At 54.5% G+C, this 57,091-nt stretch carries 51 protein-coding genes and 3 tRNA genes (1 of these 54 cut by a window edge); 47 read left to right on the top strand and 7 right to left on the bottom strand.

What is annotated here, in order from left to right:
• The 6 genes from purF to V7Q41_RS00245 form a co-directional block, all read left to right on the top strand.
• Positions 1 to 1,302, top strand: partial view of an amidophosphoribosyltransferase gene (gene purF, locus V7Q41_RS00270; protein WP_333841270.1) — the 3' portion only. It extends 213 nt beyond the left edge of the window; the window shows 1,302 of its 1,515 coding nt (coding positions 214-1,515); its start codon lies beyond the left edge, outside the window; the stop codon is at positions 1,300 to 1,302.
• A 7-nt stretch (positions 1,303 to 1,309) separates the two neighbouring features.
• On the top strand, positions 1,310 to 2,521 hold the full coding sequence (locus V7Q41_RS00265; RefSeq protein WP_333841268.1) for an O-succinylhomoserine sulfhydrylase: 1,212 nt from the start codon (positions 1,310 to 1,312) through the stop codon (positions 2,519 to 2,521).
• Between the two features lie 13 nt (positions 2,522 to 2,534).
• Complete coding sequence (gltX, locus tag V7Q41_RS00260; RefSeq protein ID WP_333841266.1) at positions 2,535 to 3,923, top strand: glutamate--tRNA ligase; 1,389 nt, start codon at positions 2,535 to 2,537, stop codon at positions 3,921 to 3,923.
• A gap of 34 nt (positions 3,924 to 3,957) precedes the next feature.
• A tRNA-Ala gene (locus tag V7Q41_RS00255) sits at positions 3,958 to 4,033 on the top strand.
• A 40-nt stretch (positions 4,034 to 4,073) separates the two neighbouring features.
• A tRNA-Glu gene (locus V7Q41_RS00250) sits at positions 4,074 to 4,149 on the top strand.
• Positions 4,150 to 4,207: 58 nt separating this feature from the next.
• Positions 4,208 to 4,284: transfer RNA gene (locus tag V7Q41_RS00245), tRNA-Asp, on the top strand.
• Positions 4,285 to 4,356: 72 nt separating this feature from the next.
• Here V7Q41_RS00245 and bchC (V7Q41_RS00240) read toward each other — a convergent pair.
• Positions 4,357 to 5,307 (bottom strand): chlorophyll synthesis pathway protein BchC, encoded by a 951-nt coding sequence (gene bchC, locus V7Q41_RS00240; RefSeq protein ID WP_333841265.1) that lies wholly within the window; start codon positions 5,305 to 5,307, stop codon positions 4,357 to 4,359.
• A gap of 178 nt (positions 5,308 to 5,485) precedes the next feature.
• Here bchC (V7Q41_RS00240) and V7Q41_RS00235 point away from each other — a divergent pair, with 178 nt between their 5' ends.
• Positions 5,486 to 6,382 (top strand): alpha/beta fold hydrolase, encoded by an 897-nt coding sequence (locus V7Q41_RS00235; RefSeq protein WP_333841262.1) that lies wholly within the window; start codon positions 5,486 to 5,488, stop codon positions 6,380 to 6,382.
• 15 nt (positions 6,383 to 6,397) lie between these two features.
• Here the strand turns inward: V7Q41_RS00235 and V7Q41_RS00230 are convergent, their stop codons facing one another.
• A complete protein-coding gene (locus V7Q41_RS00230) occupies positions 6,398 to 7,726 on the bottom strand; it encodes a DUF3422 family protein (protein ID WP_333841260.1) in 1,329 nt (442 codons plus the stop codon).
• Positions 7,727 to 7,858: 132 nt separating this feature from the next.
• Here V7Q41_RS00230 and V7Q41_RS00225 point away from each other — a divergent pair, with 132 nt between their 5' ends.
• From V7Q41_RS00225 to V7Q41_RS00155, 15 genes are all read left to right on the top strand, one after another.
• The gene (locus V7Q41_RS00225; RefSeq protein ID WP_333841256.1) at positions 7,859 to 8,806 is read left to right on the top strand and encodes a polyprenyl synthetase family protein; all 948 of its coding nucleotides are present in this window, start codon (positions 7,859 to 7,861) and stop codon (positions 8,804 to 8,806) included.
• A gap of 8 nt (positions 8,807 to 8,814) precedes the next feature.
• Positions 8,815 to 9,990 carry a methyltransferase gene (locus V7Q41_RS00220; RefSeq protein WP_333841253.1) on the top strand — a complete coding sequence of 392 codons (1,176 nt, stop codon included), beginning with the start codon at positions 8,815 to 8,817 and terminating at the stop codon, positions 9,988 to 9,990.
• Between the two features lie 61 nt (positions 9,991 to 10,051).
• Positions 10,052 to 11,005: a chlorophyll synthesis pathway protein BchC gene (gene bchC, locus V7Q41_RS00215; protein ID WP_333841250.1), complete on the top strand. Its 954-nt coding sequence runs from the start codon at positions 10,052 to 10,054 to the stop codon at positions 11,003 to 11,005.
• Entirely contained in the window at positions 11,002 to 12,012 is a 1,011-nt protein-coding gene (locus tag V7Q41_RS00210) for a chlorophyllide a reductase iron protein subunit X (protein WP_333841247.1), read from the top strand. The genes bchC (V7Q41_RS00215) and V7Q41_RS00210 overlap by 4 nt, the downstream gene beginning before the upstream one ends.
• Before the next feature lie 4 nt (positions 12,013 to 12,016).
• Complete coding sequence (gene bchY, locus V7Q41_RS00205) at positions 12,017 to 13,582, top strand: chlorophyllide a reductase subunit Y (protein ID WP_333841245.1); 1,566 nt, start codon at positions 12,017 to 12,019, stop codon at positions 13,580 to 13,582.
• Positions 13,582 to 15,048 carry a chlorophyllide a reductase subunit Z gene (gene bchZ, locus V7Q41_RS00200; RefSeq protein WP_333841242.1) on the top strand — a complete coding sequence of 489 codons (1,467 nt, stop codon included), beginning with the start codon at positions 13,582 to 13,584 and terminating at the stop codon, positions 15,046 to 15,048. Before bchY ends, bchZ begins: the two co-directional genes overlap by 1 nt.
• A 146-nt stretch (positions 15,049 to 15,194) precedes the next feature.
• Entirely contained in the window at positions 15,195 to 15,338 is a 144-nt protein-coding gene (gene pufB / locus V7Q41_RS00195; RefSeq protein ID WP_100171968.1) for a light-harvesting antenna LH1, beta subunit, read from the top strand.
• Positions 15,339 to 15,362: 24 nt separating this feature from the next.
• Positions 15,363 to 15,587, top strand: coding sequence for a hypothetical protein (locus V7Q41_RS00190; RefSeq protein WP_333841237.1), 225 nt, complete (start codon positions 15,363 to 15,365; stop codon positions 15,585 to 15,587).
• Between the two features lie 14 nt (positions 15,588 to 15,601).
• A complete protein-coding gene (locus V7Q41_RS00185; protein ID WP_333841234.1) occupies positions 15,602 to 15,802 on the top strand; it encodes a hypothetical protein in 201 nt (66 codons plus the stop codon).
• Positions 15,803 to 15,926: 124 nt separating this feature from the next.
• Complete coding sequence (pufL, locus tag V7Q41_RS00180; RefSeq protein WP_333841231.1) at positions 15,927 to 16,754, top strand: photosynthetic reaction center subunit L; 828 nt, start codon at positions 15,927 to 15,929, stop codon at positions 16,752 to 16,754.
• Between the two features lie 18 nt (positions 16,755 to 16,772).
• Positions 16,773 to 17,747, top strand: a complete 975-nt coding sequence (gene pufM / locus V7Q41_RS00175) for a photosynthetic reaction center subunit M (RefSeq protein WP_333841228.1) — start codon at positions 16,773 to 16,775, stop codon at positions 17,745 to 17,747.
• Positions 17,744 to 18,763 (top strand): photosynthetic reaction center cytochrome PufC, encoded by a 1,020-nt coding sequence (gene pufC, locus V7Q41_RS00170; protein WP_333841225.1) that lies wholly within the window; start codon positions 17,744 to 17,746, stop codon positions 18,761 to 18,763. Before pufM ends, pufC begins: the two co-directional genes overlap by 4 nt.
• Positions 18,764 to 18,826: 63 nt before the next feature.
• The gene (locus V7Q41_RS00165; RefSeq protein WP_333841223.1) at positions 18,827 to 19,537 is read left to right on the top strand and encodes a spheroidene monooxygenase; all 711 of its coding nucleotides are present in this window, start codon (positions 18,827 to 18,829) and stop codon (positions 19,535 to 19,537) included.
• Positions 19,530 to 21,083, top strand: coding sequence for a 1-hydroxycarotenoid 3,4-desaturase CrtD (crtD, locus tag V7Q41_RS00160; RefSeq protein WP_333841221.1), 1,554 nt, complete (start codon positions 19,530 to 19,532; stop codon positions 21,081 to 21,083). Before V7Q41_RS00165 ends, crtD begins: the two co-directional genes overlap by 8 nt.
• Positions 21,080 to 21,958 carry a carotenoid 1,2-hydratase gene (locus V7Q41_RS00155; protein ID WP_333841219.1) on the top strand — a complete coding sequence of 293 codons (879 nt, stop codon included), beginning with the start codon at positions 21,080 to 21,082 and terminating at the stop codon, positions 21,956 to 21,958. Before crtD ends, V7Q41_RS00155 begins: the two co-directional genes overlap by 4 nt.
• Before the next feature lie 14 nt (positions 21,959 to 21,972).
• Here V7Q41_RS00155 and V7Q41_RS00150 read toward each other — a convergent pair whose 3' ends face one another.
• The 3 genes from V7Q41_RS00150 to V7Q41_RS00140 all read right to left on the bottom strand — a co-directional run bounded on the left by V7Q41_RS00150 (position 21,973) and on the right by V7Q41_RS00140 (position 24,887).
• The gene (locus V7Q41_RS00150; RefSeq protein WP_333841217.1) at positions 21,973 to 22,791 is read right to left on the bottom strand and encodes a cobalamin B12-binding domain-containing protein; all 819 of its coding nucleotides are present in this window, start codon (positions 22,789 to 22,791) and stop codon (positions 21,973 to 21,975) included.
• 201 nt (positions 22,792 to 22,992) lie between these two features.
• Complete coding sequence (gene ppsR, locus V7Q41_RS00145) at positions 22,993 to 24,390, bottom strand: transcriptional regulator PpsR (protein WP_333841215.1); 1,398 nt, start codon at positions 24,388 to 24,390, stop codon at positions 22,993 to 22,995.
• 56 nt (positions 24,391 to 24,446) lie between these two features.
• Positions 24,447 to 24,887, bottom strand: coding sequence for a cobalamin B12-binding domain-containing protein (locus tag V7Q41_RS00140; RefSeq protein WP_333841211.1), 441 nt, complete (start codon positions 24,885 to 24,887; stop codon positions 24,447 to 24,449).
• 590 nt (positions 24,888 to 25,477) lie between these two features.
• On the opposite strand from V7Q41_RS00140, the gene bchF reads away from it, so the two are divergent.
• From bchF to V7Q41_RS00055, 17 genes are read left to right on the top strand one after another with little or no spacing between them, the layout of a single operon-like run.
• The gene (bchF, locus tag V7Q41_RS00135) at positions 25,478 to 25,981 is read left to right on the top strand and encodes a 2-vinyl bacteriochlorophyllide hydratase (RefSeq protein ID WP_333841209.1); all 504 of its coding nucleotides are present in this window, start codon (positions 25,478 to 25,480) and stop codon (positions 25,979 to 25,981) included.
• The gene (locus V7Q41_RS00130; RefSeq protein WP_333841207.1) at positions 25,978 to 27,267 is read left to right on the top strand and encodes a ferredoxin:protochlorophyllide reductase (ATP-dependent) subunit N; all 1,290 of its coding nucleotides are present in this window, start codon (positions 25,978 to 25,980) and stop codon (positions 27,265 to 27,267) included. Before bchF ends, V7Q41_RS00130 begins: the two co-directional genes overlap by 4 nt.
• A gap of 13 nt (positions 27,268 to 27,280) precedes the next feature.
• Positions 27,281 to 28,867, top strand: coding sequence for a ferredoxin:protochlorophyllide reductase (ATP-dependent) subunit B (gene bchB / locus V7Q41_RS00125; RefSeq protein ID WP_333841204.1), 1,587 nt, complete (start codon positions 27,281 to 27,283; stop codon positions 28,865 to 28,867).
• Complete coding sequence (locus V7Q41_RS00120; RefSeq protein ID WP_333841203.1) at positions 28,836 to 32,633, top strand: magnesium chelatase subunit H; 3,798 nt, start codon at positions 28,836 to 28,838, stop codon at positions 32,631 to 32,633. Before bchB ends, V7Q41_RS00120 begins: the two co-directional genes overlap by 32 nt.
• Positions 32,630 to 33,538 carry a ferredoxin:protochlorophyllide reductase (ATP-dependent) iron-sulfur ATP-binding protein gene (bchL, locus tag V7Q41_RS00115; protein WP_333841201.1) on the top strand — a complete coding sequence of 303 codons (909 nt, stop codon included), beginning with the start codon at positions 32,630 to 32,632 and terminating at the stop codon, positions 33,536 to 33,538. The genes V7Q41_RS00120 and bchL overlap by 4 nt, the downstream gene beginning before the upstream one ends.
• Before the next feature lie 11 nt (positions 33,539 to 33,549).
• Entirely contained in the window at positions 33,550 to 34,248 is a 699-nt protein-coding gene (gene bchM / locus V7Q41_RS00110) for a magnesium protoporphyrin IX methyltransferase (RefSeq protein WP_333841199.1), read from the top strand.
• Positions 34,245 to 35,681 (top strand): BCD family MFS transporter, encoded by a 1,437-nt coding sequence (locus V7Q41_RS00105; RefSeq protein WP_333841197.1) that lies wholly within the window; start codon positions 34,245 to 34,247, stop codon positions 35,679 to 35,681. The genes bchM and V7Q41_RS00105 overlap by 4 nt, the downstream gene beginning before the upstream one ends.
• 21 nt (positions 35,682 to 35,702) lie before the next feature.
• Complete coding sequence (puhA, locus tag V7Q41_RS00100; RefSeq protein ID WP_333841195.1) at positions 35,703 to 36,464, top strand: photosynthetic reaction center subunit H; 762 nt, start codon at positions 35,703 to 35,705, stop codon at positions 36,462 to 36,464.
• Between the two features lie 52 nt (positions 36,465 to 36,516).
• Positions 36,517 to 37,200 carry a photosynthetic complex putative assembly protein PuhB gene (gene puhB, locus V7Q41_RS00095; RefSeq protein WP_333841192.1) on the top strand — a complete coding sequence of 228 codons (684 nt, stop codon included), beginning with the start codon at positions 36,517 to 36,519 and terminating at the stop codon, positions 37,198 to 37,200.
• Positions 37,197 to 37,682: a photosynthetic complex assembly protein PuhC gene (puhC, locus tag V7Q41_RS00090; protein WP_333841190.1), complete on the top strand. Its 486-nt coding sequence runs from the start codon at positions 37,197 to 37,199 to the stop codon at positions 37,680 to 37,682. The genes puhB and puhC overlap by 4 nt, the downstream gene beginning before the upstream one ends.
• A gap of 27 nt (positions 37,683 to 37,709) precedes the next feature.
• Positions 37,710 to 38,786 (top strand): magnesium-protoporphyrin IX monomethyl ester (oxidative) cyclase, encoded by a 1,077-nt coding sequence (acsF, locus tag V7Q41_RS00085; RefSeq protein WP_333841187.1) that lies wholly within the window; start codon positions 37,710 to 37,712, stop codon positions 38,784 to 38,786.
• A 31-nt stretch (positions 38,787 to 38,817) separates the two neighbouring features.
• Positions 38,818 to 39,624 (top strand): putative photosynthetic complex assembly protein PuhE, encoded by an 807-nt coding sequence (puhE, locus tag V7Q41_RS00080; protein ID WP_333841184.1) that lies wholly within the window; start codon positions 38,818 to 38,820, stop codon positions 39,622 to 39,624.
• Positions 39,599 to 41,179 (top strand): phytoene desaturase, encoded by a 1,581-nt coding sequence (locus V7Q41_RS00075; protein WP_333841182.1) that lies wholly within the window; start codon positions 39,599 to 39,601, stop codon positions 41,177 to 41,179. Before puhE ends, V7Q41_RS00075 begins: the two co-directional genes overlap by 26 nt.
• Positions 41,160 to 42,239 carry a phytoene/squalene synthase family protein gene (locus tag V7Q41_RS00070; protein ID WP_333841180.1) on the top strand — a complete coding sequence of 360 codons (1,080 nt, stop codon included), beginning with the start codon at positions 41,160 to 41,162 and terminating at the stop codon, positions 42,237 to 42,239. The genes V7Q41_RS00075 and V7Q41_RS00070 overlap by 20 nt, the downstream gene beginning before the upstream one ends.
• A gap of 9 nt (positions 42,240 to 42,248) precedes the next feature.
• Entirely contained in the window at positions 42,249 to 42,437 is a 189-nt protein-coding gene (locus V7Q41_RS00065) for a hypothetical protein (protein WP_333841178.1), read from the top strand.
• Positions 42,427 to 42,879: a DUF2269 family protein gene (locus V7Q41_RS00060; RefSeq protein WP_333841175.1), complete on the top strand. Its 453-nt coding sequence runs from the start codon at positions 42,427 to 42,429 to the stop codon at positions 42,877 to 42,879. Before V7Q41_RS00065 ends, V7Q41_RS00060 begins: the two co-directional genes overlap by 11 nt.
• A 13-nt stretch (positions 42,880 to 42,892) precedes the next feature.
• Entirely contained in the window at positions 42,893 to 43,825 is a 933-nt protein-coding gene (locus V7Q41_RS00055) for an SDR family NAD(P)-dependent oxidoreductase (RefSeq protein WP_333841173.1), read from the top strand.
• Positions 43,826 to 43,848: 23 nt separating this feature from the next.
• Here V7Q41_RS00055 and V7Q41_RS00050 read toward each other — a convergent pair whose 3' ends face one another.
• Entirely contained in the window at positions 43,849 to 45,741 is a 1,893-nt protein-coding gene (locus V7Q41_RS00050) for a magnesium chelatase subunit D (RefSeq protein ID WP_333841171.1), read from the bottom strand.
• Positions 45,742 to 45,750: 9 nt separating this feature from the next.
• Positions 45,751 to 46,791, bottom strand: a complete 1,041-nt coding sequence (gene bchI / locus V7Q41_RS00045; RefSeq protein ID WP_333841168.1) for a magnesium chelatase ATPase subunit I — start codon at positions 46,789 to 46,791, stop codon at positions 45,751 to 45,753.
• Positions 46,792 to 47,005: 214 nt separating this feature from the next.
• Here bchI and dxs point away from each other — a divergent pair, with 214 nt between their 5' ends.
• The 8 genes from dxs to V7Q41_RS00005 are packed head-to-tail and all read left to right on the top strand — an operon-like array spanning position 47,006 to position 56,983.
• Entirely contained in the window at positions 47,006 to 48,883 is a 1,878-nt protein-coding gene (gene dxs, locus V7Q41_RS00040) for a 1-deoxy-D-xylulose-5-phosphate synthase (RefSeq protein WP_333841166.1), read from the top strand.
• Complete coding sequence (hemA, locus tag V7Q41_RS00035) at positions 48,884 to 50,140, top strand: glutamyl-tRNA reductase (protein ID WP_333841163.1); 1,257 nt, start codon at positions 48,884 to 48,886, stop codon at positions 50,138 to 50,140.
• A gap of 60 nt (positions 50,141 to 50,200) precedes the next feature.
• Complete coding sequence (chlG, locus tag V7Q41_RS00030) at positions 50,201 to 51,088, top strand: chlorophyll synthase ChlG (RefSeq protein WP_333841160.1); 888 nt, start codon at positions 50,201 to 50,203, stop codon at positions 51,086 to 51,088.
• Positions 51,085 to 52,488, top strand: coding sequence for a BCD family MFS transporter (locus V7Q41_RS00025; protein ID WP_333841158.1), 1,404 nt, complete (start codon positions 51,085 to 51,087; stop codon positions 52,486 to 52,488). Before chlG ends, V7Q41_RS00025 begins: the two co-directional genes overlap by 4 nt.
• A complete protein-coding gene (locus V7Q41_RS00020) occupies positions 52,478 to 53,689 on the top strand; it encodes a geranylgeranyl diphosphate reductase (protein ID WP_333841154.1) in 1,212 nt (403 codons plus the stop codon). Before V7Q41_RS00025 ends, V7Q41_RS00020 begins: the two co-directional genes overlap by 11 nt.
• Complete coding sequence (locus tag V7Q41_RS00015; RefSeq protein WP_333841151.1) at positions 53,686 to 54,171, top strand: TspO/MBR family protein; 486 nt, start codon at positions 53,686 to 53,688, stop codon at positions 54,169 to 54,171. Before V7Q41_RS00020 ends, V7Q41_RS00015 begins: the two co-directional genes overlap by 4 nt.
• A gap of 28 nt (positions 54,172 to 54,199) precedes the next feature.
• Positions 54,200 to 55,948 (top strand): ABC transporter transmembrane domain-containing protein, encoded by a 1,749-nt coding sequence (locus V7Q41_RS00010; RefSeq protein WP_333841148.1) that lies wholly within the window; start codon positions 54,200 to 54,202, stop codon positions 55,946 to 55,948.
• Positions 55,949 to 55,978: 30 nt separating this feature from the next.
• Entirely contained in the window at positions 55,979 to 56,983 is a 1,005-nt protein-coding gene (locus V7Q41_RS00005; RefSeq protein WP_333841146.1) for an NAD(P)H-binding protein, read from the top strand.
• Positions 56,984 to 57,091: the final 108 nt, after the last annotated feature.

Below are 57,091 nucleotides of genomic sequence, written 5' to 3'. Positions count from 1 at the left end.
GTCCGCTACCCCACGGCAGGCAATGCCTTCAGTGAAGAAGAAGCCCAGCCTTTTTATGTGAATGCACCCTATGGCCTCGTGCTGGTGCATAACGGCAATTTGACCAATGCGCACGCATTGAAAGCGGAGTTGTTTTTGGATGACCACCGCCACATCAACACCGAGAGTGACTCCGAGGTGTTGCTCAATGTGTTGGCGCACGAAATTGACAAAGCCACACGTGGTCAGCCGCTCCAGCCATCCAATGTCTTTGATGCTGTGCGCCGCGTGCATGCCCGCATCAAAGGCTCTTATGCGGTGGTGTCCATGATTGCCGGTCACGGCTTGTTGGCGTTTCGGGATCCGTTTGGAATTCGCCCTTTGTGCATTGGGCGGGGTGCGGATGGCACCTACATGGTGGCCAGCGAGTCGGTGGCGTTGGACGGCACGGGTCATGTGTTTGAGCGTGACATCGCACCCGGCGAGGCGGTGTTCATCGACTTGTCAGGACAGGCCCACTTTATGCAATGTGCTGATACGTCGCAACTCAAGCCGTGTATTTTTGAGTTCGTTTATCTGGCCCGCCCTGACTCGACCATGGATGGCATCTCGGTCTACCAAGCGCGCCTGAACTTGGGCGAGACCTTGGCCAAGCGCGTCGTGTCCGCTGTGCCTCCCACAGACATTGACGTGATCATTCCTATTCCAGAATCCAGCCGCCCCAGCGCCACACAGCTGGCGCATTTGTTGGGCGTGCCTTACCGTGAAGGGTTTGTGAAAAACCGTTACGTGGGCCGCACCTTCATCATGCCTGGCCAAGGTGTGCGTAAAAAATCGGTGCGCCAAAAGCTCAACGTGATTGCCAGCGAATTCAAAGGCCGCAATGTGTTGTTGGTAGACGACTCCATCGTGCGCGGCACCACCAGCCGCGAGATTGTGCAAATGGCGCGCGACGCTGGGGCACGCAAGGTTTACTTGGCCAGTGCAGCGCCACCTGTGCGCTTCCCCAACGTCTATGGCATTGATATGCCAACACCTGAAGAATTGGTGGCGCACAACCGCAGCATTGAGGAGATTCGTGCACTGATTGGCTGCGACGCCCTGATTTACCAAGACGTGGACGCCATGAAGCAAGCCGTGCTCGCTGCCAAAGCCGCCCCCGCTCCCAAGCTCGATGGGTTTGATGCGTCCTGCTTTGATGGCGTGTATGTGACGGGCGATGTGTCTGTGAGTGACATCGTGCGTTTGAACGAAAAACGTGTAGGCACTGAGGAGGATGTTGAAGACAATTCGCGTCTGGCCTTGCCCAACCCTTCGGAGTAACTTTGGTATGAGCCAACACCCTTTGCCCCCTGATTTGCATCTAGAAACCTTGGCCGTGCGTTTGGCCACCGACCGCAGCCAGTATGGTGAAAATTCTGAAGCGCTGTACTTGACCAGCGGCTATGTGCAGCCCTCTGCCGAAGCCTCTGCCCGTCGCTTTGCAAGCGAAGAGGACGGCTACACCTATGGCCGCTCTGGCAACCCCACGGTGACAAGCTTTGAGATGCGTTTGGCCGCACTGGAAGGAACTGAAGCTGCTTTGGCCACGTCATCAGGTATGTCGTCGGTGATGTTGATGTTTTTTAGCTTGCTCAAAGCGGGTGATCATGTGGTGTATTCGCAGTCCATGTTTGGCTCCACCCTCAAGCTCATTGGTTCGGAGTTTGCGCGTTTCGGCGTGGAATCCACTGCGGTGTCGCAAACCGATTTGGCCACTTGGCGTTCTGCCATTCGCCCCAACACCAAAATCTTATTTGCCGAAACCCCCACCAACCCTTTGACAGAGGTGTGTGACATCGCTGCCTTGGCTGACATCGCGCACAACGCGGGCGCTTTGCTGGCAGTTGATAACTGTTTTGCCACGCCCATCTTGCAGCGTCCCATGGCCATGGGGTCGGACATCGTCATGCACTCGGGCACCAAATATTTGGATGGCCAAGGCCGCGTCATGGCAGGCGCTTTGTGTGCCAGCGAACAGCTGATCAAAGAGAAGTTTTTGCCCGTCATGAAAAACAGCGGCATGGTGCTGTCCCCGTTCAACGCATGGGTGGTGCTCAAAGGTTTGGAAACGCTGGACATTCGCATGCGTGCGCAAAGCGCACACGCGCACGCGATGGCTTTGTGGCTGGAGCAACACCCTGCGGTATCGCGCGTGTACTACCCCGGCTTGGCCAGCCACCCGCAGCACGCCTTGGCGATGCAGCAGATGTCAGGCATGGGCGGCGCGGTGTTGTCGTTTGATGTGAAAGCCGCTGACCCACAGCAAGCCCGCACACGTGCTTTTCATGTGCTCGACAGCTTGCGAACGCTCTCGTTGTGTACCAACTTGGGCGACACCAAAACCTTGCTCACGCATCCCGCCAGCACCTCGCACGGCAAGTTGTCGCAAGACCAACGCCAAGCGGCAGGCATTGGCCAAGGCATGATTCGTTTCGCAGCGGGCTTGGAGCATTTAGACGACATGAAGGCCGACTTGTTGCGCGGCCTCGAGACCCTTTGATTTTTATTTCTGCATGACCAAAACTCGCACCCGTTTCGCACCTTCACCCACTGGCTTTATTCACCTTGGCAACATTCGCTCTGCTTTGTACCCGTGGGCGTTTGCACGTGCCACGGGGGGTGACTTTATTTTGCGCATTGAAGACACAGACCTAGAGCGCTCAAACCAAGCCTCGGTCGATGTGATCCTCGAAGGCATGAAGTGGTTAGGCCTCGATCACGACGAAGGCCCTTTCTATCAAATGCAGCGCATGGACCGCTACAAAGCCGTGTTGGAAGATTTGAAAGCAACAGGTCACATCTACCCCTGCTACATGAGCATGCAAGCGCTAGACGACTTGCGTGAGCAGCAAATGGCCAACAAAGAAAAGCCACGCTACAACGGCACATGGCGCCCAGAGCCGGGGAAAACATTGCCTGCCATTCCAGAGGGCGTTCAGCCCGTTTTGCGCTTCAAAAACCCCCAAGGTGGCTCGGTCGTGTGGGAAGACAAGGTCAAAGGCCGCATAGAAATCAGCAACGACGAACTCGACGACTTGGTCATTGCTCGCCCCGACGGCACGCCCACCTACAACTTTTGCGTGGTGGTGGACGACATCGACATGGCCATCACCCACGTCATCCGTGGCGATGACCATGTCAACAACACACCACGTCAAATCAACATCTTTCAAGCGCTGGGCAAAGACACGCCGGTGTATGCCCACCTGCCTACCGTGCTCAACGAGCAAGGCGAGAAAATGAGCAAGCGCAACGGTGCAAAACCCGTCACTCAATACCGCGACGAGGGCTATCTGCCCGATGCGATGGTCAACTACCTGGCGCGTTTGGGTTGGAGCCACGGGGATGACGAAATCTTCAGCCGCGCTCAATTCCTAGAGTGGTTCAATCTCGACCACTTGGGCCGCAGTGCGGCGCAGTTTGACGAAGCCAAACTCAAGTGGGTCAACGCCCAGCATTTGAAAGCAATGGCCGATGACGCGCTTGCAGCTTTGGTGCGTGCTCAACTTGATCTGCGCGGCATCACCGCTGATGACCGTTTGCCTGCGGTGTGCGGCTTATTCAAAGACCGTTGCGACACGTTGTTGGTATTGGCCGATTGGGCTGCGGCTATCTATCGCGATGTCACGCCTGTGCCGCAAGACGTGGCTCAGCACATCACCCCCGCAGTCATGCCAGCGCTTGATGCATTGGCGATCAAACTTGCCGCCGTGGATGAGTGGAATATCGCCAACGTCAGTGCTGCATTTAAAGCGGTGTTGACAGAGCAAGGTTTAAAAATGCCGCAGCTCGCCATGCCAGTGCGTGTGTTGGTGATGGGCACACCGCAAACGCCTTCGGTAGATGCAGTTCTTTGGCTCTGCGGCAAAGAAAAAGTTTTGGCGCGTTTGACCAAACGATGAAAATCTGGCTATACTCTTGCTCTCGACACCCAACGGGGGTATAGCTCAGCTGGGAGAGCGCTTGCATGGCATGCAAGAGGTCAGCGGTTCGATCCCGCTTACCTCCACCAAATGTCGGGACGTTTCAACAAAAGAAACAGTCTAGGTTTTGACCCTATCGTCTAGAGGCCTAGGACATCACCCTTTCACGGTGAGTACCGGGGTTCGAATCCCCGTAGGGTCGCCAAGTTTTGTAGCACTTGGCTTTGGTTGCACCAGCAGCCAAGCAAAAGTTACAGCTATCAGGAGTGGTAGTTCAGTTGGTTAGAATACCGGCCTGTCACGCCGGGGGTCGCGGGTTCGAGTCCCGTCCACTCCGCCAGTAAGTCAGTAAAAATGCGCCTTCGGGCGCATTTTTCGTTTCTACTGAATTTTTTAGATCCATCAGCACGCCTTACTCACGCCAATCGATCACCATCTTTAAGCATTCAGGATCACCAAAAGCGACGTCATAGGCGTGTTGTGCATGCGATGCTTTTTCTGTGTGGGTAATCAGGCCATCGAGAGGCAAACTGCCTTCATGAAACATGGCGACAACGGCATCGAGGTCATGCTTTTTCCATTGTGCGGCAACACGAATGCAGGCCTCTCGCATGAAGGCGGGTGCATAGGCAAATGACAGGTCTTGCTTGTAAAAGCCCGCGAGGACGACCTCACCACCTGGCGCCATATGGGAGATCACGCGATTTAAAACTGCAGCGTCGCCACTGACGTCGCAAATGCAACGGTAATCTTTGCGTGTGTCTTCATTGGGGTGGATAACCTCATAGCCGATGGCACCTGTTTGTCGAATGGGCTGTGTTTCCCAAACCATCGGTGCGGGCTTATCCGCTGCAACGACCATGCGGGCCAATAACCGACCCATGATGCCATGGCCAATGATCAAGTCTGGGTAGGCCAAGGGGGCACCATCTCGGCCCACGGTGAACACGTGGTGGGCAGTGGCGGCCAATGCCAACAGCACGCCTTTGTTTCCTAAAGAGGGATCGAGCCGGACAGCGCGCTCGTGGTTGACCACTAGGCGAGCGCCCGAGCCACCAAAGAGGTTTTGAACGCCTTGAAAGGCATACGAACCGGGTAAAAAAACCTGATCTCCCTTTTGCAGGCCACCTACATCTTCACCCATGTTCACGATGGTGCCCACGGTTTCATATCCAGGCACCAAGGGGTAGGACAAGCCAGGAAAGGCGGGCATGGTGCCCTCCCACAACAAGCGCTCAGTGCCAGTGCTGATGCCACTGAAAGCAACTTCAACCTCTACATCGAGTGGCCCCATGGGCGCGAGTTCAAGTTCTCGAACACGCAAGGATTTGGGGGCTTCAAAAACAATGGCTTTGGCTTTCATGCGAACAATTCAGAGTGAGGTGGATGGGCCCTGTCCAAGTCTGCGCCATCTGCATGAACACAGGCTTGGAAGGGTTAAATGCATAATGTGTCGAAGAAATACAGGTTTGTAAATCGCGCATCGTATGTCTAAATTTTTTGATCTTGGCGGGGTTATTTTGGCAAGCGTTTTGGTCTCAATGGGTTTACTTTACGGCTTGTGGGCCCCCGACTTGACATTGTCTGAGTTGAAGCACCGCTACGGGGCTGATTCACTGCAAACGGTACAAGTGGATGGGTTGACGATTCACTACCAAGACACCGGCCCACGCGACGCACCTGTGCTTGTGCTGTTGCATGGTTTTGGTTCAAGCCTTCAAACTTGGGATGTTTGGGCTGCAAAGTTAGAGCTCAATTACAGAGTGATCAGACTTGATTTGCCTGGTTTTGGTCTCACAGGCCCCAGCCCTTTGCATGATTATTCAGAGGCCAACGATTTGGCAACATTGACCCATTTTGTTGACAAGTTGGGTGTGTCGAGTTTTTCTGTGATTGGGCACTCCATGGGCGGCAAGATGGCTTGGGGCCTTGCCGCTGCTAAGCCTGATCGCGTGAAGGCCTTGGTGTTGATGGCGCCTGATGGTTTTGCGCAAGCCAAAGACATTGGCACTAAGCCCTATGCGATGCCCTCGATCATGGGTGTCATTAAATTTAGTTTGCCCAAGATCTTGGTTCGAAAGTCAATTGAACCTGCTTTCTATGACGCCACTGCGTTGAGCGATCGCTTGGTGGATCGCTATTACGACATGTTGAGGGCCCCTGGTGTTCGCGCTGCTATTTTGGAGCGAGCAAATCAAACCATTTACACCGATCCTGTCCCGCGCTTAAAGCAAATCACGGCGCCTACCTTGCTGGTTTGGGGTGAGCAAGATCAGATGATTCCCAGCAGCAATGCCCAAAGTTATGCCGCGGTTTTGGCTAATTCAAAAACGGTGCTGTTGCCCAAGTTAGGTCACTTGGCCCAAGAGGAGCAGCCAGAGATTGCTTTGGGACATGTTGTCGAGTTTTTAAATTCAACCCTCAAGCGCCCCAATTGATGCGGGCCTGCAGCCTCAGGTGTCTTTCAAGCGTAAATGGATGTGTTGAATCGTTCGCCAAGAAAAGAACAAGACAACAGGGGTGCAAAGCCCAGCAAGCAGTTCGGGATTGATGTTGATTCCGTAGGCTTGTATGGCTTTGCCTACAAACAAGGCCAAGCTGACCACATAGTAAGTAATCGCGGCAATCGACAACCCTTCAACGGTGGCTTGAAGTCTGAGTTGCAGCTCTTGTCCGCGGGTTAACTTCTCTAGCAGTTGACGGTTGTGTGCTTCGGCCGCAATTTCTACCCGAGTTCGCAGCAGCGCGCTGGCTCTGGACACGCGTTCGGCCAAGGCTGACAACCTATCGGATGTGACTTTGACTGTTGCAATGGCCGGTGCCAAGCGACGCTGCATGAATTCGCCAACGGTTTGCATGCCAGACAAAGGCTGCTCGCGCATTTCGGAGATGCGTTCACGCACGATCGCGTCGTAGGCCAGTGCCGCTGAGAAGCGATAGCTGTGTTCTGCCGTGATGCTTTCCACTTGAGCCGCCAAGGTGGCCAAGTCGTTCATCAATATTTCGTCGCCGTCATTTTGCTTTTCAAGCCGATTGGTAATTTCTACCAGCTTGACTTCTGTCTCGCGCAGTTTGGCTGAGACTTGTTTTGCTACGGGCAAGCTCAGCAATGACATGATGCGGTAGGTCTCTAACTCCAGCAGTCTTTGTGCAATTCGGCCTGCACGATTTTCAGATGTGTGAGATGCAGCAAGCACCAGGATGCGTTCAAAACCATCTGACCCAATTTTCAAGTTAGTCATCAGGTGAGAGTGCGACTGTTGGTCAGATGTTCGCCCCATTTTTGAGCCAATCATCGTGCCATTGCCCAGCCACTTTTTGGCTTTATAAAACGCGTCAGGGTCGTCTATGCCTTCGTTGAGCATTCCCAAATGAATGGCGGTGATGGTTTTTCCAGGAATGGTCTTTAGCCATTCGTTTCCAGTTGCTGCATGTTCGCCCAGTTCGGGCAAGTCGCTGCCCCAGTGGGCCCTGGACGGTAAGTGTTGAACAACCGTGTAGCGGGTGAACTCTGAATGCCTTTCCCAGATTACCTTGTAGTCGGCACACTGAATTTGTAAAAAATTACTCTTCATGTTTTCGAGTTCCAACGATTGCGTGTGAGGCAAGCGTTTGAGGTGTTCGAACTCATCAGCGATGGATACTTTTGCATTCAAGACGGCAACATAAACCACCAGTGCAGGCAAGGCAAAGGTGGCAGACGGACGGGTGTGAATTTCGTTGTGCAGCAAGACCCTTTGTACGTCGTCTGCGGGTAAGTACTTGTTAAGCGCTTGGTTCATATATATCCCTTACGAGTCAGAACAGCTGAAATAGAAAAGTGTCAGCCATTATTGACAATACCACATGTAATGATATATTTACTCGACTGCCAGTCGTTTCGTCTGTGCAAATTCCTAAAAAGAGGGGGCTTTATGAGTCTGTCTATTCGAGCCGAAGAGGCGCTGAAGGCGCACTTTGCAGTGGCCAGCGGTGCTGGTGCGCCGCCCCGATTACAAGCTTCGATGCACCATGCGGTGTTTTCAGGAGGCGCCAGAATTCGCCCACAACTCTGTTTGGCTGTGGCCACTGCATGTGGTGACGATGCGCCCGAGCTGACCAATGCCGCCGCAGTCGCCTTGGAGTTGATGCACTGCGCTTCCTTGGTGCATGACGACATGCCAACGTTTGACAATGCCGATTTCCGCAGGGGCTTGCCAACGGTTCATAAGGCCTATGGCGAACCTTTGGCACTGTTGGCGGGTGACGGTTTGATTGTCATGGCTTATCAAGTGCTGCTCAACGCTGGCCGGCATCATCCCGAAAGACTGATTGCACTGATGGACAACCTCTCTCAGGGTGTCGGCTTGCCCCATGGCATTGTGGCTGGGCAGGCTTGGGAGTGTGAAACATCAGCCGACTTGGTGCAATACCAGCGTTCTAAAACAGGTGCATTGTTTGTCTCTGCTACCTGTGCAGGTGCCATTGCCAGCGGCCAATCTCCTAAGCCTTGGGCTGCATTGGGTGCGTCTTTGGGAGAGGCTTATCAAGTGGCCGATGACATTCGTGATGTGTTGGGTGACATCGCCATGCTGGGTAAGCCCGTCGGGCAAGACAAACTCAATGAGCGTCCGAGCTCGGCACAAGCCATGGGTTTAGAGGGCGCGATACAGCACTTTGATTCACTCATCGACCAAGCTGGCAAATCCATTCCCGACTGCGCTTGCCGCGAGATGTTGTTGCAGTTGGTCTTACTGGAGTCGCAGCGCTTGGTGCCAAAGTCTATGTGTGAAGACTATCGAAAACGCGCTGCCAGCAGCCAACCTTCTCAGGCGACGATGGCCGGCGTGAATGGCAGGCGTCACAAGCAAATCATCCAATGACCAAGCCTATGAATGTCCCAAGCTTGTCCCATACCTTGCTGAACGTGAGCACTTGGCATGACCAACTGCTGCAGTGGTTGGAGCGGCTGTATGCCAGCCCGAGGCTGTATCAATGGTCGTTGAGCAACCCTTTGACGCGTTGGATCACCAAGCGTCGAACGCAAAAAATCTTCGATTTGATGTCTGGTTTTGTTTACTCGCAGGTGTTGCTTGGATGCGTGCGCTTAGACCTGTTCAAACTGTTGCATCACAAGCCGCTGGATCTTCAACAGCTCTCACTTCAAACTCAGGTGCCTGAGCCAGCGCTGCAGCGTTTGTTGTTGTCTGCGGTTTCGTTGGGTCTGTTGGAGCATCGCAGCCATCAAAGATTTGGCCTGGGCCCCTTGGGCGTACCCTTGGCCATGCATTCAGGCATTGGCGCCATGGTGGAGCACAACCATTTGTTGTATCAAGACATGCAGGACCCGCTGGCTTTTTTAAACAATGCTTGGCAAGGCAGCATGGCTGACTATTGGCCCTATGCACACGATGCGCAAGCGGCTGAACGCGCGGCCCAAGACAAGTTCAGTCAGTACTCTGACTTGATGGCTTCTTCGCAAGAGTTTGTAGTTCAAGAAATTCTCACGTCCTATTATTTTGAAGAACACCGATGTGTCTTGGATGTTGGTGCAGGCAAGGGGCGATTTGCCAGCGAACTGGCCTTGTACGCCAAGCATCTGCAGTTGAAACTGTTTGACTTACCACCTGTGCTTGAGTTGGCCAAGGCTAATTTTCAGAGCAAAGGCTTGCTTGAGCGCTTGAGCTTATGCCCTGGCAATTTCTTGCATGACCCGCTGCCCACGGGTGCAGATTTAGTCACTTTGGTTCGCGTCGCGCACGACCATCCCGATGAGGTGGTTCAGCAGTTGCTGCAAAAAATCTATGACGCATTGCCTGTGGGGGGTGCTTTGCTGTTGGCCGAGCCCATGGCGCAAAACCATTCACACGGCTTGGGTGGTGCGACGCAAACAGATGCGTACTTTCATTTTTATTTGCTCGCCATGGGCGCGGGCCGTTTAAGAACACCACAAGAGTTGATGCGGATGATGAGCGTGGCGGGATTTGGCAGCATCGAGCAAGTGCCCAACCCCATGCCCATCCATGCGCAAATTCTTTTGGGTCGAAAGCATAAGTGTTTGCCCTAGTTGCCAGCGAAAAATGTAAATAATTATTGACACTTGTGACTGTAAAGTTAAAAATACAACCATGAAATCTACAGCCGTTGTTTTTGACAGACCTAAGCAATTGTCTTTGCAGGCACTTGAGTTGCCTGAGGTCAAAGTCGGTCAATTGGAGGTGGCTGTGCAATACAGCGGCATCAGCACAGGTGCTGAACGCATGTTGTGGGACGACAGCATTTCGGCCCTTCCGGGAATGGGCTACCCACTGGTGCCAGGTTTCGAAACGCTTGGGCAAGTGGTCAAGGCGCACACAGGGTCCAAGCTCAAAGAAGGTGACATGGTTTTCGTGCCCGGTGCCAATTGCTTCTCTGGTGTTCAGAGTATGTATGGCGGCGCTGCATCACGTTTGGTGGTGTCCGACCAGTTGGTCTTGCCAGTCGCGGGTGAGCTCGGTGTTGACGCGGTGTTGTTGGCACTTGCAGCCACGGCCTACCATGCCGTCTCTGGTGGTGGTATGCATGAGCCATTCACTCCCCCTGATTTGATCATTGGTCATGGTGTGATGGGGCGTTTGTTGGCGCGACTCACCGTTGCAGCGGGTTGTCCAGCGCCCACGGTTTGGGAAACGCAAGCTGAAATTGCCCAAGGCGCAAAAGGCTACTCAGTCATTCGTCCTGAGGATGATCCACGCAAAGACTACCAAGCCATTTATGACGTGAATGGCGATGCTTGTGTTTTAGACCATTTGATCCAACGCATTCGCCCGGGTGGCGAAATTGTGTTGGCGGGCTATTACAAACACGGCCTTGAGTTTTCATACCCGACCGCCTTTTCTCGCGAAGCGCGGATACGTGTTGCCGCCGAGTGGAAAAGGAGTGATTTGTTGGCAGTGAATCAACTGGTCAACAGCGGGCAACTTTCGCTGCAAGGTTTGGTCACACATGTGCAAGCCTTTCACACCGCCAACGCTGCTTATGAGACGGCATTTGGTGATGTTTCTTGCCTCAAGATGGTTTTGGACTGGAGCGCCCACGCATGAAAACACAATCAACATCGACCGAACAAACCATTCAATTTGTGGATCGCCTGCGCCAAGAGGCGGCATTGCCTACCGAGGCTGTCAGCACACAGGCTGTGACCAAAGAGACGCAAATCATTGCCATTTATGGCAAGGGCGGTATTGGCAAAAGTTTCACGCTGGCCAACCTCAGTTACATGATGGCGCAACAGGGTAAGAAAGTTTTGCTGATTGGTTGCGATCCTAAAAGCGACACCACCAGTTTGTTGTTTGGTGGCCGTGCATGTCCCACCATCATTGAAACTTCTTCTAAGAAAAAATTAGCCGGTGAAGCGGTGGCCATTGGCGATGTTTGCTTCAAACGCGATGGTGTCTATGCCATGGAATTGGGCGGCCCTGAGGTCGGACGCGGCTGCGGTGGTCGCGGCATCATTCACGGTTTTGAGTTGCTCGAAAAACTGGGTTTTCACGAGTGGGGTTTTGACTACGTGCTGCTCGACTTCTTGGGCGACGTGGTGTGCGGCGGCTTTGGCTTGCCGATTGCACGCGACATGTGCCAAAAAGTGATTGTGGTGGCCAGTAACGATTTGCAGTCACTGTATGTGGCCAACAACGTCTGCTCTGCGGTGGAATATTTCCGCAAACTGGGCGGCAATGTGGGTGTGGCCGGCATGGTCATCAACCGCGATGACGGCACGGGCGAGGCCGCCAACTTTGCAGAAAAGGTGGGCATCCCTGTGTTGTCCACCATCCCTGCCAACGAAGACATTCGCAGAAAGAGCGCCAGCTACGAAATCATTGGCCGACCCGAATCGGTGTGGGGCCCCATGTTTGCCGAGTTGGCCGCCAACGTCGCCACTTCAGTGCCGATCCGTCCCAACCCCATGACCCAAGACCAATTGCTGGGCTTGTTTGCCGCTTCAGCGGTGGGGCGCGATGTGGTGCTCGAGCCAGCCACCCAATTTGACATGTGCGGCAAGACCGACACCAGCAAGCCCACGCTCGAAGTCGTGTACGACGAAGTTTGACACCATGAGCAAAACGATTCCCATCGTCCCAGCCTCGCAAGCACCAGCGGGCATGAGCACCACCATCGAGGGTGATGGCATGGGCTGCCACTCGGGCGGTGAAAAAATGCTGGCGGCGGCCAAGGCCTCGGGCAAGTCGGAGGTGTTGGCGCAATATGCCAAGGACTATCCGGTAGACCCCAATGCAGGCCCGCACGACCAACCGCAAAGCATGTGTCCCGCCTTTGGATCCTTGCGTGTGGGGCTGCGCATGCGCCGCACCGCCACCATTTTGTCGGGCTCGGCTTGCTGTGTGTATGGCTTGACCTTCACCTCCCATTTCTACGGCGCGCGGCGCAGTGTGGGTTATGTGCCGTTCAACTCTGAATCCTTGGTGACGGGTAAGTTGTTTGAAGACATTCGCGAGTCGGTGTATGACCAGGCCGACCCAGACAAATACGATGCGATTGTGATCATCAACTTGTGCGTGCCCACAGCCAGTGGCGTGCCCCTGCAGTTGCTGCCCAAAGAGATCAATGGCGTCAGGATCATCGGCATCGACGTACCCGGTTTTGGTGTGCCCACGCACGCCGAGGCCAAAGATGTGTTGGCCGGTGCCATGCTGAAATATGCCCGCGAAGAAATTGTGGCGGGTCCAGTCCAAGCGCCGCGCACAGGGCGATCCGACAAGCCCACCATCACCATGATCGGTGAAATGTTCCCGGCCGACCCGATGATCATCGGGCGCATGCTCGAACCCATGGGACTTGCAGCAGGCCCTGTGGTGCCCACACGTGAGTGGCGCGAACTGTATGCAGCGCTCGATTGCGCCGCCGTGGCCGCCATCCATCCTTTTTATACGGCTAGTATTCGCGAATTTGAAGCGGCAGGGCGCCCCATCGTGGGCTCTGCCCCCGTGGGCCACGACGGCACAGAAGCTTGGTTGCAAGCCATAGGCAACTCAGCCAACGTGCCGCAGGCGCAAATTGACATGGTGAAAAATACCATGCTGCCTGCGATCAAAGCCGGTCTGGCCAAGTCGCCCATCAAAGGCCGCATCACTCTGAGCGGCTACGAAGGCTCTGAATTGTTGGTGGCGCGTTTGCTGGTCGAGAGTGGTGCGGATTTGCGCTATGTCGGAACCGCCTGCCCCAAAACGCCTTGGAGCGCTTCGGATTGTGAATGGTTGCAATCTCGCGGTGTGCACGTTCAATACCGTGCGTCCCTTGAACAAGACCTGGCTGCCATGCACGAGTGGAAGCCCGACTTGGCCATCGGCACCACACCGGTGGTGCAAGCAGCCAAAGAGCTGGGCATTCCCAGCCTGTACTTCACCAACCTGATTTCTGCACGCCCCCTGATGGGCCCTGCAGGTGCAGGCTCCTTGGCGCAGGTCATCAACGGCGCGATTGCCAACAAGTCGCGCTTTGATGAAATGAAAGCCTTCTTTGGTGACACAGGTTCCGGTCATGCAGCAGGCGTGTGGGAAGCCTCGCACGGTGTGCCCCAAAACCGTCCAGAGTTTGAAGCCGAAACCCGCAGACAGCTTGAAAAGCTGGCCAAAAAACGCAAAGCGGAGGCGATGATCTGATGTTAGTTCTTGACCACGATCGCGCAGGCGGCTATTGGGGAGCGGTGTATGTGTTCACCGCCATCAAAGGCTTGCAAGTGGTCATTGACGGCCCTGTGGGCTGCGAGAACTTGCCTGTCACTTCGGTGTTGCATTACACCGATGCCTTGCCACCGCATGAGCTGCCGATTGTGGTGACGGGTTTGGCCGAAGAACAGTTGGGCCGTGAGGGCACCGAGGGTGCCATGCGCCGTGCGCATGCGACCCTCAATCCTGATTTGCCCTCTGTCGTGGTGACTGGCTCGATTGCCGAAATGATCGGTGGCGGTGTCACGCCCGAGGGCACCAATCTGCAACGCTTCTTGCCGCGCACCATCGACGAAGACCAGTGGCAATGCGCCAACCGTGCCATGTACTGGCTCTGGCAGCAGTACGGCATCAAGCATGTGCCCAAGCGCGAGCGCAAAGAGGGCGAGCGTCCCCGCGTGAACATCATTGGCCCCAGCTACGGCACTTTCAACTGCCCCAGCGATTTGGCCGAAATTCGCCGCTTGGTGCAAGGCATCGGTGCAGACGTCAACATGGTCTTCCCATTGGGTTCACACGTCGCGGATGTGTCGCGATTGGTCGAAGCCGATGTCAACATTTGTATGTACCGCGAATTTGGCCGCATGCTCTGCGAAGCCTTGGAGCGTCCCTATTTGCAAGCGCCGATTGGTTTGCACAGCACCACCAAATTCTTGCGCTCTTTGGGTGAGTTGCTCGGCCTCGATCCCGAGCCGTTCATCGAGAGAGAAAAGCACAGCACCATCAAACCCATTTGGGATTTGTGGCGCTCGGTGACGCAAGACTTTTTTGGCACTGCCAACTTTGGTGTGGTGGCCAACGAAACCTACACGCGCGGCATTCGGCATTTCTTAGAAGACGAGATGGGCCTGCCTTGCAACTTTGCCATCTCGCGCATCGCGGGTGCCAAGACCGACAACGCCGAAGTGCGCAAACTGGTGACCGAAAAAACGCCGCTCATTTTGTACGGCAGCTACAACGAGCGCATTTATTTGGCCGAGTGTGGCGGTGGCGGCATGATGAAAACCAGCTTCATTCCTGCCAGTTTTCCGCTCCCCATCATTCGGCGTCACACGGGCACGCCGTTCATGGGTTATGCGGGTGCGACATACATCATCCAAGAATTTTGCAACGGCCTTTTTGATGCCTTGTTCCACATCTTGCCCTTGGGCACCGAGATGGACAAGATAGAAGGCACCTTGGGTCGCTCTGCGCCCAACACCACGGTGCCGTGGGAGCCAGAGGCACAAGACTTATTAGACGCATTGCTGGAACAGCAACCCGTGTTGGTGCGTATTTCTGCAGCCAAGCGCATGCGCGACCAAGCGGAGCGCGATGCGCGGGAAACCGGTCGCTCTCATGTGGAAGCACAAAGATTCACAGAATTGTTCGGGAAAGCAAATGAAGGGGCACATGCATGAAAGATGCGCGTCTGAATTCGTTGGTCCGTCAATCCTTCGGCCTGGCCGAGGGTCCACCTGTTGGGGTGTCAAAGCCACAACAGTCCGTCCTGAATTCGCAAGGGTTCAGGGAGTTGCCGTAAGGCATTTAGAGAGAGGCATGAACTATGACTGATGCAGCTAACCCTTCAGGGCTGACAGACGAAGAAGCCCAAGAGTTCCATACGTACTTCATACAGGGTTACCTGTTGTGGGCCGCAGGAGCTTTCTTCGCCCACAGCTTAGTGTGGATCTGGCGTCCCTGGTTCTAAGAGAACCAAATCAAGGAGGTATATATGACAAATCCGAACGTTAGCAAAACAATTTCTGACCCCATGCACCACTACCAAGGTTATTGGATGATTTTTGTATTGCTCTTCATTGTGTTCATGGGGATCGCTCTAGTTGGGCAATTGTTCGTTCTTAATTGGCGCAGTTGGCTTCCTGGTGCAGAGGAATCTATGACCATTTTTGATGGAGTGAGGGCTTCTGTATATACCGTCATTTCTCAAGTGAGTTAAGAAAGGAAATCACTATGTGGCGCATTTGGCGTTTGATAAATCCGCGACTGGCGGTTGTAGGTGTAGGCCTACTGATCGCTTTTGTATCAACAACGATTCATCTGATTCAAATCAGTGGCGATCGCTACAGCATCAACAACTGGCATCCAGACACCGCCAAGATGGCATCTGGGAAAGTTGTTCAGCAACAAAACGCGGCTTTGCCGCAAAAGTAAGGACCTTTGGTCTTTATTCAGACAGACGTACATCGCTCAAATTGAACGGTACGTCTGTCCTTTTGAATTGTTCATTTAAAGCCCATAAGACCTCAAAACAATCAATCGGTCGGAGGATGCAACCATGTCCATGTTAAGTTTTGAACGCAAATACCGAGTTCGCGGCGGTACCCTTTTTGGGGGCGACCTGTTTGATTTCTGGGTCGGTCCTTTCTACGTTGGATTCTTTGGAGTCACAACTTTGTTCTTTGCGCTGTCAGGCACCATGATGATTTTGTGGGGCGCAGCCATGGGACCCACTTGGAACGTCTGGCAAATCAATATTGCACCGCCAGACATTGCTTATGGCTTACGGTTTGCTCCCATGATGGAGGGCGGCTTGTGGCAACTGATCACCTTATGTGCCATTGGTGCATTTGTGTCTTGGGCTTTACGTGAGGTTGAGATTTGCCGCAAATTGGGCATGGGCTTGCATGTGCCTGTTGCTTTTAGCATGGCGATCTTGGCTTATGTGAGTTTGCAAGTGATTCGCCCTGTGCTCATGGGTGCTTGGGGACATGCGTTTCCCTACGGTATCTACAGCCATTTGGACTGGGTGAGTAATACGGCCTATCAGTACCTGCACTTTCACTACAACCCGTGGCACATGATTGCTGTCACTTTTTTCTTTGCAACGGTGCTTGCGCTGTCCATGCACGGAGGCTTGGTGCTCTCAGCCACCAACCCTGGCAAAGGCAAGGCGGTGAAGACGCCAGAACATGAAGACACGTTTTTCCGCGATCTGATCGGTTACTCCGTGGGAACGCTTGGCATTCACCGCTTGGGCTTGTTCTTGGCGCTCGCGGGCGTTTGGTTTGGCATTGTCTGTATTGTGGTCAGCGGACCCTTTTGGACTGGGGCTTGGCCCGAGTGGTGGGGCTGGTGGCTCAACATGCCCATCTGGCGCACTTGATTAAAAGGGGAAATTGAAATGGCTCAATATCAAAATCTTTTCACCTCTGTGCAGCCTGTCGGGCCCTTGCACGACGGTGTTGAATTGCCCCGCGGAGACGACAAGCGGTTAGGCAAACCATTTTTGGTGCACCTGTTTGGGCGCCTTGGCAATGCCCAAATTGGCCCCGTCTATTTGGGAACGCTTGGACTGGCGTCCTTGATTTTCGGCATTGCTGCGTTCAACATCATTGGCTTCAATATGTTGGCCTCTGTGGACTGGAACCCGATTCAATTCATCCGTCAGTTGTTTTGGTTGGCGCTAGAACCACCTGCACCTGCTTACGGTTTGAGTATTCCGCCGCTTCAACAAGGCGGCTGGTGGTTGATTGTGGGCTTCATGCTCACCATGTCCATCTTGCTGTGGTGGGCGCGTACTTACCGACGGGCTCGACAATTAGGTTTGGGGACGCACGTGGCTTGGGCCTATGCAGCAGCGATTTGGTTGTTTCTGGTGTGTGGCTTTTTCCGCCCCGTCATGATGGGCAGTTGGTCTGAGGCGGTGCCCTTTGGCATCTTCCCCCACCTCGACTGGACCTCGGCCTTGTCTTTGCGTTATGGCAATTTGTTCTACAACCCATTCCATGCCTTGTCGATCGTCTTCTTATATGGCTCTGTGTTGTTGTTTGCCATGCACGGTGCCACCATTTTGGCGGTGACGCGCTATGGGGGCGAACGCGAGATTGAACAAATTGTGGACCGCGGTACCGCCTCTGAGCGCGCTGGCTTGTTCTGGCGCTGGACCATGGGCTTCAATGCCACGATGGAGTCCATCCACCGTTGGGCTTGGTGGTTTGCCGTGTTGTGTCCATTGGTTGGTGGTATCGGCATTCTGCTCACAGGCACTGTGGTGGACAACTGGTATCTGTGGTCGGTCAAACACCATGTGGTACCTGCCTACCCCTTGGTCAGCCCCACCGTGCTTGATCCAGCAATTCTGGGAGTGAAGCCATGAAACTCATTTTTAAAATAGCACTCTGCATTTGGGCCGCTGTGATGCTCACAGGCTGTGAACGACCGCCGATTGAAACTGTTCAGACGGGTTTTCGCGGCACGGGCATGGAGCAAATTTACAACCCCAGAATCTTGGCCAAGCAAGCGGCACTCAATGAAGCACCTGTCGCACCAGATGCTGCTTCGGCAGATGGTCCTAAGGCCAGTCAGGTCTATCAAAACGTCAAGGTGTTAGGTGACTTGAGCGTGGGGCAATTCAATCGGCACATGGTGGCTATCACGCAATGGGTGGCACCAGACCAAGGCTGTGCGTATTGTCACAATGTTCAGAACTTTGCAGACGACGGCAAGTACACCAAAGTGGTGGCGAGGCGCATGATCCAAATGACGCAAAAAGTCAATCAGGACTGGAAGCCGCACGTGGCTGAAACGGGTGTGACGTGTTACACCTGTCACCGCGGCAACAATGTGCCCACGCAAGTGTGGACCGAGCCCAAAGACCGCAAATATGCCAACAGCTTGTTGGGTGATTTGGCAGGTCAAAACATAGCGACCAAAGAAGCTGGGCTGTCGTCACTGCCGTTTGATCCCTTCACGCCTTACCTCAAAGATGCAGCCCCTATTCGGGTCAACGGCAATGAGGCCATGGCGGGGGTGGGTGCATACGCCAACCGTGCGTCCCTAAAGCAGACTGAGCACACGTATTCGTTGATGTTGCACATGTCACAGTCGCTCGGGGTGAACTGTACCTATTGCCACAACACACGCAACTTCCAATCGTGGGAGGAGTCTAGGCCGCAACGGGTGACTTCTTGGTATGGCATTCGGATGGCGCGCGAGTTGAACAACGACTACATCACGCCTTTGACAGATGTCTTTCCAGACCATCGTTTGGGGCCCAAAGGCGATGTGGCAAAAGTCAATTGCAGCACCTGCCACCAAGGCGCTTACAAGCCACTTTATGGCGCAGCCATGGCCAAAGACTTTCCTGAACTCCAAGTTTTAGCCAAGCCTTAAACTCTGAAACTCACAAGGCCTGCACCCGTTGCGGTGCAGGCCTTTTTTAATGGAAACTCAGACATGAGCCTTGCGCAACAAGTGGGTTTAGGCGAGCAAACGGCCGTTGTTTTGCTGGCTGACATTGCTGACGCTTCTAGGCTTTGGGGTTGGTCACGCATTGTGAGAGGCCCTCGTGCTTTGCGGCGCGTGCCTGGATTGCTCTTTTCAAAAGTATTGGGCAGTGGCTACGAAGGGGGCTTTGATTTGCGGCCAAGTCCGTCTCGGCAGGGCGTGTTTGCCCTGTTTGACTCTGCTGAATCGGCGCATGATTTCATTGCGCACTCGCCCTTGGTTCATGCCTATCAAGAACGATCAAAGGAGTTTTGTTGGGCAACGTTGAAAACATTTTCTTGTCGTGGCAGCTGGGACGGCCTGAGTTTGCAAGCCACTGCCGAGGCGCCCACGCAAGGGCCTATGGCTGCCTTGACTCGGGCTTCCATCAAATTCAGCAAAGCGCAGGCATTTTGGCGGCACGCACCACCCTCGCAAACAGCGCTTGAGGGCGTGGCCGGTTGCCAAATGGCCGTCGGTTTAGGCGAGGCGCCTTTTTTCCGCCAAGCCACTTTCAGCATGTGGGACAGCGTGAACGCGATGAATGCTTATGCGCGATCGGGCGCTCACCTAGAAGCCATTCAAGCGGCGCAGAAAAATGGCTATTTCTCCGAATCCATGTTTGCGCGTTTCGTACCTTTGAAAGTTCACGGTCAATGGCGGGGAAAGCACTATGCATGAATCTGGGCGGACTCCCCGCGTGGTGGTGGTGGGAGCAGGCATTGGTGGCTTGGTCAGCGCGTTGGAGTTGGCGCATCGCGGGCTCGATGTCACTTTGATTGAGGGTGGCACCCAACCCGGTGGAAAAATCAGACAGGTGCAAGTCGATGGCGTGGGCGTTGACAGTGGTCCTACGGTTTTCACCATGCGATGGGTGTTGGACCAAATGCTTGAAACCCTAGGGACATCACTGGATGATCTTTTGCAACTGGAGCCCATGGGTGTTTTGGCCCGACATGCTTGGGACGCCAGTTCACAAAGACTCGATTTGCATTCGGATACGGCGCGCACCGCAGAGGAGATTGCACAATTCAGCAGCCCGCAAGAGGCGCGGCGATTTCTCAGCTTTTGCCAGCAAACGCGACGCCTATATGACACCTTAGAAAAGCCATACATACGCAGTCAGCGACCCAGTCTCTTGAGCATGGTGAACGACTTAGGCCTTGGTGGCATGGCCACGTTGAGTAGTTTGGGTCCATTTGCCAGCTTATGGACAAGCTTGGGTCGACATTTCCACGATCCTCGACTGCAACAATTGTTTGGTCGCTATGCCACCTATTGCGGCTCATCGCCTTGGTCAGCGCCAGCCACGCTCATGTTGGTGGCACAGGTCGAAATGGATGGCGTTTGGTCAGTCAAGGGTGGGATGTTTCAAGTAGCACTTGCCTTGTCAAAGTTAGGTGAAATGCATGGTGTGAAGTCACGCTATGGGGTGGCTTGTTCGCAGATCCTCACATCTCAAGGTAAGGTGAGTGGTGTGCAGCTTGCATCAGGTGAACACATCGCAGCAGACCATGTGATTTTTAACGGCGATGTGTCTGCCTTGGCCAGTGGCATGCTGGCATCGGCGCTCAGCAACAGCTTCGAGTCTGTGCGCCCCCATCAACGATCGCTGTCTGCATTCACGTTGTCCATGCACGCGAAAACCAGCGGTTTTCCATTGGTACGTCACAACGTTTTTTTCAACCAAGATTACCGCGCTGAGTTTGAAGATATTTTTCACAGACGACAACTGCCTTCGCAGGGAACTGTTTATGTATGCGCACAAGACCGCAACGACCGTGGGATTGCTGAGGCTGAGTTTGAAAGAATTTTGTGCCTTGTCAATGCGCCCCCAGATGGCGACATTCATTCATTCAACACATCGGAGATACAAGCATGCGAATCAAGCAGTATGGCGCTGATGCGTCGCTGTGGCTTGGAAATCGAAGTCACGCCGCAACAGGTGGTGAGGACCTTGCCGCAGGACTTTGCCCGTCTTTTCCCGGGCAGTGGGGGCGCTCTTTATGGTCAAGCGACCCACGGTTGGATGTCAGCCTTTCGTCGCCCCTCAGCACGCAGCAAAGTGCAGGGCCTCTACACGGCGGGGGGGAGCGTGCATCCGGGGCCGGGCGTGCCGATGGCCGCCATGTCGGGACGATTGGCGGCCGCGACGCTGATGGCGGACCTCGGTTTGACCAAACTGTCCCCCCGGGTGGTTATCTCTGGTGGTACGTCGATGCGTTGAGCGATGACGGTCAACACGGTTTGTCCATCATTGCTTTTGTTGGCAGCGTGTTTTCGCCCTACTATGCGCTGGCCAGGCGCGTTCAAGGCGGTGTGGCAGATCCTGAGAATTTTTGCGCGCTCAATGTGGCTTTGTATGGCAAAGGCGCAAAACGTTGGACCATGACCGAGCGGGGGCGTCAACATATCCAGCGCAGCGCTCACCACTACACGATTGGGCCGAGTAGTTTGCACTGGAATGGCCAAGAGCTGACCATTGATATCGACGAGATCAATGTGCCTTGGCCCAAGCGGGTGCGTGGCCGCGTGACGGTGAGACCCGAGGGGCTGTGTCGTTTTGTCACGGCGCTAGACAACGACGGGCGGCATCGCTGGGGCCCGATTGCCCCCTGCTCACGCGTTCAAGTTGAAATGGACAACCCCCACTTGAGTTGGCGTGGTCACGCTTACATAGACTCCAATGAAGGCGATGAACCGGTAGAAAAAGCTTTTTGGGATTGGGACTGGGCCCGAGCTGAAATGGCCAATGGCGACACCAGTGTGGTGTATGACGTGAGACCTAAAAAAGGCCCTGGCCGAGTGGTGGCCCAAAGATTTTCGCCAGACGGAAGTTACACACCCTTTGAAGCGCCAGCGCGCTACGCCTTGCCATCAACAGCTTGGCGCATCAAACGCGCGATGTGCAGTGAACGGGATGTGGCGCCTGAGCTTTTGAGCACCTTGGAGGACACACCGTTTTATGCCCGCTCATTGCTCAAAACGAGACTTTTGGGGGAAGACCTCACTGCGGTGCATGAATCTTTGGATGTTCCTAGGGTGGCTTCTTGGCCGGTGCGCTTGATGTTGCCTTGGAAAATGCCAAGGCGAGTTTGGTAAAAAAAGGCGCTGGCTTATTTGGTTGCGAAACGCTTGAGCAGCAACATGGCTTCTTGCACATTGTTGGAGATCACATCGGCGCCAAACATCTCAGCGGTCACATCTACCAACATAAAGATAGGCCCACCTAAGAGAACCTTGACATGGGGATTGCCTGAGTTTTCTTTCAATGCTTGCGTGAGTGACTTCAAGCTCAGCAATTGAGACTCAATGGCAACAGAGATGCCAATCACGTCAAACCATTCATTGGCAACCGCACGAACGAGCTCTTGCTCGGTGGAGGAGATCTCTATCACCACGTTCGCACCTTCTCTTCTGAACAAATCGCCCACAATGGTGGCACCCAGCAAATGCTGCGATCCTGGGGCACAACACACCATCACACTGGTCTGATCGCCCTTGACGTGTTGGCCATCACGAAACTCATATCCCAAGCGGTAGATGACATGGTGCATGAGAGCCAGGCCACATGTCACATCCGTGAAACTGCATAAATCCTTATCCCACAGTGTGCCCAAGTGTCTGGCCGCTGGGGTGATCAGGTCTAAAAAGATTCTTTCCTCAGTCAAACCTTGTGCGATCAATGCGTCAACCATTTGATTCACCCGCAAAGAATCACCCAGCCGACACGCATCTGTGAAATCAGTGAAATGAGGCAATGCCCCTGTATTGGCTCCCGAAACGATGGGCGTCTCCAAACGCTCGCTGTAGTTTTGAGAATTTAAGAGTCTTGGGATGAGCTGCTCTGCGATCACATCCTGAAGGGAATCTTTGCACTCGTCATTTGCCGATGATGTGACACGCAAGCGCTGCAGGCTTTTTAAATTAGGCATGCAAATTCCTAGGAGAGAGTTAGCGTCACTTCGTGCAGAAGCTTGATCGAGGTAAATTATTACCAGCAAAATAGCAAACCGATCCGCTAACGCTTCTATTTTTAACAATTAGCAATCAGCTTGCCAGTATCAATAACCCTTAGTTGTCTAAGACAAGGCTTGAGCGCTTATGGGTACAGCGAGGCGATGGATTTACCTATTTCAAATACTCGCGTCTAGGTCCAAATCGTTTTCAGAAGAAATTTCAAACTTTCTCAGCTTGACATACAGACTCTGGCGCGACAGCCCCAACATTTCGGCAGCAGAGGCGCGGTTGTTGTGGGTGAGCTCTAAAGCTGCCTCGATGCACATGCGCTCAATCGTGTCGACAGTATCGCCAACGATGTCTTTGATTGGACGGCGACCCACCAATTGCGAAAGGTCAGCAAATGGATTGGGCAAGGCTTGCGCAGCAGGTGAGGTGAGTTGAGAGCGTCGATTTAAATCTCTCACGAACATCACATAGAGGGGCTCGGGTTTTGTCAAATACGCGCCCGAGATTTCCACTGGAAGGGTCATGCCAGCCAGAGTTCTAATTTCTGTGGCGAAGTTGCGCACCGGTTTTTGTTGTTTCAAAGACGTGTTGAGCACGCCCCAATCCACTGCACCGCGGATCAACCAACCCTCTAATGATTGGCCCACCACTTGTGACGCTGCCGTCACACCTAGCAGTGCCATGCCTTCCTCATTCACACTTTTGACGATGCCCGCTGTGTCTGTCAGCAGCCACCCATCTGGGAAGTGCTCCATGGATTGACTCAAAACAAGGGAAGCGTCTAAGGTCAGATGAGAGGCTGCAGACGTTTCACGTTGGGTCAGCCGAACCAAAAACTGTGCGCCGCCTTCTTGTCTGAACACGGTGGCAGATGCTGTCAGAGGCACAGAAGCGCCAAGCAAGGTGGCTGAACACATTTCAATGCGACCGGTTGCCAAGGCAGTCCTGAGCAAAGATTGAATTTCTCCCTGACTGTCAGGGGCAAAACACTCACGAAAATCGCGCCCTACCAACCGTTTGCCCGCGTCTTTGAAAAGCGATTGCGCGCCTGCATTGGCCTCGATCAAACGGAAGGATTGCGCATCCACCATAAAGACCGCTTCTGGTGAGGTTTCAAACAACACACGATAACGCGCTTCAATGTGTCTGAGCCTCAGAAAATCTCGCTCCATAGACTGTTGCGTTTCCACCAAGCGGCGTTGCAGTTCGGCAAGACGCTCTAGGTTACGGCCGACGGCTAAAAGCTTGTTGGCTTTGAGAGGAACGGTGATGTATTGAATGGCAGCTTCGCCGCCCGACGGCATGGGGTGATTCACGTGGCGCCACAGCAGGCCTTGCGTTTCATTTTTGACCGTCAGCAAGTCTTCAATTTTTTTCTTACTCTCGGTGGTCACCGTGTCTACCCACCGCTTGCCTAGCCAGCCCTGACAGCCCAAGGTTGCCATGGTGTCTTGTCCGGTAGACACATCTTCAATCACGCCGTTGGGGCCGATGACCAAACTCACGTCTGAAACCATGCCTAAAAGCTTTGAGAAGTTGATGGCTTCAAGGTCGTTAAAGTTCATTTAAATGAATTGGTTTTATAGTATGAAATGACTTTGTAAGTTGACTAATTCTATCGTCACATTTTTGATACACGTCCCACATCCTCAAATTCAAGATGGGATTGTTGGACGTTCGATGTGGGGTTGGCATTGACCGCTGAAGCCCCCAGAGCTTGTGTGACCAGTGCAACGGTTTGAATGGCATCCGTGAAAAGCAGTGTGGTGCCTGGCCAATTCAGCCTGTTTGGTGCGATGTTTGCCATCGGGCCGCCAACATAGATTTTTAAGTTGGCATTGACCATCGCCACACGCAGTTGACTGACCGCTTTGGCGACTGGATCTATTTGTCGATCGGTGGAAAGAGACAACACAACGGCATCAAACCAATCCGATGAAAAGGCGTGTTTGAATTCTTCAATATCTTGCGGGCTTGCAAGTGTGACCCGCCAGCCGGCTTGACGAAAAAATTCACTCAGCATAAAGACACCCAGCCCATGCTGTGAACCTGGTTCGTTCATGATCAAAAGGCTCAGGCCGTTTGATTCAGCTTGGCCCTCTGATAAAAATTCGGGGCTGAATTCGTGCATGGCCCGTTGCAGACGAGAAAAAGCAATCGTGACATTGACAAAATCAAGCGCGTCAGACGACCAAAGTTCGCCGATGATTTTGGCGCAATTCGTGATGCCGTAGAGGTAAATATTGGCCAGAGAGTGGCCTTGCCGACGCCAATTGGTCAGAATTTTTCGCGTTGCGTCCATGCTGTGGATGGCTGATTGCGACAGCATTCTCGCTTGGCCTAGGTCGAGCGCTGCTTTTGTGGCAAAGCTTGTCCCCCCCACCAGTCGGGGGCTAGCGCCTAAGACAAACTGCGATTTGGAGTCTTGTGACTCAGACGACCAAGCTTGACCTGGCGAAGTATTGGATTGATCAAATTGAAATTGAGCCACGGCGAGCACCCATCTTTGAATAGACCTGTCTAGTTTCGTGCATGTGCAAATAATCCGCTTTAAGTGTAATCCCTAGTTAACAAATATATTGTCAATTAAGGTTGACACATGCTGGTTCGCGCTATAAAGTTGTGACAGTTCATTTGAAATGAAAGCATGTCATGCAGCAGTCTCAGCCACAGGTTTTGTATACGCCAGAGCAGCGCGCTAAGCGCGATGCCTCGCGTTGGACCTTGGTGCAAGGTGTCTTGGCGCCCATTCAATTTTTGATTTTTTTAGTGAGCTTGTATTTGGTGGTTTACAGCCTACAAACCGGCGAATACACAGATTGGGCTTTGTTTTCCGTGGTGCTCAAGACCTTGGTGCTCTACGCCATCATGATCACAGGCTGCATTTGGGAAAAGGTCGTATTTGGCAAGTACCTTTTTGCGCACGCCTTTTTTTGGGAAGACGTGGTCAGCATGTGTGTGATGGCCTTGCACACGGCTTATTTGTGGGTTTGGTGGGAAGGCAGTTGGTCAGCCAGTGACCAACTATGGTTGGCGTTGACGGCCTACATGACTTACGGCATCAACGCGGCCCAGTACATCCGCAAACTGCGCATGGCGCGTTTGCAAAAGCCGCAGTCAAACATGGTCAATACGACAGCTCAGGTGAGTGCATGAGTCCCGTCATTCCCATCCGCTCAGACATCGGCAAAGGCTGCACGGACGCCAAGCCATTGGTTGAGCGCGGGCAGCGCGAGGTATTTTGTGGTCTCACGGGCATCATTTGGCTACACCGCAAAATTCAAGACGCCTTTTTCTTGGTGGTCGGCTCACGCACCTGTGCGCACCTGATTCAGTCTGCTGCAGGCGTGATGATCTTTGCAGAGCCCCGATTTGGCACGGCCATCATTGATGAGCGCGACTTGGCTGGGCTGGCAGACGCTAACGATGAACTGGACCGCGTAGTTCATCAGCTCTTGGCGCGCCGTCCAGAAATTAAATTGCTTTTTTTGGTGGGCTCATGCCCTTCCGAAGTCATCAAATTAGATTTATCGCGCGCGGCCTCTAGGCTGTCAGCGCAACATTCACCCGCGGTTCGTGTGTTGAACTATTCGGGAAGCGGGATCGAAACAACCTTCACACAAGGTGAGGATGCTTGCTTGGCATCCATGGTGCCCGACTTGCCAGCGACGTCAGCTGATGCGGAGCCTGAGTTGGTGATTGTGGGCACACTGGCCGATGTGGTGGAAGACCAGTTTGTGCGCATCTTGAACCACATGGGTATTGAGCGGGTGAGGTTTTTTCCGCCTCGTCGTGCCCAGGACATGGTGCCCATTGGCGCCAACACGCACTTTCTGTTGGCACAACCCTTTTTGGGGGATACCGCGCGTGTGCTGCAAGCGCGGGGGGCGACATTGCTGGCAGCCCCTTTCCCGCTGGGCGTTGAGGGCACAAGCGCTTGGTTGCAATCGGCAGCGACCGCATTTGGTGTCACGCCTGAGCGATTTCAAGCCGCTGTGGCGGCACCCATGGCCAGGGCATCGGCGTCATTGGCCCGAGCCAAAGTGCATCTCGACGGCAAACGAATTTTCTTCTTTCCTGACTCGCAACTTGAAATTCCATTGGCGCGATTTTTATCGCGGGAATTGGGCATGAAATTGCTGGAAGTTGGCACCCCTTACTTGCATCGTCAGCACATGGCGATGGAGTTGGCCATGCTGCCAGAGGGTACTTTTTTGTCAGAAGGTCAAGATGTCGAAAAACAGCTGGACCGTTGTCGCGCTTTGCATCCCGATATGGTGGTGTGCGGCTTGGGTCTGGCCAACCCGCTGGAGGCCGAAGGCATGACCACCAAGTGGGCCATCGAGTTGGTTTTCACGCCCATTCAAGGCTATGACCAAGCAGGTGATTTGGCTGAATTGTTCACCCGCCCGCTGATGCGGCGCATGCGCTTGGCTGCTTAAAGGAATCCGAGTCATGCAACTCACACTCTGGACATACGAAGGACCTCCCCACGTGGGCGCCATGCGTGTGGCCACGGCCATGGAGGATGTGCACTATGTCTTGCATGCGCCTCAAGGAGACACCTACGCCGATTTGCTGTTCACCATGATCGAGCGTTTGCCCAAGCGCCCGCCGGTGACCTACACCACGTTTCAAGCGCGCGATTTGGGTGGAGATACGGCGGAGCTTTTCAAGACCGCTGCGCGTGAAGCCTATGCGCGTTTTTCGCCCAAAGCCATGTTGGTCGGCTCTTCTTGCACCGCTGAGCTGATTCAAGACGACCCGGGTGGTTTGTGCAAGGCACTCAACTTGCCCATTCCTGTTGTGGCCTTGGAGTTGCCGTCTTATCAGCGCAAAGAAAACTGGGGCGCATCGGAGACTTTTTACCAATTGGTTCGCAACTTGGCCTTGCCAAAAGACTCGCTGGTCAAGTCTGAATCAACCAAGCCTCGCTGCAACATCTTGGGTCCCACAGCTTTGGGTTTTAGGCACCGCGACGATGTCACCGAAATCAGCCAACTGCTGACCAAGATGGGCATTGACATCAATGTGGTGGCGCCACTCTCGGCTACGCCTGCCGATATCGCCCGCCTAGCCGATGCGGACTTCAATGTGGTGCTCTACCCCGAGATTGCGAACTTGAGTGCGCAGTGGTTGAAGCGCAGTTTTGGTCAAGCCTTTACCAAAACCATCCCCATGGGACATTCCGCCACGCGTGAGTTTGTGCGTGAAGTTGCCGTGTTGGCGGGACTCGATCCCGATGCCGCGCTTGCAAAAACGGTCTCACGTGCCGCGTGGTATGCCCGCTCAGTTGACTCTACCTACTTGACAGGCAAACGCGTGTTTGTCTTTGGTGATGCCACACACGCCGTGGCTGCAGCGCGCGTCGCAGCACAAGAAATGGGCTTTGCAGTGGTTGGTATTGGCACCTACAGCCGCGAGTTTGCGCGTGAGGTGCGAGAGGCCGCCAGTTTGTACGGGGTGGAGGCTTTGATCAGTGATGACTATTTAGAAATAGAAGCACGTATTGCAGAGTTGAACCCCGAATTGGTGCTGGGCACACAAATGGAGCGGCACATCGCCAAGCGCTTGGGGGTGCCTTGTGCGGTCATCTCTGCGCCAGTGCATGTGCAAGATTTTCCAGCCAGGTATTCACCCCAAATGGGATTTGAAGGTGCCAACGTCTTGTTTGACACTTGGGTGCACCCACTCATGATGGGCCTTGAAGAACATCTGATCGGCATGTTCAGGGGCGATTCAGAGTTTCATGAAGATGCAGCGCCGTCCCACTTGGGCGGGGGCGTGCATGCACAAACCCAGTGGGTCGCGACACAACAAGCGCAGCTGGCGCCTGCCCAGTCGGGCGAAGTCGCCACCACGCATGAGAGTCTAGCGGTTTCGGTATGGGACAACGGTGCAGAAAAAGAGCTGAAAAAAATTCCATTTTTCGTGCGCGGCAAGGCCCGACGAAACACCGAGCGTTACGCGACAGAGCGTGGCATCTCGGTGATCACGACGGAGACACTGTATGAATCTAAAGCTTACTTCTCGCAGTCCTAAATCCACTCTGCGTGACGCCACCCCCATCCGCATGGTGGTGGTCACCATGGACACGCATTTTGCGAGTTCGTTCAATCGCGCCAATGAACAATGGAAGCGAGATTTTCCAGGGCTGACATGGTCTTTGCACGCCGCTTCAGAATACGCTGGCAACGATGAACTCATCGCCAAATGCAAGCATGACATTGCCGCAGCTGACATTGTGTTGTGCGGCATGCTGTTTCTTGAAGATCACTTTTTGCCCATCTTGGACGACCTGCGCGCGCGCCGCATGAACTGCGATGCGATGATTTGCATGGCAAGTGCCACCGAGGTCACGCAACTCACGCGTTTTGGTCAGTTTGACATGAGCAAGCCCGCAAGCGGTCCCATGGCCTTGCTGAAGAAGTTGCGTGGCGGTGGCAAGGACAAGCCCGCCACAGGCGGCGCTGCCCAAATGAAAATGTTGCGCCGCTTGCCTCAGCTGCTGCGCTTCATTCCAGGCACAGCGCAAGACGTGCGTTCTTACTTCATTACGCTGCAATATTGGCTGGGTGGCTCAGATGACAATGTTTTAAACATGGTGCGTCACCTGATTGACCGTGGCGCTGATGGCCCGCGTAAATCATTGCGTGGCAAGGTCAAAGTCGAGGCGCCCGTGCATTACCCTGAAGTGGGCGTCTACCACCCTCGCATGAGCACCAGGTTCAGTGAAGATGCCAACGAATTGCCAATGCCAAAAGTGGCTGCTATCAAAGGCACCGTGGGCATCTTGATGCTGCGTTCCTATTTGTTGTCTGGCAATGCAGGCCATTACGACGGCGTGATTGCAGCCCTTGAAGCCCAAGGTTTGCGCGTGATTCCAGCCTTTGCCGCGGGCTTAGATTCGCGTCCTGCCATTGACGAATTTTTCTTCAGGAATGGTCAAGTTTGTGTCGACGCAGTCGTCTCACTGAGTGGCTTTTCACTCGTCGGTGGCCCCGCTTATAACGATGCCAAGGGTGCAGAAGAGGTGCTGGCTAAATTAGATGTGCCCTATGTGGCGGCTCATCCCGTGGAATTCCAAACACTGGACCAATGGGGAGGCTCTGAGCGCGGATTGCTGCCTGTTGAGAGCACCATCATGGTGTCAATTCCAGAGCTTGACGGCTCCACCAGCCCCATGGTCTTTGGTGGTCGCCCCGGTGCTGCGGGCGTGACCTGCACAGGTTGCCACCATGCTTGTACTTTTGGTGAAAGCAACAACGCACAAGACATGCACTCTTGCCCAGAGCGCGCCATCATGTTGGCCGCGCGGGTGAGCAAATTGGTGGCCTTGCGGCGCAGCGAACGACAAGACCGCCATGTGGCCATTGTGTTGTTCAACTTTCCACCCAACGCAGGCAACATTGGCACCGCCGCTTTCTTGTCTGTGTTCGAGTCTTTGTGGCACACCCTGACAGCCATGAAGGCGCAAGGCTATCAAGTGGATGTGCCAGCCAGTGTGGACGAATTACGCATCGCCCTGCTGCACGGCAACGCTGGTCAGTATGGTGCTGACGCCAATGTGCATGCCCTGATTTCTGCTGACGACCATGTCAGACGTGAACGCTGGCTCAAAGAGATTGAAGCCCAGTGGGGACCTGCTCCTGGCCGCCAGTTGAGTAACGGCAATTCAATTTTTGTGTTGGGCAAGAAATTTGGCAATGTGCTGGTCAGCGTGCAGCCTTCGTTTGGTTATGAAGGTGACCCCATGCGCTTGTTGTTTGAAAAAGGCTTGGCACCCACGCATGCGTTCTCTGCTTTTTATCGCTACCTGCGTGAAGATTTCAAAGCGCATGCGGTGCTCCACTTTGGCACCCATGGTGCGCTCGAATTCATGCCGGGCAAACAATCTGGCTTGAGCGGCGCATGTTGGCCTGATCGTTTGATTGACGATTTGCCCAATATCTATTTGTACGCAGCCAACAACCCATCTGAAGGGGCAATCGCCAAGCGTCGCTCGGGGGCTACTTTGATCAGCTACCTCACGCCACCGATCACGCAAGCAGGTTTGTACAAAGGGTTGAACGAGTTGAAGTCATCTCTTGAGCGTTGGCGCGCTTTGGAAAGTGGCAACAGCGAGCGGCTTGACTTAGCCGCTGTCATTCAAGCCCAAGCGGTAGAACTGGATTTGGTGCCTGCAGAGCCCGCTTGGGACGCCGCCTCGATGGGCGCCGATTTGGACAAGCTGGTGATGCGCTTGGGCGAAGAAATGCTTGAGCTGGAATACACGCTCATTCCGCACGGTTTGCATGTGACTGGTCGCGTCCCCAGCCCAGCTCAACAAGTGGATATGTTGCTGGCCATGGCCGACGCCAACCAAGGCATGCAACTTGAGCGTGCCGCAGTTGAGGCTTTGGTGGAGGGGCATTCGCCAGAGCAAGCGCTGGTGCTTGCTGGCTTGGCGCGCAATCACGCCAGCCTCAGTGTTTTGCGAGATTTGGTTCAGCCGCAGGCTCACCTGTCCGTTGACACAGAAGTGTCAGCGATGCTGCGCGCTTTAGACGCGCGCTACATTCGGCCGGCTCCGGGTGGTGACGTACTTCGTACGCCAGCTGTGTTGCCGACGGGCCGCAACATTCATGGCTTTGATCCTTTCAGAATTCCCAGTGCCTTGGCGGTTCGCGATGGCAAGGTGCAAGCGCAGTTGTTGATTGATCGCCACCGTGCCGATGGCAACCCCTTGCCAGAATCGATTGCCATGGTGCTGTGGGGCAGTGACAACCTCAAAAACGAAGGCGCGCCCATCGCGCAAGCCTTGGCCTTGATGGGTGCTATGCCGCGCTTTGACAGTTATGGCCGCATTGCGGGCGCCAGCCTGATTCCCCTAGAAGAATTAGGACGCCCACGCATTGACGTGATCATGACCTTGTCTGGCATCTTTCGCGACCTCATGCCACTGCAGATCAAGCTCTTGGCTGAGGCTGCTTATTTGGCCGCCTCAGCAGACGAACCGCTGGAGATGAACTGGATTCGAAAGCACACCTTGGCGTATCAGCAAGAACACGGATGCACCCTAGAAACCGCCGCCTTGCGGGTCTACGGCAATGCCGAAGGCGCTTACGGCGCGAACGTGAACAACCTGATTGAGAGCAGCCGTTGGGGCGACGAGGGTGAGTTGGCCGAAACCTATAAACGACGTAAAAGTTTTGCCTACGGCCGCACGGGCCGCGCTGTGCAGCAAACCGCGCTCATGCACACTGCTTTGGCCGATGTGCAGCTCACCTACCAAAACCTAGATTCAGTGGAATTGGGCGTGACCACAGTGGACAACTACTTTGACACCTTGGGCGGTATCACCCAAGCGGTGAGGGCGGCCAAAGGTGGCCAAACACCACCGGTCTACATTGGCGATCAAACCAAAGGTCATGCAGCGGTGCGCTCTTTGAAAGAGCAAGTCTCTATTGAAATTCGCACCCGCATGCTCAACCCCAAGTCTTACGAAGGCTTGCTTGAGCACGGCTACGAAGGCGTGCGACAAATCGAAGTTCACGTGACCAACACCATGGGCTGGTCTGCCACCACAGGGCAAGTGCAACCTTGGGTCTACAAACAACTGTCTGAGACGTTCATGCTGGACCCCGCCATGCGTGAACGCTTAGCCACACTGAATCCGACGGCCTCTGCGCGCGTGGCCAACCGTTTGATCGAAGCGTCTGAGCGCAACTATTGGCAGCCCGATGCCCAGACCTTGCAAGCGCTTCGCCAAGCAAGTGAAGAATTAGAAGATCGCTTAGAAGGCGTATATGAAGGAGCTCCAGCATGACAGTCGCAACTCTGCCGTTTCCAACGGTCAAACGGCATTCCAAATTAGACGGGGAGGGGAGTATGCAAGTTCAACTCGATCCCGATGTCAAGATTGGCAATGCCAAAGTCTTTGCCATTTACGGCAAGGGCGGCATTGGCAAGAGCACCACTTCTTCTAACTTGTCAGCAGCGTTTTCAAAAATGGGTAAACGTGTGTTGCAAATTGGCTGCGACCCCAAACACGACAGCACATTCACACTGACCAAAAAGATGCTGCCCACAGTCATTGATGTGCTGGAGACGGTCGACTTTCATGCAGAAGAACTGCGGGTGGAAGACTTTGTGTTCGAAGGCTACAACGGCGTGATGTGTGTCGAAGCGGGCGGCCCGCCCGCTGGCACGGGTTGCGGTGGTTATGTGGTTGGGCAGACCGTCAAGCTGCTGAAAGAACACCATTTGTTGGAAGACACAGATGTGGTGATTTTTGATGTGCTGGGTGATGTGGTGTGTGGTGGCTTTGCAGCGCCTTTGCAACATGCCGATCGCGCCATGATCGTGACCGCCAATGACTTTGATTCCATCTTTGCGATGAACCGCATCGTGCAAGCCATCGGCGCCAAGGCCAAAAACTACAACGTGCGCTTGGGCGGTGTGATTGCCAACCGCAGTGCTGCCACGGATCAAATAGATAAATACAACGACCGCATTGGCTTGAAGCTGGCTGCGCACTTTCCTGATTTGGATGTGATTCGTCGCAGCCGTTTGAAAAAATCGACCCTGTTTGAGATGGAGCACTCGCCCGAACTCGAGGCGGTGCAAAAGGAATACATGCGACTGGCGGCCAACATGTGGCTGGGCGGTGAGGCCTATTCGGCTGTGCCCATGAAAGACCGCGATATCTTTGATCTCCTAGGTTTTGATTGAGGAGTTTGTCGATGACTGAGATCACATACGAACAACGCCGCGGGCAAATCGAAACCTATTTCGATCGCACCGCAGCAGCTGCTTGGGCCACATTGACCTCGGATGCGCCGGTGGGCCGTATTCGAGCGACCGTGCGCGCAGGGCGCGATCAAATGCGATCAACCTTGGTCAGCTGGTTGGGCCAAGACCTCAAGGGCAAACGCATCTTGGATGCGGGTTGTGGCACAGGTGCTTTGGCGGTGGAAGCAGCCAGATTGGGTGCCCAAGTGGTGGCGATTGATTTGTCGCCCACCTTGGTGAACTTGGCGCGGGAAAGAATCCCGTCAGATGTGGCGCACTTGGTCGAATTTCGCAGCGGTGACATGCTTGACAAAGGTTTGGGCCAGTTTGACCATGTGGTGGCCATGGACTCCATCATTCACTATGACACGCATGACGCTGTCCACGCACTCGCGCAATTGGCTGAGCGCACCAGCAAGTCGATTGTGTTTACATTTGCGCCGCGCACCCCTTTGTTGGCGCTCATGATCTCTGTCGGTCGCTTGCTACCACGAGGCGACCGCGCGCCTTGGCTGGAGCCTATGGCTGAGTCGCGCATTGCTGAGCTTATGCAGACGCAAGCATCATTGAACGGTTGGCATTACGCGCGTGCGCACAAAGTGTCGAGCGGCTTTTACACATCCAAAGCGATGGAGTGGGTGCGCTCATGAGGGCTCAGACATTCACCAAGTTTGCCAAGCAAATGCCTGCGAGTTGGCTGCCCTTTGCCGACGTGGCCAGCCCAGGCTTGCCAATGGCGCGCTTGTTGCGTTTGTCTTTGTTTAAATTCACCATGGGTATCACGACTGCCTTGATGATTGGCACGCTGAACCGGGTGATGATTGTTGAATTGTTTGTACCTGCTTGGTTGGTGTCGATGATGTTGGCGCTGCCTTTGTTGGTGGCCCCGTTTCGAGCTGTCACGGGCTATCAATCGGACATCCACGTCTCTGCCTTTGGGTGGCGTCGAGTTCCCTACATGTGGGGTGGCACCTTGATTCAGTTTTTAGGACTGGCGGTCATGCCTTTTGCATTGCTGGTCTTGTCGGGTGGAGGCCAAGTCCCTGTGCCTGAGTGGGTTGGTCAAGGCGCTGCGGCCATTGCATTTTTAATGGTGGGTGCGGGTTTGCAAACTTCTCAAACTGCTGGCCTGGCATTGGCGACAGACCAGGCCAGTGAGGAAACCCGGCCGCGTGTGGTGGCCTTGATGTACACCATGCTCTTGGTGGGTGCTGTGGTTGGCAGTTTGGCCTACAGCTTTTTATTGGCTAACTTCACACCAGAAATTTTGGTGCAGGTGGTGCAAGGCACAGCCCTGGTGGTGTTGTTGCTCAACGGGGCAGCGCTTTGGAAACAAGAGCCTCGCAACAATGAGCGTGTGAAAGCCATGAAGACCGAAATTCGTCGTCCCTTCAAAGCGGTGTGGGCCGAATTCATTGCCATCCCCAACGCCAAGCGTTTTTTGTGGACCACCGCGCTGGGCACCATGGCTTTCAACATGCAAGACATCGTGTTAGAGCCCTATGGCGGTGAAATTTTGAAATTGAGCGTAGGCGCCACCAGTGCGCTGACAGCCATGTTGGCCGGGGGTGGTTTGTTGGGTTTTTATGTCGGCGGTCGTCAATTGGCCAAAGGTATAGACCCCATGCGTTTGGCCGCCTATGGAGCCGTGGCAGGTTTGCCAGCATTTTCGGCCGTGATTTTTTCAGCCCCGCTGGATGCAGGCTGGTTATTCAGGCTGGGCGCTTTTGGCATTGGGTTTGGTGGCGGCTTGTTTGCCGTTGGCACCTTGTTCGCCGCCATGCGTCTCGAGGCAGCCTACGTGGGCTTGTCTTTGGGCGCTTGGGGCGCAGTGCAAGCGGCAGCAGCTGGTTTGTCCATGTTCCTGGGTGGTGCCTTGAGAGACGCTGTGAATACGCTCAGCGCTCAAGGTCTGTTAGGTGAGGGGTTGACCGACCCCTCAGTGGCTTACAGCATGGTCTACCACGTCGAAATGCTTTTGTTATTTCTCACCCTGATTGCTGTGGGGCCCTTGGTCAAACGCAGCATCTCTTTCTCGCCCGTTGTCCCATCAACCCTCGGCTTGACCGAGTCACGCATTTAGTTGTTCAAAGGAGAAGTCATTATGCAAACAGTAGGCAACATCACTGGCTACGTCGATTTAGCCCAAATACTGCTTTACGTATTTTGGATATTTTTTGCTGGCCTTATTTGGTATCTGGTCGCAGAAGGCCACCGCGAGGGTTACCCCTTGGAGACCAGCAGTGGCGGGCGCGCTGTGGGCAAAGGGTTTCCTATTCCATCCCCTAAAACTTACTTGCTAGAAGACGGTAGAAGCATCACTGTGCCCGACCTCACCCGCAAAGAGCCCGCCTACAACGCAGTGGCCACCAGCCCTGGTTCTGGCTCGCCGATTGAACCGCGAGGCAATGCCATGACCGCAGCAGTGGGTCCAGGCGCCTACACCATGCGCGAGGATGTTCCAGAGATGACAACGCACGGAGTGCCGTTGATTCAACCCTTGCGCATTGCCAGCGAGTACTCCGTTGCAGAGCAAGATGTCGATCCGCGCGGCTTGCCCGTCATGGCAGGTGATGGCAAACAAGGCGGCATCGTCAAAGATATTTGGATTGATTCCGCTGAAATGATGTTCCGTTATTTGGAAGTCGAAATCGATGGTGGCCGAACTGTTTTGTTGCCGATCACGTTTTCCCTGATTCGCAGAAATCAAGTTGAAGTGCATGCTGTGTATGCACGTCACTTTGCGGCTGTGCCTGCATTGAGAAACCCAGACCAAGTCACGAAATTGGAAGAAGAAAAAATCAGCGCTTACTACGGCGGAGGTACCTTGTATGCCGATGCCAAGCGCGGCGAGCCGTTGCTTTAAGGATTTTTCCTTTTTCATGAATCGTTTGAAGAACAGCTGTTGAGGAGTCAAAATGCCGATCGAAAACCTTGGCCATGAATACGAGTTTGAACCCCAGTACGGCTTGCCTGAGAGATTGCCGCAGGATGAGTTCATTCTTTGGCAAGGCTCGCCAGATGTTGCTGCCTTGGCCTCATCAGCCTTTCACATCAAAAAACTGGCCATTTATTTTGCGCTACTCATCGTGGCCTGCGCATGGCCTGCGCTAGACGAAGGTTCGGGCCTTGTGGCGGTGCTGCAGTCGATCAAATGGATTGCGCCCCTGTCCCTCATCGGTCTGGGTTCGGTCTGGTTGATGGCTTACATGACCTCTCGCACAACGGTCTACACCTTGACCAACAAACGCGTGGTCATGCGTTTGGGCATTGTGTTCACCGTGTCGTTCAACTTGCCATTGAAGCAAGTGGCAGCGGCGGATGTTCGCATGTTGCACGACGGCCTGGGTGACATCACTTTGGCTTTGAAAGGTTCGGACCGCATTGGTTGGATTCATTTATGGCCCAGTGTGAGGCCTTGGCGCTTGGCTAAGCCAGAACCAAGCTTGCGTGCCATTCCCGATGTGCACATGGTTTCTGAGAAATTAAGAGATACTTGGACCCAAGTCACGGGCCTGGCTGCCAATGCAACGCCAAATGTTGAGGCGAGCGTTCAGGCTAGCCAAGCCAAAACTCAAAACTTGCAAGTGAGTTTGACATGAACGCATCGCACATGCCCCCATTGGCACACAAAACGACCCCTGACCACTTTCCTCAGTGGGTGTTGTATTGCGCGGCTGCAATTATGGCGTTCTCCCTCATCTCCGTCGGCTTGGTTCGTATCACAGGCAATGGGCCAGACCAAAAGGCAGCAGCCCCCACGATGCAGCGCTCACTTGTTTTCCAAGATCATCCAGATGGGGGTGTGCGTGTGGAAGATGGCGTGACGGGTGAAACCTTGACTGTCTTACAAGGCGAACAAGGTTTTGTCAGAGGGGCTTTGCGCGCTTTGTCCCGCGAAAGATATTCAAGAGGCATTGGTTCTGACGCGCCTTTTGATTTGATTGCGCGAGTCGATGGCCGCGTGACTTTGTTTGATCCCACAACCGGACAGCGGGTGGATTTGGAGTCATTTGGTCCCACCAATGTGGCTGAATTTGCAAGGTTTTTAGCCATGCAGCCTGAATCAACTGCTGCACAGTAATTTTTATACAAGTCGGAGTGACGTTTTATGCAAGCCACCGCAACCATTGATAGCGCTGAAAAAGCATCCCAAAAAGCGGTCGAGAGCAACATGCTCAGTCCGCGTTTCTACACCACCGATTTTGCGGCCATGGATCGACTCGATGTCTCTCCCATGCGTGCCGAGTGGGACAAGATGATGGCTGAATACGAAGGTGACAACAACCATGATCATTTTCAGCGAGATGAAGAATTTGCCACAGAAGTCGCCGAGAGATTCTCCCAAGTCAGCCCTGAAATGCGCCAAGAGTTTCTTGACTTTTTGATCTCCTCACTCACCTCCGAGTTTTCAGGCTGCATTTTGTACAACGAGATTTTTAAAAATGTTGAAAATCCAGACATCAAACAATTAATGCGCTACATGGCCCGCGATGAATCGCGACACGCCAGTTTCCTCAATCAGTCGTTGAAAGACTTTGGCCTAGGCATTGACTTGGGTAATTTAAAACGCACCAAGGCTTACACCTACTTCAAGCCCAAGTACATTTTTTACGCCACCTATCTGTCTGAAAAAATTGGCTACGCCCGCTACATCACCATCTATCGTCAGCTGGAAAAAAATCCAGACAAGCGCTTTCACCCCATCTTTCGGTGGTTTGAGCGCTGGTGCAACGATGAGTTTCGTCATGGTGAATCCTTTGCACTGATCATGCGGGCCAACCCGCATTTGCTGCAGGGTGTCAACGTGTATTGGATTCGCTTTTTCTTGGTTGCCGTCTACGCCACCATGTATGTGCGTGACCACACCCGTCCCATGCTGCATCAAGAGATGGGCTTGGAGTCCTCTACCTATGACTACGAGGTATTTCGCATCACCAACGAAATCACCAAGCAAGTTTTCCCAGTCAGCTTGGACATTGACCATCCGTCCTTTAGAGATTGCTTGTCGCACTTGTTTCATGTGCAAACCCAAATGGATGCGGCCAAAGCTAGGGGCGGCTTGATCGGGAATTTACAGCGTGCGCGTTGGGCCATTTCAGGTGGCCTCACGTTTGTTCGCTTGTATTTTTTACCGGTCAAGCACCATGCGCTGCCAGCGGATGTGCGCATGGTGCCTGCTTGGTAATTGGCGAGCCAACAGACACTGAAAGCCAAGAATGACCGACACCTTCATTGCGCTGGGATTTGCGATTTTCATCTGGTGGTTCAGCACCGGTGTCGTGATTCTTTTGAATCGCATGTCGCGCACGGCTGTCACCCTGAGCTTGGTCATTTCATCGGCGCTGTGTGTGGGTGCCTTAGCGGGCTTGTCCCACACTGCGCAGCAAACGGGTGTCCTTGGCGCCTATTGCGCTTTCACGTGTGCCTTGCTCGCTTGGGGTTGGAACGAGTTGAGTTTTTTGACGGGTTGGATCACTGGGCCTCAAAAAACGGCCATCTTGAAAAGCACAACAGGTTGGCCCCGATTCGTGGCCTCCTTCAATGCAGTTGTGTGGCACGAGTTGGCCATCCTCGCGGTTGGCTTGGCCATCTTTGCAATCACTTGGGATGCCCCCAACCAGGTCGGCGCAGGTACTTATTTGGTTTTGTGGATCATGCGCACCAGTGCCAAATTGAACTTGTTTTTGGGTGTTCGAAATTTAAGTGAAGAATTTTTACCCGTGCATTTGGCGTATTTGGAGAGTTTTTTCAAACGTCGTCGAATGAATGCATTCTTCCCTTTTGCGGTCGTGACTGCTACTGCATGTCTGTGGTTATTGGTTGACTACTCGAATCAGCCCTTGGCCACCCCTGCACAAGTGGTAGGGGCTGTTTTGGTTGGCACCTTGTTGGCCTTGGCCATTGTTGAGCACCTCATGTTGGTGCTGCCAGTCGACACCACTGCTTTGTGGCGATGGGCGATTCGAAGAAATCAAAAATCTAACCATTTGGAATCGCATGACAAATCTTTACAAGTCAATTAAGACCGATGGCGGAGCAGATGGTGGTGGCGGTCAAGCCCAGCCCAAGGGTTCTGATTTTGAATTCAGCGATCGTGCACCATCGGCCATCGTGATTGGCACGGGTTTTGGTGGCCTTGCGGCAGCCATTCGTTTGAGCGTCAAAGGCTACCGCGTTCAAATGCTGGAAAAACTCGATGCCCCGGGCGGCCGCGCCTATGTGCACAAGCAAGATGGTTTTACTTTCGATGCCGGCCCCACCATCATCACTTTGCCTCACCTGATCGCCGAGCTGTTCACCTTGTGCGGCCGCGACATGAAAGACCATGTCGACCTGCGTTTGATGTCGCCCTTCTACCGCATTCGGTTTGACGATGGCACGCACTTTGATTACAGCAACAACGACGCGCAGATGCTCGAACAAATTGCCAAGTTCAGCCCCGACGATGTGCAAGGTTTCAAGAACCTGATGGTGGCTTCAGAGAAGTGTTTTCAGTTGGGTTTTGTGGAGCTGGGCATGGTGCCCTTTGAAACCATTGGCGACGTGATCAAAGCCATGCCCAATTTAGTGCGCATGCAAGCTTGGCGTTCTATTTACAGCTTGGTGGCCCAGCACATCAAGCACCCCAAGTTGCGCATCGTCATGAGCTTTCATCCCTTGCTCATTGGTGGCAATCCTTATTCCGTCACTTGTATTTATTCCCTCATCCATTCTTTGGAGCGCCGCTGGGGTGTGCACTCTGCCATGGGCGGGACCGGCGCCATCGTGCGCGAACTGGTCAAGTTGCTGGACGAGCGGCAAGTGCCGATTCGCTACAACGCGCCCGTCACACGCATTCGTGTGGAGGGGGGGCGCGCCAAAGGGGTGGAGCTGGCCAATGGAGAGTTCTTAGCTGCCGACATCGTGGTGAGCAACGGAGACGCTTCTTGGACTTACCGCCATCTCATCGAGCCGCAGCACCGCAAGCATTGGACCGACAAGCGCATTGCCAAAGGCAAGTATTCATCAGGTTTGTTTGTTTGGTACTTTGGAACCAACCGCCGTTACGACGATGTACCGCACCACATGATGGTGCTGGGCCCTCGCTACAAAGGCTTGTTGCAGGATATTTTCAAAAACCACAAGCTGTCCAAAGACTTCAGTTTGTATCTGTACCGACCCACCGCCACCGATCCGTCTTTGGCCCCTGAGGGATGCGACAGCTTTTATGTGTTGTCAGTGGTGCCCAACTTGAGCAGCGAGACCGATTGGCCTGCCGTCACCGAGCAGTACCGCGATGCCATTGCCACTGTGCTGCAAGAAAGTGTGCTGCCTGATCTGAAGCAGCATGTGGTGTCGTCCAAAGTCACCACGCCGCAAGATTTTCAGGACCGCCTGTGGTCATACAAAGGTGCAGGCTTTGGCTTGGAGCCCATCTTGGTTCAAAGTGCATGGTTCAGACCGCACAACAGAAGTCAAGATGTCGAGGGTTTGTTCATGGTGGGTGCCAGTAGCCAGCCCGGCGCAGGTGTTCCCAGTGTCTTGATGTCCGCAAAAATGCTTGAACAGGTGGTCCCCGATGTCACATCATTTGTCTGATCCAACTTTGAATTCACCGCCAGTGACCTTGCCCTACGACTTGGAGGCCTGCACGGCGTTGATGCGAGGCGGCTCCAAGTCCTTCTTTGCCGCATCGCGCTTGTTACCCGTGAGGGTTCGCCCTCCCGCCATTGCGCTGTATGCGTTTTGTCGCTTGGCTGACGATGCCATTGACGATGGCGATGATCCGGTCTTGGCCATGGTCGATTTGAAGTCTCGCCTAGCGGCTATCTATGCAGGACGTCCTGGGGCACAAGACGCGGATCGGGCTTTGACGATTGTGGTTCATCGCTATGGCATTCCTATTGGCTTGCTTGAGGCTTTGTTAGACGGTTTCTTGTGGGATTCACAGGGCCGTCGCTACGAAACCCTGGCTGACGTGGAGGCCTATGGCGCCAGAGTCGCTGGCACCGTGGGTGCCATGATGTCGCTGGTCATGGGTGCAAGCTCAGACACTGCCATTGCGCGCGCCAGCGAATTGGGTGTGGCGATGCAACTGACCAACATTGCCAGGGACGTTGGCGATGATGCGCGCATGGGCCGTTTGTACATTCCGCGTGCTTGGTTCCGTGAAATTGGCATGGATGCCGATGCTTGGTTGGCCGACCCTGTGTTTGATGCGCGCATTGCAGGTTTCACACAGCGCTTGCTGTTGCGAGCAGATGCCTTGTACCGACGGGGCGAGTTTGGTTTGTCTGAGTTGCCTTGGGACTGTCGCCCGGCCATTCAAGCGGCGCGCTTGGTTTATGCCGAAATCGGCAAGCAATTAGACCGTGAAGGGCTCAACTCGGTGACCCACCGCACGGTGGTGTCAACGCCCCGCAAACTGACCTTGATTGCACGCGCCACTGCTGTTGCTTTGAAGGCGCCTGCCGTCCCCGATGTGCCCTTGAGTCCTGTCCCTGCCATCCATTATTTGGTGGACATCGTGGCGCGAGCGCGTCATACAGGGGTCGTCCCAAAGCGCTGGACCGTGCCTTCACGTAGTTTCGATGAGCGGGTGGAATGGATGGTGGATTTGTTCGGCCGATTGGAGCAACGCGAAAGAATCAGCCGTTAAGCGCCGGTGATGCTGAAAATTGTTGAAGTTTTGGTGTTGGTGGTCGCTGGCCTTGGCTTTGTGCTCTGGCAATTTCGCGACTTGCGACGCTCGCGTGAGATCACGCGCAAGCAGCGCGAAGCAGAACAAAACCAGTCTTTGAACGCCACGTCCGAGTCGCGCGCACCCCTTGAGAAGCGAGGGCCCGATGGACGCTAATTTGAAGCTCATTCATTTGGTTTGCGCCTGCTTGTTTTTAGGCAATGTGATTGTGAGTGGCATATGGGCTTTGCTAGCCGAGCGAACGCGCAACCATGCCATCATTCAATTCAGCAATCGCATGGTGTTGATCACCGATGTGTTTTTTACCCTGTTTGGATCTTTGGGTGTGGTTTGGACGGGTCACGGAATGGCTGAGAGCTATGGTGGTGCGCAAGGCCATCCATGGATTCAATGGTCCTATGCCTTGCTGAGCATTTCTGGTTTGATGTGGTTGTTTGTGTTGGTGCCCATTCAGCTCAAGCAGCGTGCGCTGTTAAAAAACTCCCATACGGTCTGTGCAGAGTATTGGCGGCTGTCACGCATCTGGAAAATAGCGGGGGGATTGGCGACGCTGCTGCCTTTGCCGATTGTGTACTTCATGGTCACCAAGCCGCTGTGAGTCAGGCCCGTTGATGACAGGGGCCAGCACCCATCCATTGCCAAGTTTGCCGCTCGCAGGCCTTGTGGTTTTGATCACGGGTGCTGCCTCTGGCATTGGCGCTGCAACCGCCCTAGAAGTTGTGAGTCAAGGTGGCATTGCGGTTTTGGTCGATTGCGATGAAGCGCCACTGCGCCAGACGGCGCAGCAATGCGCACAAGGCACTCTGTGCTTTGTGGCCGATGTCACCGAGCTGCCGGCGATGCTGGATGTCGTGGCACAAACGCTGTCTGTTCACCACCGGCTGGATGTGGTGTTCGCCAATGCAGGAGTGGCCGCATTTGGCCCTGTCGCTCATGTGGATCCGCAAGCGTGGCAACGCTGTGTGGAGGTCAATGTGTTCGGTGTTTTCAACACAGTGCGCGCTGCTTTGCCTGCGTTGGTGAAGCACCAAGGTTATGTGTTGATCAATGCCTCGGTGTCTTCCTTCGCGCATCCACCGGCGATGTCTGCCTATGCGGCGAGCAAGGCTGCGGTGGAGGCCATGGGCAATGTGCTTCGTTTGGAACTTGCGGCCCATCAGGTGGGTGTTGGGGTGATGTATGCCGGGTGGGTGCGCACCCCCCTTGTTGAAGAGGGCGCACTGCATCCTGGTTTTGTGCGCCTACGAGCCACCATGCCAGCCTTTTTGAACCAAGAGACGTCGGCACAAGATACGGCGCGAGTCATTGTTCGTGCCATGTCCAAACGCCAGCGTTCTCTTTTCATACCAGGTTGGCTGCGAATTTTGTTTGCCCTCAGGTCGCTACTTCACTTGCCATTTGCTGAGCGCGAGCTCCTCAAAGCAGCGCCCGACATGGAGCAGTCTTACCTCGATGGTTTGGCCTCTGAAGGCGCCTTGGCATCAAGCTTTGGACCCAGAGAGCGAGAGCGAACTTTGGCGCGGGCCAAGCAAAAAAATAAATGATGCTGTCGGCTGCTTGGCAAAGTTCAGCCAGCTTGGCGTCTCAAGCTGTCCATGGCCGAGGCCATGCGTTGCGCTTGCACTTGCGGCATCGGCATGTAGCTTCCACCCATGACATGAGCCAGGTTTTGCACCTGAGCATCGGGCTGCAGGGAGGTGTCGATCCACAAGGCGCGGTGGCCAGTCAGTCGCCATTGCACAGCCCATTGCAAGGCATCAGTTTGCGCTTGGGCGCGGCCGCCTAAGCCTTGCAAGTTCACGTTGGCGCGGCCGTCACTGAGCACGACCAAGATGGGCGTCACCCCTTGGCGTTGAAGTTGGGTGGCTTGTTCACATGCCATTTTCAGGGCCAGTGCCAAAGGTGTTCCGCCGCCACCGGGCAGGCCGGTCATGGCGCGTTTGGCACGGACCAAGGACCGCGTCATGGGCAACAGCAATTGCGCTTGTGCGCCCTTGAAAGCCACAATGCACACGCTGTCTCTGCGGGCGTAAGACTGTTGTAGCAACAGCTCTACCGCCCCTTTGGCCTCGGCCAATCGTTGCAATGCTGCTGAGCCTGAGGCGTCCAGTGCCAAGATGAGGCAGCTGGCGCTGTGTTGTTGGTAGCGGTGGACATGAAAGTCTTCTGAGCGAATTGCCACACGTCCCGCTTGGGCGCTGTTTCTCAAGCGTTGTTTGGGCGCAGCGGCACGCAAGGTGGCCAAGATGTGCAAGCGTGCGTTGCCGCCAGGCCGTCCCTGTCTGGGGGGCAGGGGCCGCCCGCGTTGCGTACCCGAACGGTACTGACCGCTTCTGCCCGAGGTGTTGCCTGGGTTGCGACCAGGCTTGGTCAGCAAGTCGGCCAAGACGTCGGGTGGCAAACTGGCCATGGCCGCTTCAATCATCATCTCTTGAAGACCCTCTGGTGACGGCGTGTTGAATGCGTCCTCTTCTGGCGTGTGGGTGTCTTGCTGACTGTGATTCGTTGACGCGTCCTTTTCTTCATCCTTCGATGCTTGTTCCCCGGGTGGAGGCTCGGGCGGTTGGGCGCTCAGGTCTTCGGGGGAGCTCTGCTCGGGTTCTGAGTTCAAGGTGTTTTCTGTGGCCGCAGGCAGTTGGGTGGCGCGTGGTGCGAGCACGCGCCGCGCTGCAAATGCCAAATCTTCGTCTATGACTTGTGAGCGCAAATGAAGCGCGGCGTGGCAAGTCGCTACCCGAAGTGCCAAGGTTGGAATGCGCAAGGATTCAATGCCCAAGCCCTGTGCGGTCAAACAAACAGCCAGCGCTTGGTCGTCTGTCCACTGAATATGCGTGAGTGATTGCCGCATGCTGGCTAGGGCCAGGGGTGCAATCCGAATGTTCAACTCATCATGGGTGCTGTCCATTGGCGGGCTATTGAGTGAGACCTCTGAAACGTCTGAGGGAGCGAGCGCATGCAAATCAAACCACAAGCCCAAGCGCTCTTGCAGCGCTTGGCTAAGGGGCGGGTCATCCGGCAAAGATTCATCCAACGCGATCACACCAAACTGCGTTCGCACCAAGCCTTGTGTGGATGTTGCGTTTTGCAAAGGCGGCAAAGCGTGGGTGTCCATGGCCTGTGTCATGGGCGCGACCAAGGCGGCAGGAAAACGTTCTGCCATGCTGATGCAGACCACGCCTTGGTCCGCCAATTGAAGCAACCCCGATTGCATGTGCAAGCGGCTGGTTTGAAGGGTGCGCGACAAATCAATGCCACCCAGCAAGCGCTCTCCATCCAAATTGCCTGGCAACTTGACTGTATTGACACCCGTTTGCGCAAGTTGTCGCAACCATGCTTGGCGCACGGGGCCAAACGGCGCGCGCAACCAAACACCACCAAAGCCGTGAGGATCAATTTGCAGCAACTGCAACGATGTCATGGCATCGTTCCAGGTCTCCAGTCCTTTCAGCTCATCTGCCATTGGCTTGCTTCACAGGGCCAAGATATCTTGCAAGCATCGGTTGACGCGTTCGCCCGAATCGGTGTCGTCTAGGGGGTTGCGACGCAAGCGGTGGCGCAAGGCCAAGGGTGCAATGGTTTTCAGGTGTTCGGGTTTGACCTTCTTGGTGCCTTGCATCGCCGCCAAAGCGCGCGTGGCGCGCAGAAGGGTTAACTCAGCGCGCAAGCCATCCGTGCCAAGTTGTTGGCACAGTCTGGCGCACAGGGTGAGCATGTCATCGTCCACCACCACCGAGGCCAGCAATTTACGCGCTTTGACAATGCGCTTTTGCAGCTGGTCACTTTCGCTCTGCCATTGGGCTTTGTAGGCAGTGGGGTCTTTGTCAAATGCGTCACGTCGCTTGATGACTTGTACGCGCAGCGCCACATCTTGGGGTGTTTTGACCTGCACCGACAAGCCAAAGCGGTCGAGCAACTGGGGGCGAAGTTCGCCCTCCTCGGGGTTGCCGCTGCCCACCAGAACAAACCGCGCTGGGTGACGAATGCTCAAGCCTTCTCTTTCAACCAAATTTTCACCAGATGCGGCCACGTCAATCAACAAATCAACCAAATGGTCATCCAACAAATTCACTTCGTCGATGTACAAAAAGCCTCGGTGCGCCTGAGCCAACAAGCCGGGTGAAAATTCCTTGATCCCCTGTGAGAGGGCTTTTTCTAAATCTAGCGCGCCCACAATTCGGTCCTCAGTCGCGCCCAAAGGCAAATCCACCACGCTGACGGGTCGGCTCTCTGAGGCTAACTTGCGCGGGCGAACTTCATGCAAGGACGAGTCGGGTTGACACACATGGCAGGCTTGGGCGGGTTTGGCGGGGTCGCACTTGTAAGGGCATCCCTTGACCACTTGAATCGGCGGCAGCAAATCCGCCAACGCCCTGACTGCGGTTGATTTACCTGTGCCCCTGTCACCTAAGACCAGCACCCCGCCTATCGAAGGGTCAATGGCGACCACTTGAATGGCCAGCGTCATCTCGTCTTGGCCGACGATCGCTGCAAAGGGAAACGTAATTGCCATACCTGTTTTTTCATCCACGGAGTTCGCTCACGCCCATCATCCAAAAGTAGCCTCAATATGTCAAGTTAAATTTACACTTTCTGACATATTTGGAATTTTTCATGCTTGGTTTTGACCCTGTTTGAATTAAAAATATAAAAAGTGTCAATTTAACTTGACGTTTTGCCAAATCACGTTAAATTAAGGTTTGGTCAACCCTTGTACGAAGTCAAGCATGGACGCCTTACTTGAACAGATTCAATCACCCGCTCACTTGAGAAGGCTATCGCGCGCGAGTCTGCCTGAACTTGCCATGGCGTTGCGTGAGCGTTTGATCCAAACGGTGTCGCAAACCGGCGGGCACTTCAGTTCTAACTTGGGCACGGTTGAGTTAACCCTCGCGCTTCACTATGTGTTCAACACGCCGCACGATCGATTGATCTGGGATGTGGGGCACCAAACCTATCCGCACAAAATATTGACGGGTCGAAATGCTCAGATGGGGAGTATTCGGCAGCAAGGCGGTTTGAGTGGTTTTCCTCGGCGCGAAGAGAGTATTTACGACGCATTCGGCACAGCGCACTCGTCGACCAGCATTTCTGCAGCTTTGGGCATGGCCGTGGCTGCGCAACTCACAGGCAATTCCCGCAAAGCCGTCGCCATCATTGGGGACGGCGCTTTGACTGCGGGCATGGCTTACGAGGCGCTGAACAATGCGGGGGCCAGTCCATGCGATCTGTTGGTCGTTTTGAATGACAACGACATGTCCATCAGCCCACCCGTCGGTGCATTGAACCAATATTTGGCAGAGTTGATGTCGGGTCGCTTTTACGCACAAGCCAAAAAACTTGGCGGGCAGGTGCTGCGCCATGCACCGCCTTTATTTGCTTTGGCCAAGCACATTGAGCAACAAACCCAAACCCTGATTCAAACCAACACTATTTTTGAAAAACTCGGTTTCACTTATGTGGGACCTATCGACGGTCATGATGTGATGGGTTTGGTGGATGCGTTAGAGACTATTTCCAAGGCCAAAGGCCCACAGTTTCTTCATGTGGTGACCCGAAAAGGCAAGGGCTATGAAAAGGCTGAAATGGATCCGGTGACCTACCACGGTCCAGGCAAATTCGATCCATCTGTTGGCGTGTTGCCTGCGGCCTCCACCAAACTCACATTCACCCAGGTCTTTGGCCAATGGCTCTGTGATACAGCGGCCAAAGATCCGCGTTTGGTGGGCATCACCCCCGCCATGCGAGAGGGTTCAGGCATGGTGGCATTTAGCCAGCGCTTTCCCCATCGTTACTTTGACGTGGGCATCGCTGAGCAGCATGCTGTTACTTTTGCCGCAGGTCTGGCGTGTGAGGGACTCAAGCCTGTGGTGGCCATCTACTCCACATTTTTACAGCGCGCGTATGACCAACTGATTCACGACGTGGCTTTGCAAAACTTGCCTGTTGTTTTTGCACTGGACCGCGCGGGCTTGGTTGGCGCCGATGGGCCGACGCACGCGGGCATGTTTGACATCGCATTTGTCAGATGCATCCCCAACATGAGTGTGGCTTGCCCCGCTGACGAAAACGAGTGCCGTCAACTCCTCAGCACGGCCTATGCCCAAGACCATGCCGTGACTGTTCGTTATCCAAGAGGTGCCGGGGTTGGCGCTGCGGTTCAAATGGATTTGTCACCTTTGCCATTTGGGCAAGCACAAGTTGTCAGAGCAGGCGAAGGTCTGGCCATTTTGTGCTTTGGCTCCTTGCTTTTTGAGGCCCTCAAAGTGGCGCAAACCTTGAATGCCACCGTGGTGAACATGCGCTGGGCCAAGCCACTCGATCTGCAAACACTCAAACAGGTTGCTCAATCGCATGACCGATTGGTCACCCTCGAAGACGGGACGCGAATGGGCGGTGCTGGCTCAGCGGTGTCGGAGGCCTTGCAAGACATGGGTATCTCTGCCCAGTTGCTGATCATGGGTTTTGAAGACGAGTTCACTGAGCATGGTGATCCGGGTCTGTTGATGCAGCAATATGGGCTCACTGCCGTTGGGATTCAAAAGCGCATTGAATCGCACTGGCCCACGGCTCAGGCTGCCCCCGTCTTAAGAAGGGTGGTTTAAATGGCTGTCTGGACCTTGGGGCTGAATCACCGCACTGCACCGATTGATTTGCGTGAGCGGTTTGCCTTTGCCTCGGAGAGGTTGGAGCAGTCTTTGCAGGGCCTGCGTCAGAAGTTTGAAACGCACAAAGAAGTCACGATTTTGTCGACCTGCAACAGAACCGAAATTTACTGTGCAGGTGATCAAGCGCACATTCCCCAGACATTGGCTTGGTTGGCAGAGACCGGCAACACGCACATCGATGTGCTGGCGTCCCACACGTATCGGCTTGAAGGAGATGCCTCCGCGCGTCATGCCTTCAGGGTGGCCAGCGGCCTTGACTCGATGGTGTTGGGCGAGTCTCAAATATTGGGGCAACTCAAAGATGCCGTGAAGCTGGCTACAGATACCGGTGCGATGGGCACCACACTCAACCAACTCTTCCAGCGATCCTTTGCGGTGGCCAAAGAAGTTCGGTCCACCACCGACATTGGCGTTCATTCCATCAGCATGGCAGCGGCTTGCGTGCGATTGGCCAGCGGAATATTTGAAAACATCAAAGACACCCACATTTTGTTTGTTGGCGCTGGCGACATGATCGAGTTGTGCGTGGCGCATTTCGCCACCAAGTCGCCGCGTGCCATCACCATTGCCAACCGATCTGCTGCAAGGGCGGCCAAACTGGCCGCTTTGCACGGTGCAAACTGCATTGCCTTGGCCGATCTTCCTAAAAAGTTGCACGAATTTGATGTGGTGATCAGCTGCACGGCCAGTACGCTGCCGCTGATTGGCTTGGGAGCCGTGCAAAGTGCTCTTCGTGCTCGGAAAAATCGCCCCATGTTCATGGTTGACCTGGCTGTTCCAAGAGACATTGAGCCGGAGGTGAAAAAGTTGAACGACGTGTATTTGTACACCGTCGATGACCTCAACGACATCATCCAAACTGGTCAAGCGCATCGCCAGGCCGCCGTGATAGACGCCGAGGTGATCATTGATGATGGGGTTCAAAAATTCATGTCTTGGCTCGAACACAGAAGGCACGTGCCTTTGATTCGCGAATTGAATCTGCAAGCCGACGCCTGGCGTCAAACCGAATTAAGCAAAGCGCGTCGACAAATTGAGAGGGGCGATGATTTAGAGGCCGTGTTGGAATCTCTGTCCTTGGGCTTGATGAAGAAAATGCTCAATGGTCCTTTGCGCGAGCTCCACCATGCCGAAAGCCCCCACATCGATACCACCCGCGATGTGATTCGCCATATGTTTTTGAAAGCTCAGTGACAGCCATCAAAGGTGTAAACCCTAGTTGACACTTTGTGGTGTCACTGGAAAAATGGGTCTATGCAACGACCTGCCTTATCCACTGTCGCGGAACTTTTGAAGCCCATCACCTGGTTTCCGCCCATGTGGGCCTTTTCATGTGGCGTTGTTTCATCAGGTCAAGCGCTTGCAGACAATTGGCAGGTGATTGTTTGGGGTATTTTGTTGGCAGGCCCCTTGGTGTGTGCCAGCAGTCAGGCTGTGAACGATTGGTTTGATCGCCATGTCGATGCCATCAACGAACCGACCCGACCCATACCCTCAGGGCGAATGCCCGGGAGTTGGGGTTTGTACATTGCTGTGGTGTGGACGGGCCTGTCTTTGCTGTGGGCTTGGTTGCTCGGGCCATGGGGTTTCGCGGCGACCGCCTTGGGTTTGGTGTTGTCATGGGCTTACAGCATGCCGCCCATTCGCTTGAAAAACAATGGCTGGTGGGGCAACTCTGCCTGCGCATTGAGTTACGAAGGCTTGGCCTGGGTCACTGGGGCTGCTGTGATGTTGGGCGGCGAGATGCCTGCGGACAAGACGATCGTATTGGCCTTGCTCTACAGCTTTGGAGCCCACGGCATCATGACCTTGAATGACTTCAAGGCGGTGGCGGGGGATGCACAGATGGGTGTGCGTTCTTTGCCGGTTCAGCTGGGCGTGACACGCGCGGCCTGTTATGCCTGCACATTCATGTTGGTGGCTCAATGGGCTGTGGCCATTTTGCTGTTGGAGTGGGGTTCGCCCTTGTCTGCTTTTGCTGTGTTGATGTTGGCGGTTTGCCAGCTGCCTTTGATGATCCGCTTTGTGCGCAGTCCTGTTGACAGGGCGCTGAGTGTCAGTGCTTTTGGTGTGCCCTTGTTTGTGAGTGGAATGATGGTGAGTGCTTGGGCTTTGAGATCGCTTGAGGGGACGGCTGGATGACTACCTACGCACCTTTTGGTTGGTTTCACATCGCCAGATTGGGTCTGGTTCAGGCATGCATGGGGGCGATTGTGGTGGTGACCACCTCCACGCTCAATCGCATCATGGTGGTGGAGTTGGCGCTGCCGGCCATGCTGCCCGGATTTTTGGTCGGCTTTCATTATCTGGTTCAAATGGTGCGACCACGCATGGGGTTTGGCGCGGACCAAGGGGGGCGATGCACGCCTTGGATGCTGGGTGGTATGGCCGTTTTGGCCCTGGGTGGTTATTTGGCCAGCTTAGCGACGGTGTGGATGGCGCAGGACTTGGGCCAAGGCATTGCTTTGTCGGTGTTCGCATTCATGTTGATTGGATTTGGCGTCAGTGCATGCGGCACTTCTCTGTTGGTGCTCATGTCCAAGCGCGTGGCTGAGTCACAACGGGCCCCAGCTGCGACCGCTGTGTGGATCATGATGATTGTGGGATTTGCCTGCACCGCCATGACAGTGGGTAAGCTGTTAGATCCCTACACGCCGCAGCGTTTGATGGAGATCAGTGGGGGCCTGAGTGTGTTGGTGGTGCTCATCTCATGTGCATGCCTTTGGAATTTAGAAGGTCCGCGCGGCTTGTCTGCTTCAGCGGCGAGCCACTTGCCCCATTCCCTTGAATTAGCGGCTGCGCCCCATGCCGCGCATCCAGAAAAAACGCATGATTTCAAAGAAACTTTGAGATTGGTTTGGTCACAACCGCAGGCCAAAGCATTCACCGTTTTTGTTTTCCTATCGATGTTGGCCTACAGCTCGCAAGACTTGATCTTGGAGCCTTTTGCGGGCGCTTTGTTTGGTCTTACTCCAGGAGAAACCACCCAGTTGTCTGGCTTGCACCACAGCGGTGTGTTGGTGGGCATGCTGGCGGTTGCTTTGGCGGGCAGCGGGCGTGTGGCCGGACGTCTGGGATCAATTCAAAGTTGGATGGTGGGTGGGTGCTGGATGTCTGGCTTGGCGATGTTGGGCTTGTGCTTGGCCGCCGCTTATGGGCCACCTTGGCCCTTGAAGCCCAATGTGGTGATGTTGGGCATTGCCAATGGCAGTTTTTCAATTGCAGCCATCGCCACCATGATGCGCTTAGCGACCTTAGGCGGTGAGCAGCACGCGGGCACACGCATGGGCTTGTGGGGCGCCTCCCAAGCGATGGCGTTTGGCTTGGGTGGTTTGCTGGGCACGGCGGCCAGTGACATTGCGCATTATTTTTTAGCACAACAAGGCACGGCATATGCCTTTGTGTTTGGTTTTGAAACTGCCATGTTTGTGATGGCTGCGGCATGTGCAGTCTGGGTGGGGCGTTATGACCGTATGGGGTCAGCGCCACGCCATACCCGTTTGAGTGTTGGTCATAGAAAGGATTTGAGCCATGAGTACTGAAACCTATGATGTGGTTGTGATCGGTGGCGGACCTTCTGGGGCTACGGCTGCAGACGATCTCGCCAGCCGAGGCTGGAATGTGTTGTTGTTAGACCGTCAAGGTCGAACCAAACCCTGCGGCGGTGCGATACCGCCTCGGCTGATCAAAGACTTTGAGATACCCGACCATTTGCTGGTGGCCAAAGCGCGGTGCGCCAGGATGATTTCCCCCAACGACAACAAAGTCGATATCCCGATCGAAAACGGCTTTGTCGGCATGGTCAACCGGGATGCATTTGATGAATGGTTGCGCGAAAGAGCGCGATCGCATGGGGCGCATCGTTTGAGGGGGTCGTTTGAAAAGCTCACCCGCGATGACGATGGTGTGGCGCGCATACACATCGCGCTGCAATCACCTTCACTGTCAGCTGCCTATTCATTCTCTCCCCAAGCCAAGACGATTCGAGCACGGTTTGTGATTGGCGCAGATGGCGCCAAGTCTGAGGTGGCACGCCAAACAGTCAAAGGTGCGGAGCGCACCAAGTATGTGTTCGCCTACCACGAGATCGTCAAGGCGCCAAAGCAACAAGCGGATTACGACGCAGACCGATGCGACGTTTACTACCGCGGCGCTTTGTCGCCAGACTTTTATGGTTGGGTATTTCCCCACGGTGACACCATGAGCATTGGCACGGGCAGTGCAGACAAAGGTTTTTCTTTGCGAGGCGCTGTGGCCAGGCTGCGCGAAACGGCAGGCTTGCACAACGCTGAAACCCTACGCCGAGAGGGGGCGCCCATACCCATGAAGCCTCTGCCGCATTGGGACAATGGCAAAGATGTGGTGTTGGCAGGTGATGCTGCAGGTGTTGTGGCGCCAGCATCAGGCGAGGGCATTTACTATGCCATGGCATGCGGTCGCATGGCGGCTGATGCAGTTGACGAGACCTTAAAAACCGGCAACACGGCCTGTCTGAAGAAAGCCCGTAAAACATTTATGCGGCAGCACGGCACGGTATTTTGGGTGCTGGGCATCATGCAATATTTTTGGTACCAAAACGACAAGCGCCGAGAAAAATTTGTCACCATTTGCGAAGACAAGGATGTGCAACAACTCACGTTTGAGTCTTACATGAACAAAGTGCTCGTGAGGAAAAAACCAATGGCGCATGTGCGCATCTTTTTCAAAGACTTGGCGCACCTGTTGGGTATGGTCAAAACATGAACATGGTCAAGCGATTCATGGGATTGGCGATTGCATTTGCTTGCAGCATATTGGTGCTGTCCGTTGGCGCTTCTTTGACAGACTTAGGCCCTTGGTACCAAGCGCTCAAGCAGCCAACTTGGAAGCCCCCAGATGCAGCCTTTGGCATCATCTGGTCGGTTATTTTTACGTTGTGTGCTTTGAGTGGTTGGGGCGCTTGGCAGCTTGCCAACACCTATGCACAGAAAATGCGGATTGCTTTTTTATTTGCAATGAATGGGGCGCTGAATATTCTTTGGAGTTGGTTGTACTTCAATCAGCAGCGACCGGATTGGGCCATGACAGAGCTTTATTTTCTTTGGGCATCTATCGTTTTGCTGATGATAGGCCTGTGGCCGCTATCCAAAAAGTCAAGTGTGATGTTGCTGCCCTATCTGGTGTGGGTGACCACGGCGGGTTTCTTAAATGCCGCGACGATTGAACTCAACGGACCTTTTGTTTAGCTTGGTGAGGCGGAGATAAACTGAGCAGATGTCATCGTCTCCCAAATCGCTCTCTGGATTACTTCCGTTTATTCGTCCCTACCGCTTACAGGTCGTGCTGGCGAGTTTGTTTTTATTGCTCGCAGCTGCAACAACCTTGGCATTTCCCCTGGCTTTGAAGGTGTTGATCGATCAAGGATTGGTGGCTGAAGCGGGCTCGGATGTGCTGGCCGAAAGGTTTTTTGAATTATTTTTGGTGGCTGGCGCGTTGGCCTTTTTCTCGGCAGGACGTTTTTATACGGTGAGTTGGTTGGGCGAAAAAATAACCGCTGACGTGAAAAACAAAGTTTATGCCCATGTGCTTCAACAAAGCCCCACTTTTTTTGAAACCACCCAATCGGGTGAAGTGTTGTCTCGCTTGACCAGCGATACCACCTTGGTTCAAACCGTGGTGGGCTCATCGTTGTCGATGGGCTTGCGCAATGTGGTGATGGGCATGGGTGCGGTGGGTATGTTGGTTTGGACCAATCCCATGCTGATGTTGCAGGTGATTGGTTTGTTGGTTGTGGTGGTCTTTCCAAGCGTGTATTTGGGGCGCAGGGTCAGACGCTTGTCCCGTGCCAGCCAAGACCGTGTGGCTGATTCAAGTGCCATTGCGTCTGAGGTTCTCAATGCCATCTCCGTGGTGCAAAGTTACACCGCTGAGCAGCGTGAAGCAGACCGCTTCACCGCCTCCACGGCACAGGCTTTGGGCACTGCTTTGCGCCGAACGCGTGCACGCTCATTTTTGGTGGGTTTCATCATCTTGGCTTCCAGCGCGGCGTTGCTGTGGGGTTTGTATCTGGGAACCTTGTCAGTACGCGCTGGCCAGACGACTGCGGGTGAGCTGGGGCAAACCATTGTTTATGTGATTTTGCTGGCCAGCGCTTTTGCCGTGTTGGGTGAGGTCTACGGCGATGTGCTGCGTGCTGCGGGCGCGACCGAGCGTTTGATGGAGTTGTTGCACACACGTTCAGATGTGAGTTCGCCCCAGCATCCGCAGCAAGCGACTTGGCCTGTGCACGGGTCTAGCTTGGTGCTGAGCCATGTCAATTTCAATTACCCCTCGCGTCCCACGCAGCAGGCCCTCAACGGCTTGAGTGGTGAAGTCCGTGTCGGGCAAACCGTGGCGATTGTGGGTCCTAGTGGGGCAGGCAAGTCAACCCTGTTTTCATTGTTGATGCGTTTTTATACGCCGCAACAGGGCGAGGTGTTGTTGGATGGTGTGCCGATTGCGCACATGGATTTGCATGACTTGCGCCACCGCATCGGCGTGGTGCCTCAAGAGGCAGTTGTATTTTCTGGCACGGTGGCCGACAACATCCGCTATGGCAAGCCCGATGCAACGTTGGCTGAGGTCATGGCCGCTGCACAAGCTGCTTTCGCACAAGAATTTATCACCGACTTACCGCAGGGCTACGACACCTATTTGGGGGACCGTGGTGTGCGTTTATCGGGCGGCCAGCGCCAACGCATTGCGATTGCCAGAGCGATCTTAAAAAATCCACCCTTGCTGTTGCTTGACGAAGCAACCAGCGCATTGGATGCCAACAGCGAACGCATGGTGCAAGCAGCGCTAGAGACAGCCATGCAGGGCCGAACCACTTTGGTGATTGCCCATCGCTTGGCCACCGTTCAACGTGCAGATTGCATTTGGGTGTTGGACAAGGGGCAATTGGTGGAGCAGGGCACGCACGCGGAGTTGATTGCACGCGGCGGCTTGTATGCCAGTCTGGCCGCTTTGCAGTTTGCTGGGTGATGTGGGATTCAAATGGATGAGGGGCACGTCATGCAGGCGAAAGAAGCTTCTGAGCCCTCCAACGCCGCCCCTGTTCGGCGCGTGCTCTTGCTGGGCGCCACGGGCACGATCGGTTTGGCCACGGCGAAGGCCTTGATCCAGCGTGGGCATGACTTGGTGTGTTTTGTGCGTCCTCGTCCGAGCCTGAATGCTGGTGCATTCGAGGGTGCAACCATGCGTTATGGCGACCCGACCGACCCTATGTCCTTGGCGCGCGATGGATTTGCGGGTGAGCCCTTTGATGCTGTGATCTCTTGCATGGCCTCCAGAACCGGCCGCCCACGAGACGCTTGGCAGGTCGATCATCTCGCTCATCTGCATGCACTTGAGGCGGCTCAAGCCGCGGGGGTCAAGCACTTCGTTTTGCTCTCGGCGATCTGCGTGCAAAAACCTGCGCTGGCGTTCCAGCAAGCCAAGCTGGCTTTTGAAAAGGTGTTGACCGAGTCTGGACTGACCTACTCCATCGTGCGCCCGACGGCTTTCTTCAAATCCTTGTCGGGCCAACTGGCGCGGGTCAAAAAAGGCAAGCCGTTTTTAATTTTTGGTGACGGCCAACTCACAGCTTGCAAGCCAATCAGCGACCACGACCTAGGCGATTTCATCGCAGGCTGTTTGGATGAAAAGAGTCGGCATAACCAAATCTTGCCGATTGGTGGTCCAGGCCCTGCCATCACGCCCCGTCAGCAAGGCGAGTACCTTTTTCAACTCCTTGGAAAAGAGCCCCGCTTCAAAAGCGTGCCTGTTGGTTTGTTGGACTTCATCGTTGGTGCTTTGAATGGGGTGGGTCAATTCATTCCAGCCTTCGCCGATCAAGCAGAATTGGCGCGCATAGGTCGTTATTACGCGACCGAGTCCATGCTGGTGTGGGATGCTGAACGCCATCGTTACGATGCACAGCGCACCCCATCGCACGGCACACAAACCTTATTCCACGCGTATGAGCAGTGGATGAACGGGCAAGATGCTCCTGAGCGTGGCGAGCACGCGGTGTTTTAGAAGGGGTACGGGCTCACGTCAACACAGGGGCGCACTCAGAGTCGCATTCTTTGCGCACGCGAATGGCTGTGCACCGCCTCCACCAACACGCCCACGCTCTCAGGCGGG

This window comes from Limnohabitans sp. (genome assembly GCF_036804465.1).
Lineage (GTDB): Bacteria > Pseudomonadota > Gammaproteobacteria > Burkholderiales > Burkholderiaceae_C > Limnohabitans.
The sequence above is the reverse complement of the archived record's forward strand: the minus strand, read 5'-3'. Positions and strand labels throughout refer to the sequence as shown.

Excerpts from the sequence above, each read along its gene's own strand:
- V7Q41_RS00050 (WP_333841171.1), bottom strand. The coding sequence starts at position 45,741 with ATGGCAGATGAGCTGAAAGGACTGGAGACCTGGAACGATGCCATGACA.
- V7Q41_RS00150 (WP_333841217.1), bottom strand. The coding sequence starts at position 22,791 with ATGCCTAATTTAAAAAGCCTGCAGCGCTTGCGTGTCACATCATCGGCA.
- V7Q41_RS00140 (WP_333841211.1), bottom strand. The coding sequence starts at position 24,887 with ATGAACGAACCAGGTTCACAGCATGGGCTGGGTGTCTTTATGCTGAGT.
- puhE (WP_333841184.1), top strand. The coding sequence starts at position 38,818 with ATGACCGACACCTTCATTGCGCTGGGATTTGCGATTTTCATCTGGTGG.
- V7Q41_RS00010 (WP_333841148.1), top strand. The coding sequence starts at position 54,200 with ATGTCATCGTCTCCCAAATCGCTCTCTGGATTACTTCCGTTTATTCGT.
- V7Q41_RS00120 (WP_333841203.1), top strand. The coding sequence starts at position 28,836 with ATGAATCTAAAGCTTACTTCTCGCAGTCCTAAATCCACTCTGCGTGAC.
- V7Q41_RS00235 (WP_333841262.1), top strand. The coding sequence starts at position 5,486 with ATGGGTTTACTTTACGGCTTGTGGGCCCCCGACTTGACATTGTCTGAG.
- V7Q41_RS00230 (WP_333841260.1), bottom strand. The coding sequence starts at position 7,726 with ATGAACCAAGCGCTTAACAAGTACTTACCCGCAGACGACGTACAAAGG.
- V7Q41_RS00020 (WP_333841154.1), top strand. The coding sequence starts at position 52,478 with ATGAGTACTGAAACCTATGATGTGGTTGTGATCGGTGGCGGACCTTCT.
- V7Q41_RS00060 (WP_333841175.1), top strand. The coding sequence starts at position 42,427 with ATGGACGCTAATTTGAAGCTCATTCATTTGGTTTGCGCCTGCTTGTTT.
- V7Q41_RS00075 (WP_333841182.1), top strand. The coding sequence starts at position 39,599 with ATGACAAATCTTTACAAGTCAATTAAGACCGATGGCGGAGCAGATGGT.
- V7Q41_RS00210 (WP_333841247.1), top strand. The coding sequence starts at position 11,002 with ATGAAAACACAATCAACATCGACCGAACAAACCATTCAATTTGTGGAT.
- crtD (WP_333841221.1), top strand. The coding sequence starts at position 19,530 with ATGCATGAATCTGGGCGGACTCCCCGCGTGGTGGTGGTGGGAGCAGGC.
- bchC (WP_333841250.1), top strand. The coding sequence starts at position 10,052 with ATGAAATCTACAGCCGTTGTTTTTGACAGACCTAAGCAATTGTCTTTG.
- hemA (WP_333841163.1), top strand. The coding sequence starts at position 48,884 with ATGGCTGTCTGGACCTTGGGGCTGAATCACCGCACTGCACCGATTGAT.
- pufC (WP_333841225.1), top strand. The coding sequence starts at position 17,744 with ATGAAACTCATTTTTAAAATAGCACTCTGCATTTGGGCCGCTGTGATG.
- V7Q41_RS00265 (WP_333841268.1), top strand. The coding sequence starts at position 1,310 with ATGAGCCAACACCCTTTGCCCCCTGATTTGCATCTAGAAACCTTGGCC.
- V7Q41_RS00065 (WP_333841178.1), top strand. The coding sequence starts at position 42,249 with ATGCTGAAAATTGTTGAAGTTTTGGTGTTGGTGGTCGCTGGCCTTGGC.
- bchB (WP_333841204.1), top strand. The coding sequence starts at position 27,281 with ATGCAACTCACACTCTGGACATACGAAGGACCTCCCCACGTGGGCGCC.
- V7Q41_RS00190 (WP_333841237.1), top strand. The coding sequence starts at position 15,363 with ATGACAAATCCGAACGTTAGCAAAACAATTTCTGACCCCATGCACCAC.
- puhB (WP_333841192.1), top strand. The coding sequence starts at position 36,517 with ATGCCGATCGAAAACCTTGGCCATGAATACGAGTTTGAACCCCAGTAC.
- bchF (WP_333841209.1), top strand. The coding sequence starts at position 25,478 with ATGCAGCAGTCTCAGCCACAGGTTTTGTATACGCCAGAGCAGCGCGCT.
- bchY (WP_333841245.1), top strand. The coding sequence starts at position 12,017 with ATGAGCAAAACGATTCCCATCGTCCCAGCCTCGCAAGCACCAGCGGGC.
- bchZ (WP_333841242.1), top strand. The coding sequence starts at position 13,582 with ATGTTAGTTCTTGACCACGATCGCGCAGGCGGCTATTGGGGAGCGGTG.
- V7Q41_RS00070 (WP_333841180.1), top strand. The coding sequence starts at position 41,160 with ATGTCACATCATTTGTCTGATCCAACTTTGAATTCACCGCCAGTGACC.
- bchL (WP_333841201.1), top strand. The coding sequence starts at position 32,630 with ATGACAGTCGCAACTCTGCCGTTTCCAACGGTCAAACGGCATTCCAAA.
- V7Q41_RS00165 (WP_333841223.1), top strand. The coding sequence starts at position 18,827 with ATGAGCCTTGCGCAACAAGTGGGTTTAGGCGAGCAAACGGCCGTTGTT.
- ppsR (WP_333841215.1), bottom strand. The coding sequence starts at position 24,390 with ATGAACTTTAACGACCTTGAAGCCATCAACTTCTCAAAGCTTTTAGGC.
- bchC (WP_333841265.1), bottom strand. The coding sequence starts at position 5,307 with ATGAAAGCCAAAGCCATTGTTTTTGAAGCCCCCAAATCCTTGCGTGTT.
- V7Q41_RS00025 (WP_333841158.1), top strand. The coding sequence starts at position 51,085 with ATGACTACCTACGCACCTTTTGGTTGGTTTCACATCGCCAGATTGGGT.
- V7Q41_RS00220 (WP_333841253.1), top strand. The coding sequence starts at position 8,815 with ATGAATGTCCCAAGCTTGTCCCATACCTTGCTGAACGTGAGCACTTGG.
- gltX (WP_333841266.1), top strand. The coding sequence starts at position 2,535 with ATGACCAAAACTCGCACCCGTTTCGCACCTTCACCCACTGGCTTTATT.
- puhC (WP_333841190.1), top strand. The coding sequence starts at position 37,197 with ATGAACGCATCGCACATGCCCCCATTGGCACACAAAACGACCCCTGAC.
- bchM (WP_333841199.1), top strand. The coding sequence starts at position 33,550 with ATGACTGAGATCACATACGAACAACGCCGCGGGCAAATCGAAACCTAT.
- V7Q41_RS00185 (WP_333841234.1), top strand. The coding sequence starts at position 15,602 with ATGTGGCGCATTTGGCGTTTGATAAATCCGCGACTGGCGGTTGTAGGT.
- V7Q41_RS00225 (WP_333841256.1), top strand. The coding sequence starts at position 7,859 with ATGAGTCTGTCTATTCGAGCCGAAGAGGCGCTGAAGGCGCACTTTGCA.
- pufM (WP_333841228.1), top strand. The coding sequence starts at position 16,773 with ATGGCTCAATATCAAAATCTTTTCACCTCTGTGCAGCCTGTCGGGCCC.
- V7Q41_RS00055 (WP_333841173.1), top strand. The coding sequence starts at position 42,893 with ATGACAGGGGCCAGCACCCATCCATTGCCAAGTTTGCCGCTCGCAGGC.
- acsF (WP_333841187.1), top strand. The coding sequence starts at position 37,710 with ATGCAAGCCACCGCAACCATTGATAGCGCTGAAAAAGCATCCCAAAAA.
- V7Q41_RS00005 (WP_333841146.1), top strand. The coding sequence starts at position 55,979 with ATGCAGGCGAAAGAAGCTTCTGAGCCCTCCAACGCCGCCCCTGTTCGG.
- pufB (WP_100171968.1), top strand. The coding sequence starts at position 15,195 with ATGACTGATGCAGCTAACCCTTCAGGGCTGACAGACGAAGAAGCCCAA.
- dxs (WP_333841166.1), top strand. The coding sequence starts at position 47,006 with ATGGACGCCTTACTTGAACAGATTCAATCACCCGCTCACTTGAGAAGG.
- bchI (WP_333841168.1), bottom strand. The coding sequence starts at position 46,791 with ATGGCAATTACGTTTCCCTTTGCAGCGATCGTCGGCCAAGACGAGATG.
- pufL (WP_333841231.1), top strand. The coding sequence starts at position 15,927 with ATGTCCATGTTAAGTTTTGAACGCAAATACCGAGTTCGCGGCGGTACC.
- puhA (WP_333841195.1), top strand. The coding sequence starts at position 35,703 with ATGCAAACAGTAGGCAACATCACTGGCTACGTCGATTTAGCCCAAATA.
- V7Q41_RS00015 (WP_333841151.1), top strand. The coding sequence starts at position 53,686 with ATGAACATGGTCAAGCGATTCATGGGATTGGCGATTGCATTTGCTTGC.
- chlG (WP_333841160.1), top strand. The coding sequence starts at position 50,201 with ATGCAACGACCTGCCTTATCCACTGTCGCGGAACTTTTGAAGCCCATC.
- V7Q41_RS00105 (WP_333841197.1), top strand. The coding sequence starts at position 34,245 with ATGAGGGCTCAGACATTCACCAAGTTTGCCAAGCAAATGCCTGCGAGT.
- V7Q41_RS00130 (WP_333841207.1), top strand. The coding sequence starts at position 25,978 with ATGAGTCCCGTCATTCCCATCCGCTCAGACATCGGCAAAGGCTGCACG.